Consider the following 57,671-nt stretch of genomic DNA (forward strand, 5'->3'; position numbering starts at 1 on the left):
CCGGCGGGGTGCGCGGCATGCCGGTTGTACCGCGCACCCCGCCGGCTCAGCGGGTTCAGCGGGTTCAGCGGGCGAGGTTGAGGAACACGCCCTTGGTCTCGGTGAACTCGTCGACGGCGAAGGAGCCCATCTCCCTGCCCCAGCCGCTCAGCCCGAAGCCGCCCCACGGCGCGCCCGGGTCGATGAGCGGCAGCAGGTTGACGAAGACCGTGCCGGCCCTGATCCGCCCGGCCAGGGAGTGCGCGGTGACCGTGTCCTGTGTCCACACGACCGCGGCCAGGCCGTAGTCCGTGTCGTTGGCGCGGGCGACCACCTCGTCCTCGTCCTCGTAGGTGAAGATCGACAGGACCGGCCCGAAGATCTCCTCGCGGGCGATGACCATGTCGTCGCGGACGCCCGCGAAGACGGTCGGTTCGAAGAAGTGCCCGCGCTCCACGTCCGGGCCGGTGGCCCTGCGCCCGCCGGTGACGAGCTGCGCGCCCTGCCGCACACCGCTGTCGACGTAGTGGGCGACCCGGTCGAGCTGTTCGGCGGAGACGAGCGGACCGAGCACGGTGTCCGGCCGGATGCCGGGACCGATCGGGAGTCGCGCGGCGGCGGCCGCGATCTTCTCGGTGAACTCGTCGGCGCGCTTGTGGTCGACGAAGAAGCGGGTGTACGCCCCGCACGCCTGACCGGTGTTGAACAGGGCCCCTTGCAGGTTCCCCGCCACGGCGGCGTCGATGTCGGCGTCTCGGGCGATGATGCTCGGAGCCTTGCCGCCGAGTTCCAGGCTCACCCGCTTGAGGTTGCCGGCGGCGCCGGCGACGATCTGCTTGCCCACCTCGGTCGAGCCGGTGAACGAGACCTTGTCCACGCCCGGATGTGCGACGAGCGCCTGACCGGCGGGCGGCCCGCCGGTCAGGCAGTTGACGACGCCGGCCGGGACCCCGGCCTCGACGCAGAGACGGGCCAGCCACAGGGTGCTGAGGGGCGTCTGCTCGGCGGGTTTGAGGATGACGGTGTTCCCGCAGGCGAGCGCCGGCGCCAGCTTCCACGCGGCGATGGCCAGCGGGAAGTTCCACGGCGTGATGATCGCGCACACGCCGACGGGTTCCCTGCGCGTGTAGTGCAGGGTGTCGGGCACCGATACGGACGACACCCTGCCTTCGATCTTGGTGCACCAGCCCGCGTAGTACCGGAACACCTGAGCCGACAGGACGACGTTGACGCCGGAGGACATGCTGATCGGCTGCCCCTGGTCGTGCGTCTCCAGCTCGGCCAGGGCGGCGGCGTCCCGCTCGATCAGGTCGGCGATCCGCCACAGGAGCCGGCCCCGGGCGTCCGGGCTCATCGCCCGCCACTCGGGGTCGTCGAACGCCCGGCGCGCGGCGGCCACGGCGGCGTCCACGTCGGCGGGGCCCGCCTCGGCGAACGACGCGAGCAGTTGGCCGTCGGCGGGATCGTAGGTCTGGGCCACGCCGCCGTCGGCGGCGGGCACCCACTCCCCCGCCACCAGCAGTTTCTTGGTCTCTTCGAGGTTCATTCGGGCATCACCTCACTGGCCGGCGGTGACGAGGGGCAGGCCGTCGAGCGTGAACTCGCGCTCGGCGGGGGCGACGTAGGAGCCGATGTTCTCGCCGTCGTACCAGGTCGACTTGACGACGGTCTTCTCCGCCGGCTTCTTGTCGAGGATGTCGCGCATGGTCTTGACGACGGCCCACCCGGTGGCCACGCCGTCCACGTCCCAGGTGCCGGTCAGCCGGCCCTGCTTGACGGCCTCGATGGCGTCCGGGTCGGCGTTGGCGCCGACGACGATGACGCCGTCCGAGCCCTTGGTCGAGACCTTGCGTCCGGCCTGGCCGACGGCGGCGGAGATGCCCAGCGCGGTGGCGTCGTTGTAGGCCCAGAAGGCGTCCACGTCGCCGTGCTTGGTCAGCAGGTCGGCGGCGAGGGCGGAGGCGCCCGCCGCGTTGTCCTTGGTGTTGTCCGCCTGGGGCAGCACGGTCAGCCCCGCGGCCTTGGCCGCGTCCGTGAAGCACTTGGCGTTGGCGACGATCGACGGCACCGGCGGCCCGCCCATCACGACCACCTTGCCTCCGGGACGCTGCTCGGCGATGAGCTGCGCGGTCTGCTTGAACGGCGCGTCGGGCGTGTCGCAGGTGTTGATCTGCCACCAGACGCTGGCGGTGATCCCGGTGCCCTCGGAGTTCACCCCGACGACGGGCACGCCGGCCGCCTGCGCCTGCGCGTTGGCGCCCCCCGCGGCGCCGGCGTCCAGCGTCCACGTGCCGATGGCGGCCTTGCCCTGCTGGAGCATGGTCTGCACGTCGGAGATCTGCTTGTCGGCCGAGAGGTTGGCGTCGAGGATGTCGAGGTCCCACTTCAGCCCGGCGGCGGCGTTCTTCAGGCCGAGTGCCAGGTTCTGGGCGCTGACCTGGGCCGCGACGGGGGTGGAGTAGCCGACCGAGACGGTGTTCCCGTCGCCGCCCGCGTCGGCCGCGGTCGTGGTGGAGGTGCCTGAGCACGCTGTGAGCAGGCCCGCCGCAGTGATCGCGGCGACGGCCGTGGGCAGGCGTCTGAGGTTGAGCAAGGGGTTCTCCAGGGGGTTTAGGAGGTGGCCGCTGAGCGACCTGCCGCGACACCGGAACGGGCCGTCTCGACAAGGGCCTCGGCGGTACGTTCGGCCAGGGCCATGATGGTGATCATCGGGTTGACGCCCGGCGCGGACGGCAGGGCTGAGGCGTCCCCGATCCAGACGCCTCGGACATCGTGCAACTGACCCCAGCCGTCGGCGACGGAGGTCTCGGGCGAGGCGCCCATCCGGCACGAGCCCATCTGATGGGCGGAGAAGGCGGTGTAGTCGTCGGTGGGCGCGGCGCGCAGCGCGTTCAGGTAGCCCTCGAAGTCCTCGCCCCGCCTCCAGCGCAGGTCGCTCCAGTGGAAGGTGAAGATCTCGTTGGCGCCCGCGGCGTGGTGCATCCGGGCCAGTTCCAGGTGGGCTCGCAGAGCCACGCGCCGGTCGATCTCGTCGTCCAGCGCCCAGCGCACCCCGGCCTTGCCGTCGGGGTCCAGGTACACCTCGCCGCTGCCGTGGTCGTGCGAGACGCCGTGCCAGGTCGCGAAGTACGGCAGACCGCGCAGGCGGTCGCGGTGGCGGCGCGCGTCGACGAAGGGGCTCTGCCCGGCCCAGGTCAGCGGGTTGAGGGTCAGGCTCTCCACCAGGAAGCCGTTGTCGGACTCGCAGTGCGTCAGGTCGAAGCTGACAGCCGACTGGATCTGACCGCTCCAGGCTTCGATCGGCTGGTCGTAGGCGCCCGTGACGATCCAGGCCGGGTGCAGCCGCAGGTTCTTCCCCACGGCCGGGCCGCCGATACCCGAGCGCAGCAGCAGCGCGGGCGACTCGATCCCGCCGGCGGCGACCACCACGACGGGGGCCCGGACGACCAGTTCCTCGCCCCCGGCCAGGGTCGCCGCGACACCGGCGGCCCTGCCCTCCTCCACGAGGACGCGGTCGGCGCGGCACTCCACGATGACCTGGGCGCCCGCGTCGACGGCGTCCTGGAGGTAGGTGTGCAGGGTCGAGCGCTTGCAGCCGAGCCGGCAGCCGGCGTTGCAGAAACCGCAGCGTGTGGGGTCGTCGGTGGCGGTGGAGTTGCGGGGCAGCCGCTCGTGGGAGTGGCCGCAGGCCGCCAGCCCGGTGATCATCGCGCGGGTGTTGGCGTTGTACACGGTGGACTCGGTGTTCACGTCGAGGCGCTGCCACACGGTGTCGAGGTGCCGGTCGAACGCGGAGCCCGCCAGGCCCTCCAGCCCCTCCGCCGCCCACTGCTCGCGGATCTCCATGGGGGTGCGCAGGCAGACCATGCTGTTGATCAGCGTGCCGCCGCCGAGCACCGACCCGGCCAGCACGCCCATCTGCCCGTTGTCGGACCAGAGGGAGCCGCCGCGCAGGAACATCTCCGAGGCGTGCGCGTCGATCTGGTCGAAGTCGGCCTCGTCCCGGCTCGGGCCGGCCTCCAGCACGACGACCGACAGGCCCGCCTGGGCGGCACGGGCCGCGACGATCGCCCCGCCGGCGCCTGAGCCGACCACGCACACGTCCGCCTGGAACGTTCCCACTTCGGGCGAGACGACCGGCAGCGCCGTGGCGGCGGCGGCCGGTCCGGGCGGCGGGCCGGGGTAGCCGACCACCGGCCAGGTCGGGTTCGTCCCGCTCTCGTCCACCGCGCCGATGAATCCGGCGAAGACCATGTTCTTGAGCTGGCGTACGGCCAGGCGCAGCCGCATGTCCTGCGCCGCCGCCAGGTGCAGCAGCACCGACCGCCGCTCCAGGGTGGCCGCCGGGAAATGCCGCTCGGCCAGGAAGGCGGCCAGTTCGCCGATCGCCTCCCGCACGTGGTGCGCCAGGCCCGGGATCGCGGCGAGCGTGCTGTCGTCCAGGCCCCGCTCACGCGCGCCCCTGCCGTAGTAGTCCACGACCGCCGGGTCCGCGCTCGGCGCGTCGAGCGCGGGCAGCAACGTCTCGCACACCGCGCCCAGCACCTGCCGGTAGGTCGCCTCGTCCACACTCATGACACTTTCCCCTTACGACGACGGAACAGCCCGCTGTGGCGCGCGACACCGAGCGCGACAGCGACGATCAGAACGAGCCCGTTGACGGTGCCGCGCCAGAACGTGGAGACCTCGCTGAGGGTCAGACCGTTCTGGATGACGCCGAGAAACAGCACGCCGAGCACCGTACCGCCGACGCCGCCCTCGCCTCCGGTGTAGGCGGTGCCGCCGATGAGGACGGCCGCGATCACCGTGAGCAGGAGCGTCGAGTCGACGGCCGGCGAGGCGGCGGTGAGCCGCCCCACCTGCACGATCCCGGCCAGCGCGGCGGCCAGGCCGGCGATCACGTACACGCCGAGCATGGTCAGGGCGACGTTGATGCCGTTGAGCCGGGCGGCCTCGGGGTTGGAGCCGATCGCGAAGACGCTGCGGCCGAAGGGCGTGTACCGCAGGATGAGCACCGCCGCGGCCACCACGACGACATCGAAGATCATCAGGATGGGGACGCCGCCGATCCGGTCCAGGGTGAAGTGGTAGACGCCCTGGAACGCCTCCAGCTCGAACACGCTGATCGTGGTGCCCTGGTTGGACACCAGCGCGATGCTCTCCAGGATCGACAGTGTCCCGAGTGTCACCACCAGGAAGGAGATGCGTAGATAACTGATCAGCGCACCGTTGACGACCCCGATGAGCAGGCCCGCCAGCAGCGTCAGCAGCAGCGCGGTGACCGCGCCGAGGCCGCTGCTCAGGCCGAGCCCGAGGACCATGGCGCACGCGGTGCCGGCCGAAGCGGCCGACAGGTCGATCCCGCCCGCGATGATGACGAACGTCGCACCGATCGCCAGCAGCAGGATCACACTGTTGGACAGGACGATGTTGGTGATGTTTCCCCAGGTCAGAAAGATCGGCTGGGTGATCGCCAGATAACCGCACAAGATGACCAGGCCGGCCACGATCCCGGCGCTCCCGCCCAGGGAGAGCCTGCGCCGCCGCGGTGCGGCCCCTCCACCCGCAGAAGCGGGGGTGGCGCCGGGAGGCGCGGGGACCTCCCTCGTCACACTGTTGGACATCGGCTCGGCCTTTCTCTCATGGAGCTCATCACGGGGAGGTGTTTCATGCCGTTCCCGGGGCCGCGGGCAGGGACGGACCGCCGGAGACGGCGACCTCGGCGATCCGGGTCTCCTCCATCTCCTCGCCGGCGAACTCGCCGCGGATCTCACCCTCGAAGAAGACGACGATCCGGTCACACATGCCGAGCAGCTCCGGCAGTTCGGAGGAGATGAGGATGACGGCCGCGCCCTTCTCGACGATGCCGTGCAGGAGGCGGTAGATGTCGCTCTTGGCCCCGACGTCCACGCCCCGGGTCGGCTCGCTCAGCACGTAGACGTCGCAGCCCAGGTCGAACACCCGGCCCAGCACGACCTTCTGCTGGTTGCCGCCGGACAGGTGGGAGATGCGGTTGGCCGCCGAGGAGGTCACGACGCCGTAGGTCCGGATGGCCCGATCCACCTGACGCCGCTCGTCGCGGACCCGGAGCAGCCCGAACCGGCTCAGCCCGCCCAGCCAGGAGACCGCGAAGTTCTCCGCCACGCTGCGCACCGGCAGCAGGGCCGAGCGCTTGCGGTCATCGGGCACGAAGGCGATGCCGCTGGCCAGGGCCTTACGCGGGCTGGACAGTCCGACCCGCTCGCCGTTGACCTGCACCGAGCCCTGGGCGGCGACGGCTCCGGCCAGCGCCAGACCCAGCTCGGCCTTGCCCGACCCCACCAGCCCGGCCACGCCGACGATCTCGCCCCGCCGCACCGTGAGCGAGGTGGGGCGCAGCGCGCCATCGTCGGTGGCGAGCTCGCGCGCCTCCAGGACGACCTCCCCGAGCTCGACCTCGCGCTCGCCGTAGTAGTCGCCGAGTTCCCTGCCGACCATGAGCCGGACCAGTTCGGGCTCCGGCGTCTCGGGCAGCGGCACGGTCGCGACCAGGGAGCCGTCCCGCAGCACGGTGGCCGTCGTGGCGCACGCGTACAGCTCGGGCATCCGGTGCGAGATCATGAGGACGGCGATGCCCCGGGCGCTCTGCTCGGCGATCAGTTCGAGCAGCCGGGCGGCGGCCGCCTCCGACAGCGAGCTGGTGGCCTCGTCGAGGATGAGCAGCCGGGCGTCCGAGGAGACGGCGCGGGCGATCTCGATCTCCTGCTGGAGCTCGACGCTGAGATCGCCGACCCGGTCGGTCTCGTCCACGTGCACGCTCAGGTCGTCCAGCACGGTACGCGCGGCGCGGCGCATCGCGGCCCAGTCGACGGCGCCCCACCGCGTACGCGGCGCGCGGCCCAGGTAGATGTTCTCCGCCACGCTGAGCGTCGGGGCGAGCGTCAGCTCCTGGCTGATCATGACGATGCCGTGCCGCAGCGCGTCGGCCGGCCCCGTGAGGCTCCGCCGGACGCCGTCGATCTCCAGATGACCCGCGTCCGGCTTGTGCACGCCGCCGATCACCTTGGACAGGGTCGATTTGCCCGACCCGTTCTCGCCGGTCAGCGCGTGCACCTCGCCGGCGCGGACGGTCAGGGTCACGTCATGCAACGCCCGGACGCCGGGGAAGCTCTTGCTGACGCCGCGCACGCTCAGCAGAGGCGGTGCGCTCTCGTTGTCCGGGTCCGTTCCCACCATCGACCTCCTTGGGAGAAGACCGCAAGCACACTCCGCCGGGCCGGTGCGGACGGCCGCCGGCCCGAAGTCATGCGCTTGGCCGGTGCCGACATCCACCGGCCGCGAGTCGGTCGTTGACGCCCGCGCAGTGCCGCGACGCTATGCGGCCCCCATGGGCCCCGCCCATAGCCCTGGTCCGCTGGGCGAACCCGTGACGGAGGCGTAACAGCCTCAGCCCGCGCCCCGGGCCCGCCCGCCCATCTCACTCAGCGGACCGGCCGATGGTGTACGGGGCCGGGCTGCCCCTTGAATCGGCTCATGCCCCGCCCCTGTTTCCCGGCCGACCCAGCACAACGAGGCGCATCGTGAACATCATCGGATACCTGGACCGGCTCAGCTTCCTGCCCGGCGACGTGTTGCGGGCCAGGTTCAGCACCACCGCCGCGGCGTTCTCCGCCGAACTCGTCCGCCTCTACAACGGCGACGACCACCCGCTGGGGCCCGGCGTCGACATCCGGCCGGTCACCTCGGAACTCGACGGCCGGAGCTTTCCCGGCAGGGAGCAGCCGCTGCGCGCCGGCTCGTCCATCGTGATCGCCGAGACGCCGCTGCCCGCGGGGACGGACGCGCTGGAGCTGTCCCTGGCCTTCCTGCCGACCCTGCCGGAGGCCGGGCACCGCCAGAGCGTCGTCTCCCTGCGGCAGGGCGAGGCCGTCGTCTCCGAAGCGGCGATCGGCGCGGACGGCCGGCTGGAGCTGGCCGCCGCCGGCCGCGCCGTCACCGCCGGTCCGGTCGTGCGCGGGCGCTGGTACGAGCTGACGCTGCACGTCACCGGCGGCGTCGCCGGGCTGCGGGTGTCCGCCGCGCAGGGGGAACGCCTCGACCTCTCCCTGCCTGCGGCCCTCGACCCCGGGCGGCCGCTCGGGCTCACGTTCGCCGCCACGGGTTCCCCCGCCCGCGACCACTTCAACGGCCGGATCGACTCACCCCGCCTGCTGGCCGCCCCTTCGCAGGTGCTCGCCGAGTGGGACTTCGGCCCGTCCACGACCCTGCGCCGCATCGCCAACCGCGTGGGCGGCGGCTTCGACGGCCGGAGCGTGAACTTCCCGCTGCGGGCCTGCCTCGGCCGCGCCGGGGCCGCCGACGACGTGGACCCGCGCCTGGCGCCGGCGGCGTACAACGCGGTGCACTTCCACGACGACGACCTCGACGACGCCGGCTGGGAGGACGACGTCGTGCTGACGCTCCCGTCGCACCTGCCCAGCGGCGTGTACGGGCTGCGCGTCCGCGCCGGCGACGGCACCGAGGACACCCTCCCCTTCGTACTGACCCCCGGCGAGCGGCGCGAGAAGGTGCTGCTCGTCCTGCCGACGTTCGCCTACCTCGCCTACAGTTGCGAGCACGTGATGGCCGACGCCGGCTCCCGCGACTACCTGAAGGGCGTGGGCATCGAGCAGCCGCCGGACTTCGGCGGCAACAAGCACGACGCCTTCCTGCTCGCGAGCGGGCTGCGCAGCCTCTACGACGTGCACACCGACCAGAGCGGCGTGTGCTTCACCTCCCTGCGCAAGCCGCTGCCGAACGTCCGGCACGACCACCGCTGGGCCGCGGTCGCCGGCGGCCCGACCTCGGCGCACCAGTTCAGCGCGGACCTGCACCTGGTGGCCTGGCTGACCGCGCAGGGCGTCGGGTTCGACGTCGTCACCGACGAGGAGGTCCACCGGCAGGGCGTGGCGGCGCTGCGGCCGTACCGCGTCGTGCTGACCGGCAGCCACCCCGAGTACCCGACGACGCCCATGATGGCCGCCTACGAGCAGTACCTGGCGGGTGGCGGCCGGCTGATGTACATGGGAGGCAACGGCTTCTACTGGGTCACCTCGGTCGATCCCGAAGAGGGCCACACCATCGAGATCCGCCGCACGGCCGGCATCCGCGCCTGGCAGCCGGAGCCGGGCGAGTGGCACCACGCCACGACCGGCGAACTGGGCGGCCTGTGGCGGCTGCGCGGCAGGGCGCCGCAGCGCATGCTCGGCGTCGGGATGGCCTCGCAGGGCTTCGACGTCAACCGTCCGTACGACGTCGTCGCCGACCCCGCGGATCCGCGCGTGGCGTTCGTCTTCGACGGCGTCGACCTGTCGTCCGGCCGGATCGGCGACTTCCCGTCGATGGTCAACGGGCACGGCGCGGCCGGCGTGGAGATCGACCGCGCCGACCCCGCCCTCGGGACGCCCGACGACACGATCGTGCTGGCCACGGCCACCGGCTTCTCCCGCGCCTACGGCCTGGACCCGGTCGAGGTCGCGCTGCCGGACGGCTGCTACGACGGGACGACCAGCGACAAGGTCCGGTGCGACCTGGTCGTGCTGCCCAAGCCCGAGGGCGGCGCGGTCTTCTCCACCGGCAGCATCGCGTGGTGCGGGTCGCTGCTGGTCAACGGCGGCGACAACGACGTCTCCGCCGTGACGCGGAACGTGCTGCGCGCCTTCCTGCACCTCGATGAGCTGCCCTTCGCCGGTGACCGGCGCGGTTGAGCGGACGTGGTTGAGCCGGCGTGTCTTCAGCCCGTCGTCCAGCGGCGGAGTTTGTCGGGGTTGCGGACCACCCAGATGTGCTTGATCCGGTCGCCCGCGACCTCGAACGCGAACACCGTCACGATGACGCCGCCCTGCTGAGCCACCAGACCGGGCTGGCCGTTGACCGTCCGTTCCAGGAAGGTCATGTCGCCGGGCCGGCGGCGGGCGATCTCGACCCAGGCGCGCGCGATCCGCTCGCCGCCCTCGATGGGGCTCAGGAAGGCGACGGCGAGGCCGCCGCCGTCGGCGATCGCCGTGGCGTCGGGGTCGAGCAGGCCGATCAGGGCGTCGATGTCCTTGGCCTCCCAAGCCTGCTTGAACTCCCTGACGACGCCGGCGGGCCGGGCCGCCGGAACCGTCGCGGACGGCTGCGCGGCCCGGATGCGGCGGCGGGCCGAGGAGGCGAGCTGGCGGCAGGCCGCCGGGGTGCGGCCGACGATCTCGGCCACCTCGGCGAAGGTGTGACAGAAGACGTCGTGCAGGATGAACGCGACGCGTTCGGCCGGGGTCATCGATTCCAGCACGACCAGGAAGGCCAGGTGGACCGACTCGTCCAGGGTGACCCGGTCGGCGGGGTCGGCGACGGTGCCGTCGGGGAGCGGCTCGGGGATCCACTCGCCCACGTAGGTCTCCCGCCGGGCCCGTGCCGAGCCGAGCAGGTTGAGGCAGATGCGGCTGGCGACCGTCGTCAGCCAGGCGCCGGGAACCTCGACGGCGTCCTGCTGCCGCCGGGACATCGCGTACCAGCGGGTGTAGGTCTCCTGCACGGCGTCCTCGGCCTCGGCCAGCGAGCCCAGCATCCGGTACGCGAGATTGATCAGGTGACGCCGCTCGCTCATGATCGCGTCCAGGCCCGGGTCGGGCCGGCCCTGTTCCGGCTCGGATCTCATGGCGCTGTCGGCTCCCTCTGTCGTGTCGGTCCTCACCGGTTCGACAAGACGGCGCACCGGAATGTGAGGCGACACGACGGCCTCACATTCCGGACGGCTGCTTTGTCGAACCGGTGAGACCAGCACATCATCCTGCGAACAGGGAGCTCAGAGACATCATGACCACCTCGATCCCGGAGACACCGTTCACCGACGCGGCCCCTGGGCAGCGTCTGGAGCGGGCGGCCGCCGCGCTGACCGCGAACGGTTTCACCGTCGAGATCCTCGACGACGCCGCCGCCGCGCGTGCCCGTGTCAGGGCGCTGATCCCCGACGGGGCCAGCGTGTTCACCGGCGCCAGCGAGACCCTCCGCCTGTCCGGCATCGACGAGGACATCAACGCCGGCGGGCGATACGAGGCCGTCAAGCCGCGCACCCTGGCCATGGACCGCGCCACCCAGGCGGACGAGATCCGGCGGCTGCGCGCCAGCCCCGACGTCGCGGTGGGCAGCGTCCACGCGGTCACCGAGACCGGCTGCCTCGTGATCGCCTCGGGCAGCGGCAGCCAGTTGCCCGGCTACGCCGGCGGGGCCGCCCGCGCGATCTGGGTCGTCGGGGCGCAGAAGGTAGTGCCCGACCTGGGCGTCGCGCTGCGCCGCGTCGAGGAGCACTGCCTGCCGCTGGAGAACGCCCGTACCCAGGCGGTCCACGGCTGGCCCAGCGCCGTCAACCGCCTGCTCATCCTCAACGCCGAATTCCAGCCCGGCCGCGGCACCGTCCTGCTGCTCCGCGAAACCATCGGCTTCTGACCAACCGCCCCGGCCGGGGGCCCACATCCCCCAGCCGGGCCACGGCTCGCTTCGGCGTCAGATTCGGGTCATGGCGGACTCGTAGCCGCCTCCGCCGGGATAGACCCAGGCGCCGGTGACGGTGGCGCCGTCGGCGCTGAAGGTGCCTTCGTAGTAGGCGGGGCTGCCCTTCGCGCCGGCCCAGATGGTCAGCTTGTCACCGGTCAGCTCGTACACGTAGTCGAGGGTGTTGCCGGTCGAGTCGTAGAAGCGCGACGCCACGTCCGCGCCGGCGGGCTCGCCGAACGAGCGCAGGTTGCCGATCACCTCCAGGCCGGTGATGGGCTGGTCGAACTGGGTGAGTTCGACGTGCTGGAGCAGGAAGAAGCCGCCGGGCATCCACTCGTACCGGACGGTTCCCTCGGCGCCGCCGGTGACGGCCCAGGTGCCGACCAGGCGGTCCAGGGCCCGCACGTCGGCGCTGGGCTGGAAGGTCTCGCTCATCTCGTTCTCCTTGTGGCTCAGGTGACTGCTTGCCGGTACCTCGGAGCCCGCGTACGGGCTTCGACACGAGCCGGGTGTGATTCAGATCACACTGCGGCCGTGTCGAGAACCCGGGCCCGGCACCGAGGTAGCGGCAGGAATCCGTCCCTCAAGGAGGAAGTCATGTCCGCCACCACGACCGACACCCCGGCCACCGCCGTCCGCCGCCCGGCCGCCCACCTGCTGCTCGCCGGCGCGCTGGCCGGGCCGGTCTTCTTCGCCTCGGCGATCACCCAGATGCTCACCCGCGAGGGGTACGACATCACCCGCCATCCGATCAGCCAGCTCGCCACCGGTGACCTCGGCTGGATCCAGATCGCCACGTTCGTGCTGGCCGGGCTGGGCGGGCTGGCCCTGGCCGGCGGTGTCAGGCGGACCGTCACCGAGGGGATCGGGCGGCGGGCGGTGCCCGTCCTCGTCGCGGTGTTCGGGGCCGGGATGGTCGCGGCCGGCGCGTTCACCATGGACCCGGAGCACGGCTTTCCGGCCGGGACCCCCGACGGGCCGGTGGCGCGGATGTCCTGGCACAGCGTCACGCACTCGGCCGCGGCCGCCGTCTCGTTCACCGCGCTGGCCGTCGCCGCCCTCTTGCTGGCCGTCCGGTACGCCCGCCGCCGGGCCGTGCCGGCCGCCGTCGGCAACGGCGTCGCCGCGCTCGTCCTGCTGCTGCCCATGTCGCCCGATCACATGAGCATCCAGATCGCCGTCAACGGCCTGGTCGCCTTCACCTGGACGACCGTCCTGGCCCTGGCCCTGCGCCGCTCCGCCTGACCTCGCGTACGCTTCTTCGCACGTTCGAAAAGAGGATGACCATGAAGTACCTGCTGCTCGGCTACACCCCTGCCGCCGCCTGGGACGCCGCGACCGCCGACACGGCGTCGGAGGAGGCGCGGGCGGCGTTCGCCGCCTACCAGGAGTTCGAGCGGGAACTGATCGCCACCGGCGAGTTCGTCAGCAGCGAAGGGCTCGGCCATCCCGCGGTCAGCACCACGGTCCGCAGGACCGCCGACGGCGTGGTGGCGACCGACGGACCGTTCGCCGAGTTGAAGGAGGTCCTGGCCAGCTTCGCCATCATCGACGTGGCCGGCCAGGAACGGGCCGTGGAGATCGTCTCGCGGATCGTCGAGGTGCTGGGTGAGCCGATCGAGATCCGGCCGATCATGGGCGAGGACTTCACGACGTGACCGACCAGGCCGAGCCGGCGGCCGGTGAGACGTACTCGGGCGTGACCGCCGGTGTCGAGCACCTGCTGCGCGTCGAGGCGCCCCAGGTGCTCGGCGCGCTGGTACGGCGTTTCGGCCGCTTCGACATCGCCGAGGACGCGGTGCAGGAGGCGCTGCTCGCCGCGAGCCGCACGTGGCCGTCCGACGGCGTGCCGGACAACCCGCGGAGCTGGCTGATCCGCATCGGCTACCGGCGGATGGTCGACCTGCTGCGCGCCGACCAGTCCCGGCGCCGGCGTGAGCAGGAGGCCGGCCTCGCCGAGCTGGCCATGCGGGAACCGGACCGCCGGCCGGGCTCCGTGCGGGAGACCGACGACAGCCTCGCCCTGCTGCTGCTCTGCTGCCACCCCGCGCTGAGCGCCACGTCCCAGGTGGCGCTCACGCTGCGGGCCGTGGGCGGCCTGACGACCGCCGAGATCGCGCACGCGTACGGAATGCCGGACAACACCATGGGCACCCGCATCAGCCGCGCCAAGCAGCAGTTGGCCCGCGCCGGCGCCCGGTTCACCCCGCCGGCCGACACCGACCGCGACAGCCGGATGGCCGCCGCGATGCAGGTGCTGTACCTGATCTTCAACGAGGGCTACACGGCCTCCGCCGGCGACCGGCTCGCCCGCGTCGACCTGACCGGCGAGGCCATCCGGCTGACCCGCATGCTGTACGCGTCCGTGCCCGCCGACGCCGAGGTCACCGGCCTGCTGGCGTTGATGCTGCTCACCGAGGCCCGCCGGCCCGCCCGCACCGGCGGCCACGACGAACTGGTGCCCCTGGACGAGCAGGACCGGACGCGCTGGGACGGCGACCTCATCCGCGAGGGCACCGAGCTGATCGACGGCGTCTGGCCCCGCCGCGAGGTCGGCCCGTACCAGTTGCAGGCGGCGATCGCGGCCGTGCACGCCGCCGCCACCTCGCCGCGGCAGACCGACTGGCCGCAGATCGCGGCACTCTACCTGTGGCTCGAACGGCTCAACCCCACCCCGCCGGTACGGCTGAGCCGGGTGGTGGCCGTGGCCAAGGCGTACGGGCCGCTCCGGGGGCTGGCCCTGCTCGACGACCTCAACCGCCGCTTCCACCTCGACCGGGACCCGCTGGTCCGCCGGCGGGAACACGCGGTGCGCGCCCACCTGCTCCGGATGACCGGCGACGCGGCCGGCGCGGCCCGGCTGTACCGCGAGGCGGCCACCCTGACCGGCAACCAGATCGAGCGACGCTACCTGCTCGACCAGGCCGACCGCCTCGGCTGAGGACGCGGGCGGGCACAGGGGACCTATCCGCATTTTCCGCCCGCGGCGGGCAGCAGGCCGAGGACGGACCTCACTGGCCGGAAGGCGGCGTCACTCACGGGCGCCAAGAGCCTCGGTCGGGTGGGGGCGGAGGGTGAGACGGGCCGGGATGGCCGTCGCGGCCAGCGCCAGAACGATCGTGACCGCGACGATCGCCACGTAGGTGAGCGGCGGGACGAAGGGAAGCGGGGTCCGGGTCATGCCGTTGCTGAAGGCGGTCAGGACGGCCAGCGAGATCAGCGTGCCGAGAGCCACGGCCACCGCGGCGGAGGTGAGCGTCTCGACGCGGAGCATCCGCAGGAGCTGGCGGCGCGTGGTGCCGACCAGGCGGAGCAGGGCCAGCTCCCGGGAGCGGGCCGCGATCGACATGGCCAGGGTGTTGACCACGGCGATGGCGCAGAAGGCGATGATCAGCCCCATCGCGACGTAGTTGACCTCCGCACCACCGGTGCCCGCGGCGGCGACCTGGGCGCGGTCGAGCACGGCCACACCGGGCAGGGCCCGCTCCAGCGCGGCGCGCTCGCCGCCGGCCACGAGCACGGTGGGCCGCGGGTCGTCGACGTGGCCGGCGACCAGAGCGTGGGAAAGCGTCAGGTCGCCGAAGCCGAGGCCGCGCTCATAGAGGGCCGCCACAGTCACGGTGGCGGGGGTGCCGTCGCCGAGTACCAGGTCGATCCGGTCGCCGACGGCGACGCCGAGCCGGTCGGCCGCGGTGCTGCTGACCGCGGCCGAGTCGTCGCCGAAGCCCTTCAGCGTCCCGGACACCACGCCCAGGTCGGCGAGGCCGTCCAGCGCGGTGACGGCCTGCGCGCCGTACTTGGTCAGGTCGATGCGCACCGAGGTGCGCAGGATCTCGGCGGTGGCCGTCACGCCGGGCACCCGGCGCGCGGCGGCGGCGGACGCGCCGGGCGCGAGCACGTGGTCGGCGGTGATCCCGGCGTCCAGCTCACGCTGGGCGGCGTGGCCGGTCGTGGTCTGGGAGAACAGGATCGTGCACGTGAGTGCCGTCAGCAGGGTGAGCGGTGTGATCACCGACGCCATCCGGCCGACGTCGGCGCGCAGGTTCCGGCGTGCCAGGTAACCGGCGGCTCCGGGCAGCCGCACCGGCAGCGCCGTCACCGCCCGTGCGAGGAGCGGGCCGAGCAGGGCCACGGACGTCGTCCAGAGCAGGGCCGTGAACATGGTGACGGGGCTCGCGGCGGCCTCGGTGGTCAGGCCGGACAGCACGATCGTCAGCGCCACGCCGCCCGCCGCGGCGAGCGCACCGGCGGCCAGGCGCGCCCACGGCAGCCGTGTGCCGGGCAGCGCGGCCTCACCCAGCGCCTCGACGGGCCGGATCCGCGCGGTACGCCGAGCCGACAGCCGCGCCGCGGCCCAGGCCGCCGCCAGCGTGGCGAGCACCGCCGCCAGCGCGGGGAACGGGCTGACGACCAGCCCGAGGTTCGGGGGCATGGCGCCCAGGGCGACGAACCTGGACCGCAGCCAGAAACCCAGCAGGATGCCCGCTCCGGAACCGATCACCCCTGCCAGTGCGCTGACCAGGAGCGCCTCGCCGCCGATGAGCTTCCTGATCTGCCTGGGGGTGGCGGCGACAGCGCGCAGCATGGCCAGCTCGCGCTGGCGCTGCTGGATGGAGAGCGCGAACGTGCCCACCACGACGAGGATCGCCACCAGCAGGGACGTGCCCGCCAGCGCGCCGCCGAGGCTGATCAGCTTGATCCTGGCGCTCTCCGCGTCGTGGAACTCGACCGCGCCGCGCTCGTCACCGGTGTACGTCACGGCTCCCTCGACCCGGACGTCCACCGCGGGGAAGACGCCGATCGCCGACACCATCCCGGGATGGCCCGCCAGCCGCCGGGCCTCGCCGGGGCTGAAGAAGATCGTGCGCTGGCTGGGCAGGGCCTGGGCGGTGACGCCGACGACGCGGTGGCCGGGGATCTTCGCATCGGCGTTCGCGGCGTCGACGACCACCTCGCCGTCGGCGCGCGGCGCGCGGCCCCGGGCCAGCGTGAACGGGGTCAGCGCGGCCGACTCCCAGCCGTGCGCGGTGAAGCCGGCGAAGGGGAAGGTGACCTCGGTGACGACGCCGGTGACGCCGGGCCGCCGTTCGAGCTCGGCGGCGAGGGCGGCGGGGATCCAGCGGTGTTCCGCCAGTTCCTTGGCCTTGACCTTGCCCTTCTCCTTGGTCTGCCGGACGAACTGGTCACCGGCGACGATCACCGGGGTCCCGGCGTAGCGCTCGGGGGCGACGGTGCCGCGCAGGCCCGTCTCCAGGAGCATCCCGCAGGCCGTGACCAGCGCGGCGGCGCACAGCAGGGCCACGAACGAGCCCGCGAAGGCGGCGCGGCGGTGCCGGAGGGTCTTCCACGCGAAGGAGAACATCACTTCCACGCTCCCAGCCGGGTCATCCGCTCGGCGATCCGGTCGGCGGTCGGCGCGGCCATGGAGTCCACGATGCGGCCGTCGGCCAGGTAGAGGACGGTGTCGGCGTAGGAGGCGGCGACCGGGTCGTGGGTGACCATGACCACGGTCTGGCCGAGCCCGGAGACGATCTCGCGCAGCAGCGTGAGCACGTCGCGGGCGGTCATCGTGTCGAGCGCGCCGGTGGGCTCGTCGCCGAACACCACCTGCGGCCGGGTCACCAGCGCGCGGGCGAGCGCCACCCGCTGCTGCTGGCCGCCGGACAACTGGGCCGGACGGTGGCCGGTACGCCCCTCCAGACCCACCCGGCGCACGATCTCGGCCAGCCACGCCTGGTCCGCCCGCGCGCCGGCCAGGCGGAGCGGCAGCGTGATGTTCTCCAGCACGGTCAGCGAGGAGACCAGGTTGAACGCCTGGAACACGAAGCCGACCTGCCGCCTGCGCAGCACGGTCAGCGCGGTCTCGTCCATGCCCGACAGCTCGGTGCCGCCCAGCCGCACCGAACCGGACGTCGGCACGTCGAGCCCGGCCGCGCAGTGCAGGAACGTACTCTTGCCCGAGCCCGAGGGCCCCATCACCGCGGCGAACGTCCCCTGGGGGATGCCCACCGACACCTCGCGCAGGGCTGCCACCGCGCCGCTGCCCTTGCCGTACACCTTGCTCACGGCGTCCATCCGCACTACTTCCGTCATGGCGTCAAGCCTGGTCAGTGGCGGGTTCCGGGGCCAGAGAGCCGATCATGAGCTGCGCATGACGTCATCATGATTCGGACAAACTGGTAGACATATCCGGTGATCCGCATCCTCCTGGCCGAAGACCAGCACGTCATCCGGGGCGCGCTGGTGGCGCTGCTGAACCTCGAACCCGATCTGGAGGTCGTCGTGGCGGTCCAGTCCGGGGACGAGGCCGTGGCCGCCGCCCCGGCGCACCGGCCGGACGTCGCCGTGCTCGACATCGACATGCCGGGCACGCTCGACGGCCTCGACGCCGCCGCCGAGATCCGCGCCAGGGTGCCGGGTTGCCGCACGCTCATGCTCACCGGGTACGGCAAGCCGGGCCACCTGCGCCGGGCGCTGACCGCCCAGGTGGACGGGTTCGTGCTGAAGACGGCGCCGCCGGAGGAGGTCACCGCCGCGATCAGGAAGGTCGTCCAGGGTGAACGCGTCCTCGACCCCTCGCTCGCGGTCACCGCGTGGAACCTGGCCGAGAACCCGCTCACCCCGCGCGAGGCCGACATCCTGCGCCTGGCCGCCGGCGGCGCGGAGGCGACCGAGATCGCCGGCCGGCTCTTCCTGAGCGCGGGCACCGTCCGCAACTATCTCACCACGATCGTCGCCAAGCTCAACGCGCGCAACCGCACCGACGCCGCCCGCATCGCCACCGAGGCGGGCTGGATCTAGGCGCGCCGGATCAGGCGGGCCGGATCAGGCGGGCCGGATCAGGCGGGCCGGATCAGGCGGGCCGGATCAGGCGGGCCGGATCAGGCGGGCCGGATCAGGCGGGCGGACCGGTTTGTCCTGCGCGCCGTCGTTGCGCACGGTCAGCCGTACCTCGCCGTCCCGCTCGGACGTGCTGATCGTGCAGTGGCGTGCGGAGCTGTGCCGCAGCACGTTGGTGACCGCCTCACGCAGCACGACGCCGAGCGCGGTCTCCACCTCGGCGCCGAGCGTGCCGTGGCCGAGTTCCACCGAGGCGTCGATGCCCGCCGCCGTCAGCACCGAGCGCGCCGAGTCCGCCTCGCCCGCCAGCGACAGCGTCCCGCGCTCGCCGGAGACGGTCCGCAGGTCGGTCATGGCCTGTTCGGTCATGGCCAGCACGTCGTCCAGTTCCGCCCGCGCGAGGTCCGGTTCGAGCCGCCGGGCCAGCTCACTCTTGAGCAGGATGGCCGCCAGCGTGTGCCCGAGCAGGTCGTGCAGGTCACGCGCGGCGCGCAGCCGCTCCACGACCACCACCGAGCGGGCCAGCCCGTCCCTGGCCGCGCTCAGTTCCCGGTCCAGCCGCGCGAGCGTGACCAGGCCGTAGACGACCAGCCCGGTCACGAGCGTGCTCACCGTGTAGTTCACCGCCAGCGGGTACGGCAGGCCGATCAGCACGCCGGCGACCGCCACCACCGCCATGAGCGCGGCCACCAGCGGCACCGCCACCCTGAGCCGCAGGGCGAGCAGGATCGGCCCGGCGAGGAATCCGGTCGTCCCGAGCCAGGCTTCCCCGAACACGGGGATGGGGGCGAGCGCCAGCACGGCCAGGACCGCCAGCGCGGGCATCCGGCGGCCCTCGATCGAGCGCAGGTGGATGACGACGATGACGAGCAGCAGGGGCGCCGGCCACCACGACCCGGCCAGCAGCAGCCCCTTGACCGAGAACCCGATCAGGACCGCCGCCAGCAGCGCCGTGGACAGCCTGGTGGAGGGGGCGGGCGCGGCCGGCAGCCTGGTGGCGGGCAGCGTGACCTCGACGACGACATGCGCGGAGGCGTCGATGCCGGTGGTGAGCGTGCCGCCGGCCGCCGCCACCTGCTCAGGGAGGTCGGCCAGGGACTCGTCGGCGGCGCTGCGGCTGCCGTCGTGGGAGATGCTCAGCCGTACGGTGTCGTCGTCCGTGACGGTCTCGATCACGCAGCGGGTGGCGGCGCGCCGCCGGACGATCTCCGTCACGGCCTCGCGCAGTACGGCGGCCAGCAGCGCGCCGGCCGGGCCGAGCGGCTCCGCGTGCCGCATCCGCACCTCGGTGGCGACCCCGGCGGCGACCAGCATGGCCTTGGCGGTGGTGAGTTCGGGGCCAAGTGACATCGCGCGGTAGCCGGTCGCCGCGGCCCTGGCCGCGCTCAGCGACCGCCGGGCCGTCTCCACGTCAGGCGTGCCGGCGCGGGCGCTGGTCGCGATCGTGTCGAGCGCGCTGCCCAGGCTCTTGCTGAGTTCGGCGGCGATGCGCAGCCGCTCCTCGGCCGCCGCGGTCATCGCCAGCGACAGCCGGGCCGCGGTCACCTCCTCGATCCGGTCCACCATCGTGGCCAGGCCGTAGATGACCAGGGTGACCAGGACCATGCTGATCACCGGGTCGGCCGGCCCCAGCAGCACCGCGCTGCCCGCGACCGCCGGCGCCAGCGGCCACAGCCGGGTCAGCAGCAGCGACCCGGCGACGAAGCCGAGGATGCCGACCGAGGAGCCGAACGCGAACACCGAGCCGTAGGCCGCGGCGGCCTGCAGCGCGATCAGCCACCAGGAGCGGCGTCGCGCGAACAGCACCTGCAAGCCGAGTACCACGAGGGCCAGGGGCGACCCGGCAATCGCATAGACGCCGGCGAACGCGACCAGCACCAGAAGGAAAATCCCCTTTGCCCATATTTGCACCCATGAAGCCTACGATCGCCGCAGGGCCACCACGGCAACCGCCACCGCCGCCACCAGCCCACCGGCGACGAGCAGGGTCGTGCCGTCGGGATGGACCAGCGCCTGGCCGCGCTGCGCCTGCCAGAGCAGCAGCCCGGTGAGACCGGCGTACCCGAGCGCCGCCACGATCACCTGCGGAACGCGGCGGACCCAGAGCGCGACCAGCGGCAGCACCTGCAGCGCGTGCAGCCCGACGAAGTGCGCCACCCGCAGGTCGCCCGCGCCGGTCGACCAGCCCGTCAGCGGCATCCCGGCCCCTCCGTCGGCCGCGCCGACCGTGTGCGCGCCGATCGTGGCCAGTTCGAGGCCACCGGCCAGCGCGTGCGCCTGCTCGACGGTCGGCGCGGTCATCAGGTAGCCGACCGACATCCCCGCCAGCGAGATGGCCACCCCCAGCGGGATCGCCCAGGCCATCGCCCGGTCCACGCGCCGCTGCACGGTCAGGAAGATCCCCAGCGCGAGCGTCAGCGCCCAGCCCACGTAGGCGGCCCCGCCCATCAGCATGAACACGGACTCGTCCAGCGCGGTGCCGACGTTGAAATGGCTGCGTACGCCCCGCACCGCCTGGAAGGTGATGGCCGAGATCTCCGGCAGGACGAACCCGATCACCGCGACCGTGCCCAGCCACCACAACGTCCGCCGCCACCGCCGCACCTGGCCGATCATCCAGGAGAGCGTGATCGCGTACAGGCCGAAGGAGGCCGCGAACTTGAGCGGCTTGAGCCACACTCCTTCGCCCAGCACGGTCCGTTCGTCGGCCACCAGGCCGATCCCGCTCACCACCACGAGCACCGCCATGGCCAGCGCACATCCGGTGAGCGGGCCGTGCCATGTCCTCTGTCGCGGGGCAACCATGATGTCTCCTTCAGATCGACTGGAGACAACCTTGCTGGCCTGGCCTTTCGCGAACCAGTGAGGTGATCATCGGCTCGGCGTGATCTCATCACGAATCGGACGGATCCTGATCCGTACCCGGCTTACCCCGTGAGATCGCTCTTGTAGAAGACGGTCGCCCGGAACTGGACCGGGCTGCCGCTGACCTTGCTGGAGAAGCCGAACGCGAGCCGCGGGCCGTCCGGCGAGCGCCAGATCGCCATCCCCTGAGGTTCGCGACCGGGCAGCGACTCGCCCGCCCTCGTCCGGTACACCTGCTCGACCGCGCCGCCGGCCTTGTTCATGTCGAGCCGGACCAGGTAGGACGGCTTGGCCGGGTCCGTGGGCTGCGCGGGCGGGCCGCCGTAGGAGAGGTAGGCGTACTGGCCGTAGGAGGTCACGCCCTGGAAGTGGTCGGATTCGGCGAGGCCGAGCTGGGCGTTGGTCGGCAGGGCGCGCTTGGCGAGGATGGGAGTGGTGTCGCTGATGCCGTTGTCGATGACGGCGGACAGGTCGAACAGCGCGAGGCGCCACGGGCTCGTCGTCCCCATGTACCGGACGAGCAGCCGGTTGGTGTAGGGGTCGATCGACGGCCTCGGACAGTCACGGAAGTCGGACAGGCCGATCGGGAACCTCCAGACCCCCGCGTCCTTGGCGTAGTCGAGCACGCCCCCGTCGCTGTACCTGATGCGGCAGATCGTGTGGCTGTTCGGGGCCGTGCCGGGGGACAGACTCCGCCAGTCGCCCGCGAGCCACACGTACGGCGATCCGGACGTGTTCGGCTGGATCGCCATCGACGACCCGTGGTCGAACCCGTGCAGCGCCATCGCCCCCAGCACCTTGCCCGTCAGGTCGGTCCTGGTCACCCAGAGGTCGCCGGTCGTGCTGCCGACCTTGGTCTGCACGAAGTAGATGTGCCCGTGGACGTGGTCGAAGGCGAAGGACTGCATGGCCCAGTAGGGCTGGTGCAGGGTGGCCCGCACCACGGGATCGCCGCCGGCCCCCTCGAACACGAAACGCTGCGACGGCGGGACGGACGCGGCCGCCGGCCCGGCCGCGAACAGGCCGGCGGCGCCGGCCGCCATCCCCGTACCGGTTCGAAGGAGCATACGACGACTCATGGCGGACGCTCCGCCGATGGGGGTACTCTCACGCACGCGCATCACCCTGCCGATCGTTCGACTCATGAAGTCGATCACGATAGCCGATGGGTTCCGGCGTGCCTCACGCCCACTCGGTGACGCGGAACACCGAGAGCATGTCATTGCGCCGGGGGTCGGCCACGTCCGTGTACGGGTAGAAGGACGCCTCGACGCCGACCCAGCCGCGCCACCTGCCCTGGTCGTCGATGATCTGCAGCAGCGGGTAGACGTGGGAGTTGCCCTTGTAGCACTGGCTGCCCTTCGCCAGGCAGGTGCACCAGTGCCAGTGGGTGTCCCGGCGGTCCTTGTTGGTGATCTGCTGGACGAAGGTCTGCAGGCTGCGATCCTTGTCGTACGGCGCCGCACACGCGCAGTTGTCCGTCGCCTGGGTCTTGAACGCCATGCACCAGGTGGTCGTCGTGCACTGGATGTAGCGGCTCATGTCCCAGGCCCTGTCGACGTAGTCGACGGAGCCTTTGACGGCCCGGTGGTACGTCATGGTCAGCGGCGCCTGGTGCGCGCGTACCGTCTGCATCGGCCGCCGGACCGCGAGCCCGGCGTTGCTCCCGTACCCGTAGCCGTGCGTGAACTTGGGCGAGTACTTGAACGTCAGCCGCGTGTACGTGGTGTCGGGCGCGGTGTCGACCCACCATTCCTCGCTGCGCCACGTGCTCTGGTCCCACGCGATGTTGACGTACTGGCGCCCGCCGGTGGAGTACAGGGAGAAGGACCCGGTTCTGACCTCCGGCGCGGGCGACAGGAACCCGCCTGCCGTCTTGATCTCGCACGCCCGCACGGTGGTGCTCGTGCCGGAGCATCGGCCGCCCGGAACGGTTCCGGTCCCGACGCGGGCGACGGGTTTGCTCTGGCTCCACGCCCAGGTGTCGCTGCGCACCTTGCCGGTGCCCGAGAACGTGTACGTGCCCAGGCGTACCCAGTTCCCGCCGGACTGCTCCTGCAACGACCCGAAGGAGACGACGTGGTTCGCCTTGCCACCTGGCAGGGCGGCGGCGGTCACCGGGCTCGCCGACCCGACCAGCCCTGCCACCATGAGCAGCACACATGCGGCGGAACGCAGGCGCATCCGCACTCCTTTCACGACGGGCAGCCCACCCCTTGCAGACGCGCGGGAGTGGCCTGAGGAGGAGCCGAACGTATAGCAGCGCGGTATGGAGGCGGTATACGCCCACCGGGCGGCCCGGCTAGACCCAGGGGCGGGGGAAGGTGTCGCCGTCGAGCCGGTCGCCCGTGGCGAGTTCGAGGGGGTCGGTCACGACGTGTCCGGTTCCGCTGTAGCGGGTGGCCTCGTCCATGTAGATGACGACGTGCGCGAACCGGGCCTGGCCGGTGCGGTTGGGCAGGGCCATGTGGCCGGTGTAGCCGCTGTGGAAGGTGCAGTCGCCGGCGCGGAGCGGCACGGTGACGCGGGGCATCCAGCGCAGCGACGGGTCCGTCTCGAACAGGTCCTCCTCGTGGTGGAGGTCCTGCGGGCGCAGGCCGGTGCGGTCCTGGGTGCCGGGCAGGAAGGTCATGCAACCCCGCTCCGGCGGGACGTCCACCAGCGCGATCCACGCCGACAGCGGCAGCCGGTCACCCGCGTGCGGCCAGTACGGACGGTCCTGGTGGAACTCCGTGGCGGCGTTGTTGTGCGGCTCCTTGACCAGCATCTGGTCGTGCCAGAGCCGCAGCGGGAACCCGGCGAGCTGTTCGGCGATGCGGCCGAGCCGCCGGTCGAACGTGAGCTCCCGCAGCGTCCGGTCACGCTGCCAGACGTTGACGAGCTGGCTGAAGACGCCCTGCCGCTCCAGGCTCTCCGCGCGATGCGCCGCCAGGTACGCCGCCGCGCCGGCCAGGAAGCGCTCGACCCGGTCGGGTTCGAGGACGCCGCGGACTCGGACGAAACCGTGCTCGCGATAGGCCGCCACCAGTTCCTCCGGCACCCGGCCGGCCGCGCCGACGTCGCTGACGGGCTGTTCGTTCGTCATCACTGACCTCCGAGGTTGTCGCTCCTGCCAGGGTCGTCGTGGCGGACGGTTCAGGGCTAGGCCGATCCCGGCGGGTGGTCGTACGATCCCGACATGCCTGCCACGCTGCACGAGCACGCGCTGTTCGCCGGGAGCCCGGTCCTGGCAGGCGTCCACCGCCTGGACTCCGGCGTCGAGCCGCACGCGCACGACTTCCTCGAGATCGCCGTGATCGGCACGGGTGCCGGCCGGCACGTGACCAGCCAGGGCGAACGCCCGTTGCGGCGCGGGCAGGTCGTCGTGCTGCGTCCCGGCGCCTGGCACGGGTTCCGCGACTGCGCCGGCCTGACCGTCGCCAACTGCTGCCTGTCCGCCCAGGCGCTGCGGGCCGAGTTGGCGCCGCTGTACGACCTGCCGATGTTGCGCCGGATGTTGTGGACCGACCCGGTGGCCTCCGGCACGCACGGCGTGGCGGTCACGGCCGTCGATCCGGCCGCCGCCGAGGAGGCCGTCGCGGAGATCGGCCGGCTCGAACGGGACCTCGGGGCCGGTCGGAGCCGGCCGGGCCGGGTGCTGGGCCGGCTGGTCACCGTGCTCGGCGTCCTGGCCGACGGCCGTGACCCCGTGCGGGAGACGGTCGAGCCCGCCGTCCATCCCGCGGTCGCCGCCACCGTCGCCCGGTTCGAGGAGGCGCCCGCCCATCCGTGGCGGCTGGATGATCTCGCGCGGGCGGTCAGCCTGGATCCCGCCTACCTCGGCCGGCTGTTCGTCCGGTATGTCGGGCTGACGCCGCTCGGTTTCCTGGCCCGGCTGCGGGCCGAGCGCGCCGCGACGCTGCTGGCGCACTCGTCCCTGCCGGCCGCCCGGGTCGGCGCCGCCGTCGGCTGGGACGACCCGACGTACTTCGCCCGCCGGTTCCGGACGCTGGTCGGGCTGACCCCCACCGAGTACCGGCGGCGCAGCCGGTCAGCCGTCGGTGATCGTCCCCGCCGCCCGCCGGCCCCGGATCGTACGGGCGACGGGCCTCAGGACGACGCTTCGTAACGGGCCGCGATCGCAATGGCGCCCTCGCGCAGGGAGGTGCGCAACCACGGCGGGGCCAGGGCCTCCGCGCTCAGGCCGAGCTGCCACAGCGCCCATCGGGCGTGTCTCGGGTCCTGGAAGGTCACCTCCAGCCGCAGCCAGCCGTCCGGGCCGGCTTCCTCGGCGAGGACGGCCAGCGCGGTGCCCACCAGCTCCTCCCGCCGCGCCGGGTGCACGCGTACGAGCACGGTGACCTGGTCGCCGCCGGCCCGGAACCGGGCGCTGCGCTCCCGCCAGGCCCGGTCCAGGTCGACCCGGTCCGGCCGCTGCGCGGGTTCGGCGAGTTCCTCGGCGGCCAGGATCCGGGACAGCCGGTACGTACGGTCCGCGCCGGACCGCGTGGCCAGCAGGTAGCCCTGGTCGCGCACGGTCACCAGGCCGATCGGGTCCACCGTGCGCCACGTCGGGCTCTGGTCCACCGCCGCGTAGTGGATGCGCAGTCTGTGCCCGGTGAGCACCGCGCGCCGGACCTCGGCCACCACGGTGTCGGGTAGTTCCTCGCCGACCTGCCGGCGGGAGAGAAGGTCGGTCTCCGGGTCGATGAGCAGTCGCTCGGCCGCGCCGGCCGCGGTGTCCCGATAGCTCTCCGGCAGCGCGTCGACCACCTTGAGCATCGCCGAGGCGAGCGCCGAGCCGAGACCGAAGGACTGCGCGCCGCGCCGCGATCCGGCGATCAGCAGGGCGAGGGCCTCGTCGTGGTTCAGCCCGGTGAGCTCGGTACGGAACCCGGGCAGCAACGCGAAACCGCCGTAGCGGCCGCGTTCGGCGTAGACGGGGACGCCGGCCGCGGACAGCGCCTCGATGTCGCGCAGCACGGTGCGGGTGGACACCTCCAGCTCGCGGGCCAGCGCGACCGCGGACAGCCGGCCGTGCTGCCGCAGCAGCAACACCAGGGAGACCAGCCGGTCGGCACGCACCCGGAAAGGTTACCGGCCATACACGACACAGGATGTCGCGATTTGCCGGGAGGCTTGTCGACACGGCCAGCGAGATGACGGCTTCCGAGCCGATGGACGTACCTGATGTCGACGAATCGAATGGAGCTGATGTGGCGATGGAGCGAACGGCGGTCAACCCGTGGGCGTGGTCGGCGGCGCTGGGATACCACCAGGGTGAGGTCGTCTCCGGGCACACCCGGACCCTGTACTGCTCGGGGCAGACCGCGATGGACGGCGACGGCAAGCCTCGGCACGCCGGCGACATGGCGGCGCAACTGGCGCTGAGCCTCGACAACCTGGAGGCCGTGCTCGGCGAGGCCGGCATGTCCCTGGCGGACCTCGTCCGGCTCAACGTCTACACCACCGACGTCGACCGGCTCTTCGAGCACTACGGCGTGCTGGCGTCGAGGCTGGGCGCGGCCGGGGTGGCGCCGTCCACCACGATGCTCGGGGTGACGCGGCTGGCGATCCCCGACCTGATGGTCGAGCTTGAGGGGACCGCCGTGGCGTGACGTGACCTCGCCGCCCCCGGCAGGGCCGCCGGGGGCGGCGGCGCGCGGACAGAACGGATTCATCCCGGCTGATCACCTGGGCATAGAGTGAGCGCCATGGCGCTCCGACTGGTTCAGGTGAACTTCAAGGCCCGCGACGACTCGGCGCTCGGCCGGTTCTGGGCGGAGGCGCTCGGCTGGGGGCTTTCCAGCGAGGGTCCCGGCGTGACCAACATCGAACCCGTGGGCTTCTCCTGGCCGGACCCCACCGCCGTCTGCATCGACTTCGTCGCCGTCCCCGACCCCGCGACGGTGAGGTACCGCGTGCACCTCGACCTCGCCACCACCTCCGCGGCCCACCAGGCGGAGCTGGTCGCGCGCCTGACGGAGCTCGGCGCGACGCCCGCCGACGTGGGTCAGGGCGACGTCCCCTGGACGGTGCTGGCCGACCCGGAGGGCAACGTGTTCTGCGTGCTCGAACCCCGGGAGATCTACCGGGACACCGGGCCGATCGCCGCGCTCGTGGTCGACTGCGCGGACCCGCGGGCCATGGCCGCGTTCTGGGGCGAGGCGGTGGGCTGGACCGTGCACGAGGTGAGCGACGACCACGCCAGGCTGCGCGCCGCCGAGGGCGTCGGGCCGTATCTCGAGTTCCTCCGCACGACGCCCGGCGGGAAGACCATGTGGAAGCGCGTCCACATCGACGTGCTGCCGAACCCCGTCGACGATCAGGCGGCGGAGGCGGCCCGGCTGGAGAGCATCGGCGCCAAGCCCGCCGACGTCGGCCAGGGCGACGTGTCGTGGATCGTGCTGGCCGACCCGGAGGGCAACGAGTTCTGCGTCCTCGGCCGGGGCTGACTCCGGGGCCCACCGCGCCGTCCCGGGGTCAGGCTCCGGCCAGGACGTCGGTGACCTCCGCGAAGTGGCAGGCGACCGGGTGACCGACCCCGTCGCGCGGCACGAGGAACGGCGTCCGCGCCGCGCAGACGTCCCGGGCCTTCCAGCAGCGGCTGCGGAACCGGCAGCCCGAAGGAGGGTCGATCGGGCTCGGCACGTCCCCGCTCAGCGTGATCCGCGCGCGCCGGCCGGGCGCGCCGGGCTCCGGACGGGGGACGGCCGACAGCAGCGCCTGGGTGTACGGATGCGCGGGCCGGCGGAAGATCTCCGCCCGGGTGCCGCTCTCCACGATCGTCCCGAGGTACATCACGGCGATCTCGTGGGAGACGTGCCGGACCACCGACAGGTCGTGCGAGATGAACAGGTACGCCACGCCGAGATCGCGCTGCAGTTCGCCCAGCGTGTTGACGACCTGCGCCTGGATCGACACGTCCAGGGCGCTGACCGGCTCGTCCAGGACGAGCGCCTTCGGGCCGAGGGCCAGCGCCCTGGCGATGCCGATGCGCTGCCGCTGCCCGCCGGAGAACTCGTGCGCGTACCGGCCCGCGTGGGAGGGGGCCAGCCGGACCAGGTCGAGCAGCTCGGCCACCCGCGCCGGCCCGCCGTCGCCGTAGCGGCCCTGCACGCGCAGCGGCTCGGCGATGATGTCGTGCACGGTCATCCGCGGTGACAGCGACGCGTACGGGTCCTGGAACACCAGTTGCACGTCGCGGCGCAGGGCCCGCAACTCCGCGCCGCGGGCGTGGGTCACGTCCCGGCCGGCCACGACGATCGTCCCGGCGGTGGGTTCGAGCAGCCGGACCGCCATCCGGCCGGTCGTGGACTTGCCGCAGCCCGACTCGCCGACCAGGCCGAGCGTCCGGCCCGCGCGCAGCGTGAAGTCCACGCCGTCCACCGCGTGGACGCTGCCAGTGCGGCGGCGCAGCGGCCCGGACCGTACCGGATAGTGCTTGGCCAGCCCGGTGACGCGCAGGACCTCCGCGGGCTCAGTCATCGGTCCCCTCCTGGACGAGCTCGGGGTGGAAGTGGCAGGCGCTGGCCCGGCGCGGCCCGGACGCGGCGAGTCCGGGCCGCTCGGTCCGGCACCGTTCCCGCGCCAGCGCGCAGCGCGGGGCGAACGGGCAGCCCGCCACCGCCTCCCCCGGCGCGGGCGGCGTGCCGGGGATCGGTGTCAGCGCGCCGGCGTCGTCGTCCAGCCGGGGCAGGCTCGCCAGCAGCCCCCGGGTGTACGGGTGGCGTGGCGCGCCGAAGATCTCGGCGACGGGCCCGTGCTCGACCACCCGGCCCGCGTACATCACCACCACCCGGTCGGCCAGTTCGGCCACCACGCCCAGGTCATGGGTGATCAGCACGGTCGCCGCGCCGGTCTCCCGCCGAGTGAGCCGGATCAGGTCGAGCACCTGGGCCTGGACGGTGACGTCCAGCGCCGTGGTCGGCTCGTCGGCGATGAGCAGGTCGGGGTCGTTGGCGATGGCCATCGCGATCAGCGCGCGCTGCCGCATCCCGCCGGAGAACTCGTGCGGGTACTGCCGCAGCCGCCGCCTGGCGTCCGGCACCCCGACCAGGGTCAGGAGTTCGGCGGCGCGCTCGCGGGCGCCGGCCCGCGACAGGCCGGGCCGGTGCAGCCGCAGCGCCTCAGCCACCTGCGCGCCGATCGACAGGACCGGGTTGAACGACGTCATCGGGTCCTGGAAGATCATGGCGATCCGGCCGCCGCGCAGCCGCCGCAGCTCGCGCGGGGAGGCCGTGCGCAGGTCGGCGCCGTCGAACACGATCCGGCCCGAGGTGATCCGGCCGGGCGGCCTGATCAGGCCGAGCGCCGCCATCGCGGTGACGCTCTTGCCCGATCCCGACTCGCCGACGACGCCGAGCGTCTCGCCCGGCGCGACGGTGTACCCGGCTCCGTCCACGGCCCGGACGAGGCCGCCGTCGGTGGCGAACTCGACGACGAGGTCCGCGATCTCCAGCAGCGGGTCCCGGCTGTCGGGCGCTGTCATCGGCCGCCCGCCTGCCGTGCCGGGTTGACGGCGTCACGCAGCCCGTCCCCGGCGAAGTTGACGGCGAGCACCGTCACCACGATCGCGACGCCGGGCGGGAGCCACAACCACGGCATCGTCTGGACCAGCGTCAGGTTCTGGGCGTCGTTCAGCATGTTCCCCCAGCTCGCCTGCGGCGGGCGCACCCCCAGTCCGAGGAAGGACGCGGTGGTCTCCAGCATGATCGCCTGGGCGACGGCCAGCGTCCCGGTCACGGTGACCGGCGGCAGCGCGGCGGGGACGACGTGCCGGCGGATCAGCCACCAGGAGCCGGCCCCGGCCGCCCGCGCGGCCTGGACGTACTCGCGCTCACGCAGCGACAGTGTCACGCCGCGCACCACCCGGGCGGCGACCGGCCACTGCGTCAGGCCGATCGCGGCGATCAGCACGGTGGTGCTGGGGCCGACGATCCCGGCGAGCACCAGGATCACCACCACGGTCGGGAACGACATCACGACGTCGGCGGCCCGCATGATCACGTGGTCGGGCCAGCCGCCGAACAGCCCCGAGACGGCCCCGAGCAGGGTGCCGGCCGTGACGGTGGCGAGCGCGGCGCTCAGCCCGACCAGCAGCGAGACCCGCCCCGCGTGCAGGGTGCGGGCGAAGACGTCCCGGCCGGAGGCGTCGGTGCCGAACCAGTGCGCCGCGGACGGTTCCCGGCGGGCCGCGCCGAGATCGACGGCGTTCGGCGGGTGGGCCGCGATCAGCGGCGCCAGCAGCGTCACCAGCAGCACCGCGGCGAGCAGCACCGCCCCGGCGACGGCGAGCCGGTTGCGGCCGAACCGGCGCAGCGCGCGCACGCCCGGCGAGAGAGACCGGGCCCGCTCCCCGTCCGCCGGCCCCGCGGTGACGGTCACCGCAGGCTCACCCTCGGGTCGGCGACGGCGTACAGGACGTCCGCGACCAGGTTGCACCCGAGCACCAGCACCGCCACGTACAGCGCGAACCCGACGATCACCGGGTGGTCGTGCTGGCCGATCGAGCTGACCGCGAGCTGTCCCATGCCGGGCCAGGCGAAGACCTGCTCGATCACCACCGCGCCGGCCAGCAGTTGCGGGATCTGGCACAGCACCACCGTGATCAGCGGGATCAGCGAGTTGCGCAGCGCGTGGCGCAGCACCACCCGGGCGGGGGACGCGCCCTTGGCCTCGGCGGTCCGCACGTAGTCGGCGCCGAGTTCGTCCACCAGGCCGCCGCGCACGTACCGGGTGAACGGGCCGGCCGTGACGAACGCCAGGATCAGCCCCGGCAGCACCAGGTGGCGGAGCCGGTCGAGGGCCCCGCCGTCGCCCGGCGTCAGCATGCCCGCGGACGGCAGCAGGCCGAGTCTCAGGGAGAACACGTAGATGGCGATGACGCCCAGGAAGAACGGCGGCACCGACACCGCGGCCAGCCCGAGCACGGTCGCGCCGTAGTCGAGCGCGGTGTTGCGCCGCACCGCGGCGGCCACGCCGAGGACCACGGCCACCACCAGGGCGACCGCCAGCGCGGCCCCCATGAGCTGCAGCGTCGGCCCGACCCGCTCGCCGAGCACCTCCGCGACGGGTTGGTGCCCGACGTAGGAGTATCCGAGGTCGCCGCGCAATGCGCCCGCCAGCCAGTGGCCGTACTGCACGGCGACCGGCCGGTCCAGGCCCAGCTCACCGCGTTTGGCCTCGATGAACTCCGCTCCCCCGCCGCGCATCTGCTCGGGGTCGACCATCATGCGCACCGGGTCGCCGGGGGCGAGCCGCACCAGCACGAAGATCCCGATGCTGATCATCAGGAACACCGGCGCGTTCACCAGCACGCGCCGGATGACGTAGGCCGCCATGCCGCACTCCTCCCGCCCCCGCTCCCGGTGGTCCGGCTCAGCTCTCGCCGAGTTTCCACGTCGCGAGATCCCAGAACCCGATCTCGTTCGTCGGCATGCCGGACGGCTCGAAGCCCGTCAGCCCGCTCCGGTGGGCCCAGATCGTGTCCGGGTTGTACAGCCACAGGTGCGGCACCTCGGCGTGCTCCACCCGGGCCGCCTGCCGGAACAGCTCCCGGCGCGCGTCCGGGTCGCCGACCGTCTCGGCCCTGGCCAGCAGCTCGTCCAGGTCCTCGCTGCAGAAGTGGCCGACGTTGCCGCCCGCCGGGTAGCCCTGGTCGCAGGCGTCGATGGCGGCCACCGTGGACGGTTCGGTCGCGTAGTTGCCGCCGCCGAACAGCGCCAGGTCGAAGGTCCGCTCCGCGTAGGAGGCCAGCAGCTCGGCCACCTGCACCTGCTTGAGCTCGACGGCCACGCCGACGGCCTGGAGCTGGCTCTGGATCACGGTCGCGGCGGTGTCGCGGTCGCGCTGGCCGGGCACCCACGCCAGCGTGACCCGCGCGGCGGGGTCCCAGCCCGCTGCGGCGAGCAGGCCCTTGGCCTCGACCGGGTCGTAGGCGTAGCCCGCGTCCGCCGGGGCCAGGTCGCCGGAGAAGCTGGAGTCCACGACGGTTCCGGCCCCGCCGAGCACCTGGTCCACCAGGCCCCGGCGGTCGATCGCCATCAGCAGCGCCCGCCGGACCCGCACGTCCTTGAACCGTTCCTGGCTCTGGTTGACCGCGATCCGGGTGAACCCGGGGCTCCTGGCCGTGACGACCTTGACGTCCGTCAACCGGCGGACGGCCGGCAGGTCGGTCGCCGAGATCTGGGCCAGGTCCATCTCACCGGTGCCGAGCTGCGCGGTGGCCACGTCGGAGGTGACCGGTTTGAGGAACACCTTCCTGATCGAGACGGGCCGCCGGTGGTGGGGGTTGGCGGCCAGCTCGACGTACTGGTCGGTCTCGTACCGGACGAAGGTGAACGCGCCCGAGCCGACGGTCGGCGCGGTGAAGAACGCGTGGTCGCCGAGCCCCTTCGCCGGCTGCCCGCCGAGCACGTGCCGGGGCAGGATCGGGAGGGCGCCGATGAGCCCCGGCAGCCCCGCGGCGGGGCGGGACGTGGTGATCCGCACGGTTCTGCCGTCCGGCGCGGTGACGCCGTCCAGTGTGGCGGCCCTGCCGTCCGTCAGCTCCTTCGCGCCGGTGACGGCGGTGAACCTGCCGGTCTGCGCGCTGCCGGTCGCCGGGTCGGCCAGCGCGTTGTAGGTGAACACCACGTCCTGGGCGGTGAGGGGCTGCCCGTCGCTCCACTTCAGGCCGGGACGCAGGGTGAAGATGATGGTCCTGGCGTCCGCGGACACCCGTGGCGGCGCGGCGGCCAGGCGCGGGCGCAGCGTGTGCGCGGCGTCGGCGCCGTACAGGGAGTCGAAGATGAACGACATGACCAGTTGGTCGGGCCCGTTGCCCGGCGCGAGCGGGCTGAAGGTCTTCGGCTTCTGGTACAGGTACATGTCGAGCACGCCCGCGTCCGCGCCGCCCGCCACCCGCGTGGCGCCGGAGCCGCAGGCGGCGAGCGCGGCGGCGGCGAGGATGCCGCTCACGGCGACCACGAGACGCCGCCGGCGGCACGGAATTGATTCCATGTCGAGAATTCTCGCGCGCCGGGTCATTCAAATGTCAAGAAAACCCCGGCGTTCTTTGTTCTCGCCCGATCAGGAGCGGCACGATGTCAGGATCAGCATTGTTATGGAATGAATTTCCATGAACTTTTCCGGCGAAATTGGGAATGCACGGGAACGCGAAATGGCCGAACCCGCCTGTCCCCTGAATCTGGCACGCCGAAATTCCCGGCGCGTGACGATTTAACGCCATTTTTCACCACGTGCCAGCCGAGACTGGTCTAGGCTGCCGGACCATGACCGGCACCACGAGTGATCGTCCCCGTCCTGCCGCCCGACGCCTCGCCATGGGACTGGCCGGCACGCTCCTGATCGCGACGGTCGCGGGCTGCGCCGCCGAGGACGATCCGATCAGGGCGCGGGCCGGCGACTGCCTCGAAGCGCGCGGAAAGGGCGGCAAGACCAGCGAGTTCCACATCGTCGGGTGCGCCGCCCCGCAGGCCGCGTACAAGATGATCAAGAAGGCGGACCGCTGCGACGACATCACCAACGGATACGCGCTGGTCGGAACCCGCCGGCACCTCACCCGCCTGTGCCTGACGCTGAACGCGAAGGAGGGCGACTGCTTCTACCAGGAGGTCGGCTTCCCCACCGGCAAGGCGTCCAAGGTGACCTGCGACCCGTCGGCCACCTACCGGATCACCAAGGTGTCGGACGGCACCACCGACGCCTCGGTCTGCGGCGCGGACGTGCCCAACTGGACCAAGACCCCTGACGTGCTCCCCCGCGCCATCGTCTACCGCCACCCCGCGCGCACCCTCTGCGCCGACCGGCCCTGACGCCGGACCCGGGGCCCGCGCGCGCCCCTTCCGCGCGGGCCCCGGACCGAACGGCATTCTGCCGGATTGCCGCGCGACCGACCCTGGTGCGCCGCGGTATGGCCGGACTGTGCGGGCGGCATGCCGCCCACACAGTCCGTCGCCCGACGCGGACGTCTGACGGTCAGCCTCCGAAGAGCTTGCGCGCCGCCCAGCCGCCCGCGGCGCTGCCGAGCCAGCCGCCGACGGCTCCACCGGCCACCGAGCCCACGCTGCCGCACACGGGTGCGCCCGGACCGCACGCCGCTCCGGCCATGCCGCCCAGCTTGGATCCCACGTAGGCGCCGAATCCCGCCACCAACCCTCGGGTCAGGACCCGGGCCGTCTTGTCCCGCCCGGACAGATCTCCGCGGTCTCTGTCCTGCATGTACTGCGTGAGGCCGCCGTCGGCCGCCGAGGCCGCGATGCTGGCGCCGCTCACCCACTTTCCGGCGGCCCCGGCCATCTTCGCGAACTTGCCGACGCCACGCCCGCCCTTGGCCGCCTTCCACGCCAGATTCTTCTTCGGCTCCACCCGGGAACCCGTCGAGAACGACTTTCTCAGGGCCTCCACCTGCTGCTTGGACAGCCCGAGCCCGTCCAGGATCTTGTTCTCCACCGCGAGACCGCCCAGCCCGACCAGCTTGAGCAGTTCGCCGACCTCGGCGCTGCCGAGCGAGGCGAGGGCCAAGGGGTTGTTCACGTTCGACAGGCCCAGCAGGTCTCCCAGGAAGGTGGGGTTCGGCGTGTCATAGGGCTGCACCGGCGGGAACGGCCACGGTGCGGGCCGCATGCTCGATCGGGGGGCCGGCCCGGCCCGGTAGCGGTAGTTCGGCGACCAGCCACAGGCTCGGGGAACGAGGTAGCACGGCGGCCCGGACGGCCCGACGACCTTGTAGCCGTTCTTGGTGGGGACGCGGATGACTCCGTCGCCGTTGGAGCATTCCATGTCCCCGTTGATCCTCCGGCACAGCTTGCCGTCGGGGTCGGAGTTGGTGACCGGGCTGCCGTTGGCGTAGGTGTAGCCGTTCATCTGCTGCGGGTCGGCCAGGTCCAGGACCGGGTCGACGGAGACGAACCTGCCGGTGTCCGGGTCGTATTCGCGCACTCCGAGCTGGACGAGCCCGGCAGGGTCCTTCGTGCCGCCGACGAAGCCCTTCTCCCCCGGCCAGACGACCGGAGCGCCCCGCTCGGCGCCGAAGGGAGTCAGCCTGCGGGCCCGGCTCTGCTGCGTCTCGGCGTCGATGGCGATCTGGGCGGTGCCCTGGTGGTCCTCCGTCAGATAGGTGAGGCCGGTCGCGGAGCGCAGCGCGACGGTCCGGCCGGCGTGGGCGTAGTAGCGGGTGGCGGTCGTCGTCCCGGCGCTCAGGCGCACCTCGGTGCCCGGCAGGTAGAGGGTGGCCCCGGTCGCGTCCTTTCTGATCAGGCGGTTCCCGTCGGCGTCATGGACGAACTCGGCCGCCGCGCCGCTCTCGGCGATCTTCGAGAGCTGGCCCTGGGCGTCCCAGTCGAAGGTCCGGCTCGTGCCGCCGGCATCGTGCGTGACGGTGTTGCCGGTGGCGTCGTAGGCGTAGGTGTCGGTACGGCTGCCGGCTCCGCCGCTCTGGACGACCTTGGTCAGCCGGTTGCCCTGGCCCGCGGGGCTGTAGGTGTAGGTCCGGACGGTGTCGGCCTGCCCGGCGACGCCGTGGCGCGTCTCGGAGACGCGGTTGCCCGCGGTGTCGTAGGCGAAGCTCTGCCGGTAGGGGGCGGGGCCGCCGGCCACCGTGGCCGGCGGAGTCTCGTCGCAGGTGGCGGTGCTCTGGGTCCACGCCTCGGTGAGCCGGCGCAGCGCGTCGTCGGAGAAGCACTGGGTGTCCACCCCGTCGCGCGAGGCGTCGGCGATGGAGCGGATGTTCCCGGCGTCGTCGTAGCGGTAGGTGACGTCCCGATCGCTGCCGTCGACGTTCTCCCGCAGCGTACGGGTGGTCGCGAGCCGCTGGGTGGCCCACTCGTGGGTGAAGGTCTGCCAGGCGCGCTTGCCCGTGACCGCGCCGAACTCGAGCATCATGAGCTTGCCGGTGGGCGTGTAGTCGGTGGCGCCCACATAGGTGCCGAGGTTGCCGGTCAGGCGGACCGGCCGCAGGAAGTCGTCGTAGGTGTGGACGAGGTTCTCCGCCGCCAGGCCGCCGGCCGCGGGCAGTCCCTCCCCCTGGACGGTGCCGTCCAGGTTGTAGGAGGTGGAGAAGACGTAGGTGCCCGCCAGAGCGCCCTGGGCCGAGGGGATCGTGACGGCGGTCACGTCGGCGCGGCCGATTTGGTCGTAGTGGCGGATCTGGCTGGTGTAGTCCGCGCCCGCGTGGTGGCGGGTGGCGGTGGCGAGCTTGCCCTTGCCGAAGGGCGCGGTGTCGTAGGTGAACGAGGTGAGCGCGGCGCCGGTGGCCGAACCCTCGCGCGTGCCGGTCTTGCGGCCGAGCCCGTCGTAGCCGGTGACGGTCTTCCTGCCGCGGGCGTCCGTGACCGAGATCTCCCTGTCGAGGTCGTCGTAGGTGTACGAGGTCGGGCCCTTGTCCGGATCGATCGTCTTGGTCTTGCGCCCGCGCAGGTCGTACGTGTTGGTCCAGGTGTTGCCCGAGGGGTCGGTCACGGAGGCCGGGTCGCCGGTCGGGGTGTAGGTGTAGCGGGTGGCGTCGTACTGCCCGGCGGCCTTGTACTGGCGGCGCTCGATCACCTGGTCGCGCGCATCGGTGAACTCCGCGGTGGGGATGCCGCCCTGCGGCGGCGTGACGGAGGTGCGGTTGCCGCCGCCGTAGCTGTAGGTGGTACGCCACTTCTCCTGTTCCGGCTGGGAACCGTTGCCGGCCATCAGCCGTTCGAGGGTCTTCCGGCCCAGTCCGTCGTACTCGGTCCGGGTCTGGGACTCGATGTCGCCGGGGGTGAGGACGCCGAACAGCGCCGGCTCGGGGGCTCCCGACGCGGGGTAGGCGTCGTTGGTCCTGACGACGAGGCCGCGGTCGTCGTAGACGGTGTCGGTGATCAGCCGCCCGGTGGGGCCCGGCTTCTGGGTCTGCCGGGTGCGCAGCCAGCCGTCGAGCAGTTCGACCCCGGCGATCCGCCGGCCGCCGGTGGCGGTGAGCGTCGTGGTGGTGATCGCGACGATCTGCTGGTCGGCGACCCGGTAGTCGAACTCGTAGTTGGGGTGAAGGTCGCCGCCCTTGGCGCGGTTCGGCAACCACACCTGGCGTAACCGGCCCAGCCCGTCGTAGACCAGGTCGGTACGCAGCCCGTTGGCGTCGATCTCCGCGATCGACTGCCCCCAGGCGGGTTCGAGCTCCTCGACGGTGACCAGCGCCGTGGTGGCGTCGCCCGGCCGGGCGGGCGGGCCGGTGGTCGTCACCTTCGTGGCCAGGCCGCGTGTGTCGGCGTAGGCGGTGGTGCTGACCTGCCCGAGCGCGTTCGTCGCCGTGACGGCGCGGCCGTAGACGTCGTAGCTCACCTGCTTCTCGGTGACGTACGTGGCCGTCGTCCCGTCGTGGGAGGCGATCTCCTCGACCTTGGTGGGGTCGCCCCGGCTCGGCGCGGCGGCGAGAGCGCCGTTGTCGTAGTACGTCCGGATGTCGGCGATGACCTGCGTGGCGCGGTCGGCGCTCGCCGTGCAGGCGACCGCGACGGTCTCCACCCGCGCGGTCAGCGACACCAGGTGCGCGGCGGCGTTGTCGGCGTAGGTGGTGCGGGTGCACCGGTCGTCGGCGGGGGTGGTGACGTCGCCGAGGTCGTTGACGCGGGTCACCCGGCCGATGCCGGGTCCGGATCCCTCATGCTCGGTCTCCGTCCTGGTCTCGGTCCAGCCGCCGCCGTCGGCGGCCGTCCACGTGCGTTCGGTGGCGGGGGCGACGATCTCGGCCGTGGTGGTGCCCCACGATCGGGTGCGGGTCGCGGTCCTGACCCGCCACGGGGTGTGCACGGTCTTGGCGTGCACCGTGCCGCCCTGACCGGTGTACTCGACGGTCTTCAGCTCGAAGCCCGACAGCGCGTCGTGGTCGGTGTACGTGCCGCCCTCGCCGTCGGGCACCGTCACCGACTTGGTGCCGCCGTCCCTGTTCTTGCGGTCGCCGTCCATGCCGCGCAGGTAGAAGGTGTCGGACTGGGCCGCCGTGCCGGTCAGGGTGCGGACCTGACCGTAGCCGCGCCACTGGGACCAGGTCTTGTGCTTCTCCTTGGTCAGGCCGTCGTCGTCGTCGAAGTGCCAGGCCGCGCCGCCGAGGTACTCGTACCCGGTTCTCATGTCGGGCGCGAGGCCGGTGCGGTCGATCCTGGTCACCGAGGTCACCACGTACTTGTGGAACCAGTCGGTGATCTCGTCCTCGTGACCCGGTGGTTTCCAGATGACGGGGAAGCAGCGCCGGGTGTTGGTCTCGGGGGTCGGCAGGTTCGACAGCGAGCAGTCACCGTCCGCGTAGGCGATGTCGAGTTGCCCGCCGGACTCGTCGTAGATCGCGCCGAGGCGGTAGCGGATGTAGGCCAGGATGTCGTCGCCGGTCCGGTCGAGCCGGTTGGGCAGTTGCACGTGGGTGAAGGAGACCTTCGGCAGCGTCACCGCCGTGCCGCCGACGTGCCCCGTGTGCTGGATCTGGGTCAGCAGCAGGTCCCGCTCCACGTCGGCCAGCCCCCAGGTGTGCCCGAGCGACCAGGAGTCCACGTCCCGGTAGCCGCTGCCGTCGGCCTTGATGACCTGGGTGGTCACCTTCGTCAGGCGCTTGCGCGACCAGAAGGTGGGACTGACCGCGCCGTGGGTGTCCTTGCACTCCTGCCCGGCGTCACAGTGCAGGTCCCAGGGCACGTCCCACCAGTACTGCGGCTTGTCGCCGATCTTGTCGGGGTCGCAGGCGAACGACGCGTCCGGCAGGCACCGCTCGGACGTGCCGAACAGCACCCGCGCGGGGGCGGCGGCGAACAGGCTGTCCTTGCGCAGCCCGTAGGAGATCGACTTGAGGTAGCCGCCGCGCGTGTAGGGGGTCTCGTCGCCGATCTCGAGGTTGCGGCCGTAGTGGTTGGTCTCCTTGCCGTAGGTGTAGGTCATGGCGTTGCCGTCGGGGCCGACGACGTAGTCCAGGTTCCACCGATGGGCCTGCTGGCACCAGGAGGCGGAGAACCCGCTGGACTTGTGGCATGGTTCGCCGGAGTCGTCGCCGAAGACCGGCGCCGTCCACGCCGAGTCGCTCTCCGGCTTGCCGGACGTCCAGCCGGGCAGGCGGTTGAGCCCGAAGAAGTACTGGACGCCGTCCACCGTGGTGGCCTTCCAGTGCTCGCCGTCGTCGTCGCCGTTGGTCGCGCCGGTGAGCTTCTCGAAGACCGTGCCGTCGTCGAACTTGGTCCGCCAGGTGCCGTCTGCGGCCTTGATCAGCTCGCCGCCCTTGCCGTTCCACGTGACCGTCGCGTTGTCGTAGCCCCAGCACTGGTCACCCGGATAGTTGCCGAACTCGTCCTTGGCGACGCCGTCGTCCTCGCACGACTTGTAGCGGCGCTCGATGTACCCGGGCCACAGGTCGAACCCCTCGCCGACCCAGGACGGCTGCGCGTTGGTGTTGCCCGTGCGCCCGTCCACGCTGCCGGAGGAGTACGTGACGGCCACCTCGGGCTGCAACTCGCCGGGCACGGGCGGCACCCGCATCGGGTACGACCAGGTGAACTCGCCGGAGTTGCCCCCCATCTCCCACGTGGCGGAGGCGGACAACGACGTCGCGCGGTAGTCCCCCTGGGAGCCCGACTCCCCGGCGGCGGCCACCAGCAGCGTGCCGGCGGGCTCGGCGGTCACCTCCGCGGTCAGCGTGCCCGCCGCCGCGTCGTTGCGCGCGGGCAGGGGCGCCGCCTTCGCGCACTGCGGCAGTCCGGGGCTGGTCAGCGCGCACGCGGGCAGCCGCCACAGGCGCAGCCGGGAGCCGTACGAGCCGCCGTAGGACTGCGCGAACCTCCCGTAGTCCAGGCGGACGCCGACCCTGCCGGTGGTGTCGCCGTCGCCGGAGGCCACGGTGAAGGCGATGCCGTCGGTTCCGGCGCGGCGTCCGGCCGCCTGGTCGAGCAGCCGGACGCGGATCCGTCCGGCGCGGGCCCCGGCGTCGGCGGGCGGCAGCAGCGAGATCGGCAGCGCCCCGGCCCGGATGGCGCCCCGCCCGGGTACGTCGGCCTCCGCGACGCCGGCCGCCGGCCGGTCGACCAGCGTGGGCGGCGCCGTCCCGCCCGCGGGCTGGGTTCGACGCGGTCGGACCGGGAGGGCGCGGCCCTCGATCGTCCGTTCGGGATTGTCCAGCTTCGGGCGGCCGGGTCCCGCGGCCACGGCGGGCGCGGCCGGTGACAGCGCGACCATGAGCGCCGCCGTCAGGGCGGCGGCCGTCCCCGCGGCGAGCGTCCGTAACAGGCGGCGTGCGCGTCTCGGACGGCCGCTCCGCACCGCACCCTTCATCCCGCCGCGCAGGTCAGCGCGCCAGGGGTCCATGCTCGTCCTCATCCGGGGCACCCCCGCGTGACAGCGCGCGGGGGCGCGAGCTGAGAGTTCACCTTCATCACGACCTCCACAAGCCGGGCAGCCGACAGGCGTGACCGCCGCGCCCCCTGGCGGGGCGCGGGCGGCCGATGGGCGATCAGGGGCCGGCGGCGGTGTCCAGTTCTCCGCCGGCGGCCAGCATCTGGACCTGCTCCTGGGTGAGCGCGCCCTGGTAGGCCCACACGTCGTCGATGGCGTCGGGCCAGAACTCGCCGCCGAACCTGCTGCGGCCGACCTGCAGCCCGCCGTTGACGGCGTTGAACCCGAACACCTGGTCCTCCTGGGAGACGCCGAGCGAGGTCTCCTCGAGCTGGCCGTTGACGTACAGGCTCATCCGGTCGCGCAGCGCGTCGTAGACGACCGCGACGTGGTCCCAGTCCCACTCGGTGAACGCCGAGTGCCCGGCCTGCCGCAGTTCGGCCGCCGCGGTGGAGTCGGCGTTGCGCATCCGCACCTGCCAGCCCCCCGCGTCGGGGTCGGCCGGGTCGGGCACGTAGCGCAGGGCGAGCGCGTCGGCGTTCGCCCCCGCCTGCGAGAACACGGTCCTGGCGCTCTGCGGGCGGCCCATGTTGCGTACCCAGCCGGCCACGGTGAAGCTGTCGTCGGCCCGCACCGGCGGGGCGGCCGTCTCGGCGTAGGCCGTGGTGCCGTTGAGCAGCAGCCCCGCGCTGGAGACGTACCGGAAGCCCGCGGCCGGGTCGATGACGGCGCCACCCACGAGGGTGAGGTTCTGGGCGCCGCCGGGCTCGCCCGCGCCGTCGGTGTTGAGCTTCCAGCGTCCCTTGACCACCGGATGCTGGGTGACGAGTTCCTCCGCCTCGACCGCGCCCACCGACCGGTCGTAGACGCGCACGTCGTCGATCAGGCCGGGCCACTGGTCCACGTAGGCGCCCAGCCACTTGCTGCGGCCGATCTGCAGGCCGCCGCCGGCGTGCCACACCGCGTCCACCGGGCCGCTGTCGGTGCCCTGCTCGCCGTTGACGTAGATCCGCAGCTTGCGGGTGACCGCGTCGTAGACGCCGACCAGGTGCGTCCAGGAGTTCGCGACCGGGGTCGCCTTGGAGACCGCCTGGTACCAGCCGCTCTCGTCGGTGTCGGTCCTGGACTTGGCGAACACCCACTTCTTGATGGCGCCCTCGTACTTGAGGTAGAAGCCGCTCTTGCGCAGGCCGTCCTGGGCGATGACCGAGTAGTGCCGGTCGAGTTGGCCCGTCTCCAGCCGGACCCACGCCGAGACCGCGAAGCTCCTGGCGGTGTCCACGACGGGACCGGCCGTGGCGGCGTGGCCGGTGGCCCCGTCCAGCCGCAGGGCCGTGCCGTCCTGCCCGGCCTGCCCGAGCGTCGCGCCGCCCGACAGCGCGGCCTGGACGGCGGTGGCGGAGCCGTGCACGCGGCCCGCTCCGGCCTCCTCGTCCATCGGCCAGTACGCGACCGCCCCCGACGCCTCGCCGCCCGTCGCGAGCTGCCGGGCCTCCTGCTCCGACAGCGCCCGCTGGAACAACCGGACCTCGTCGATGCCGCCCGGCCACTGGTTGACCTGGGCGTCGTTGTACTTGCTGCGGCCGATCTGCAGGGCGCCGGCGGCCTGCCACGCGCTCACCCCGCTCACCGTCCCGGCGAGCCGGCCGTTCACGTAGAGGCTTAGCTGACCGGCGGGCTGGTCGTAGACGCCGGTGAGGTGGGTCCACGCGTCCAGCGGCAGGGGGTCGCCGCCTCTGGCGGAATGCCAGAGGCCGCCGCCGTCCCCGGCCGTGTCGGTGCTCGGCATCTTGAACTCCGGCTGCCCGGACGGGTTGGCGCCGAGCTGGAATCCGCTCTGGTGCGCGCCGTCCTGTGCCAGCGCGTTGACCATCCCCAGAGCCGACGGTCTGACCCAGGCGGAGACGGTGAAGCTCTCCCCGGTGCGCAGCACCGGCAGATTCGTCTCGGCGTACCCGCTGGTCCCGTCGAGAGTGAGCGCCGTGCCCACCTGGCCCGCGCCGCCCAGCGCCGCACCGCCGCGCACGTGGGCGGCCGTGCCGGGGCTCTGGGCGGTCACGAGCGTCGCGCCCGCGGCCTCGTTCAGCGTGAAGCGGGCCGCCGCGTCCGCGCCCGCCCTGGCCCAGAACTCGTAGGTGGTCGGTGCGCTGTTCTGGCCGGCCTGGGTGAACGCCTGGACGGTCAGCAGGTTGGGGCCGGAACGGCCGGGCGCCACCGCGACCTGGCGGGCGGCGCCGCCGGTGGTGGCGACGGTGGTGAGCTCGGCGCCGTTCAGCCGCAGCTCGTAGCGGGCCGCCGCGTTGGCCGGGTCGCTGACGGTGAAGGTGCCCGCGTCGCCGACGCCGCCGTGCCAGCTCTGGTCGTTCGGGTACTCGGAGGAGGACACCGCGGGCGCGGCCGGCACCGACGGGTCGTAGAAGAAGTAGCAGCCGGTCTGCGCGCCGTCGTAGCTCCACGGACCCCACTGCACGCCGTCCCAGGCCCTTACGCCCCATCCGATGAGCTTCTGCTTCGGGATGGAGGACGGCAGCTTTATCTGGTGCCTGCTGCCCGAGGTCAGCGCGGGCGTCAGCGCCGAGGTCCACTTGGCGCCCCAGTCCGATCCGTCGGCCTTGTCGGCCCAGTGCAGGGTGAACTGGCCCTGCACCTTCTTGGCGTCCTCGGTGTCCGGGTCCCACAGGTAGGCGTACAGGGTGGACAGGTCGTTGACCCACTGAGCCTCCGCCCCGGTCACGCACTTGGTGCCGGGGCTGGCGAACATCGACCCGGTGTTGGGCTGGTACGGCGGCCGGTTGTACTGGATGCGCAGGTAGGCGTCGTCGGCGAACCGCTTCCACCAGGCCATCGAACTCTCGCTGTACGCCTTCAGTCCGAAGGTGATGGTCGAGTACCCCTTGTCCACCGCGCTCTGCACGTGGGCGCGCAGCTTGGCCCCGCCGAACTCGACCGGCGCCCGGGAGCAGTAGGCCACGTCGCGTGAGGTGAGATGCTCCAGCCAGGCGTCCTTGGTGTTGTTCCAGGTCGCCCCCGAGCTCAGCGAGCCGGCCCGCCAGAGCTGCACCGAGGTGGCGTTGTCACAGTCGTAGGCCGCGGTCTCGTAGGCCACGAACTCGGCCGACTCGATGTACCTGCCCTTGATGGAAGGCAGCTTCATCCGGTAGAAGAGCCGCTTGGTCTGGTTCTTCACGCACCGGCCGTCCTTGGCCACCTCGCAGCGGCCCATGCCCTCGGTGGAGTTGCCGTTGAACTTCGGGTAGTTCTCGTCCGGGTAGCCCGAGGACACCATGCCCCAGTAGTAGGCCGCGCTGGTCTGCCACACCGGATCGATGTAGACGGGGAACGTGGTGTCCGGCGACGTCAGCAGCCCGTGGTCGGGGGTCAGCGCCAACTGCCGCCCGCCCAGGCCGACCCGCACCTTCGCGGTACGGGATCCCTCGGCCGGGCCCTTGCTCAGGTCCTGCGCGCGAACGGTCGTGGCGTGCGCCCGCCCGTCCGCGGCGGGCGGCGAGGAGTCCCACATGACGGGGGACGGCGCCTCGAACACGGGCTCGCCGGTGGCGCCGTCCGTGGCCTGTAACACGCCGGCGGCGTCCTGGCCCACCGTCAACTGTGTGGTGTCCAGGGTGAAGGCCAGCCTGGACAGTCGCGGGTCCCTGGCCGCCGCCGCCGTCTTGACCACGAGGGTGTGCGCGAAGCCGTCCGGCAGCGCCCGTACCCGCAGGTCCACGTCCGTCCCGAGCACGCCCTGGTAGACGGCGGTGTCGCCCTCGACGACCGGCTCGGGCAGCGGGCCCGGCCACGACATCGACAGCTCGCGGCCGGCCCGGGACAGCCGGACCAGCGGCTCCTGCCCGCCGCCCGACAACCGCAGCTCGACGGCGATCGCGGCCGGGACGAGGCCGGAGCCGTCTCGCCGCAACGTGGTGTCGATGCCCACCCATCGCCCGTCCCGGCGGGTACGCACCGGTCGCAGGTGCTCGGTCACCTCGAACCGGCCGTTGGGCAGGGCACTGACCGTGCGGTGCTCGCCCCGCTGCGACAGCACCTCCACCGGCCGTCCCGACGACCGCGCCAGCGTCGAGGCGTCGGCCTCGGTGACCGCGTCGCCGGCGGGCGGATCAGCCGGTGGATCGGCGTACGCGGACGCCGCCGCACGAGCGTCGTCGACGCTCAGGCAGGCCGGCACGGCGAGGAACACCATGACTCCCGCCAACGCACGCCCTAATCGGCCCTTGCCCCTGCCACCGAGCACCATCAGCATCGCGACCCCGCTCCTCACACCCAGGCGATGATCAGAAATTAGCCGGGGAGCGAACGGGGGGACATTCGGCGCTGGGTAGATTCTCGGCTACAACAACCGCTGTAGCGGATGCCCGGCCGTAAACTTCCACGGTAGGCCCCGGGCCCCGGAACGCCCGGAGTCAGCGCATCCACCTGCGCGATCGCGGGTCACCGGCTGCTCCACCGGGCGTCGCGCCCCGGACCGTGCGGCGGGTCCCCTGGTTCGCCCCCAGCCGCCGGCCGGCATGCGCGCCGCGAGTGAGAACATGGCGCGATGAAAGGCATGAGGCAGACAATCGGTTCCGGGTCGCCGCTCGAACCGCAGATCGGGTTCTCGCGGGCCGTCCGCAAAGGAGCGCACGTCGTGGTCGCCGGCACCGCGCCCATCGGCGACGACGGCACGACCGTCGGCCAAGGCGACGTCTACGCCCAGACCGTCAGGTGCCTGGACATCGCGGAAACCGCGCTGAAGGCGGCGGGGGCCTCGCTGGAGGACGTCGTACGGACCCGCATGATGCTCACGGACGTGACACGGTGGAAGGAGGCCGCGCAGGCCCACGGAGAGCGGTTCGCGGCGATCCGCCCCGCGTGCACCTTCGTCGAGGTCTCCCGATTCATCGACCCGGCCTGGCTCGTCGAGGTGGAACTCGACGCCGTCCTCGACGAGGAGCGTCCGGCGGGGTGACGGGTAGGGCTGGTTCGGATCAGACGGTCTCACCCAGTTGTTCGGCCAGCCGCTCCAGCCCTCCCCGGATGAGCCGCCCGTACCCGTCGTCGCCCAGCACGCCGATGTCGGCCCGCCCCTGCCGGAGGTGCTCGCGGGCGCGGTCGAGATCGCCCAGCTTGCGGTAGCACTCGCTCAGGTTCAGGTGCAGCGACGGATACAGGCCGGCCGCCGGGAACGTCATCCCGGCCTGCGCCACCCGGTCATCGGTGACCCGACCGGCGGCGGCGAGCGCGCGCAGGTCCCACATCAGCTCCTCGTGCACGTCGTCCTGCACATCGGCCATCGAGTGGGCCAGGACGCACACGTGCAGCGGCTCGCCCTGCTCGCCCCCGATGTCGTCCCAGATCTGCGCGAACAGGTCGCGCGCGGCCGCACGCTGACCCTGCTGGTGATGTAACTCCACGCCCTGGCCGATCCGGGCCATCGTCGGGTCGTCGGTCATCAGCGGCTCCTTCACCGTCGCGGGCAACGATGATCACCCTACTTCCCCGGACGAGGTCGTCCGGCTCGGACAGGTGCCGACGACCACGTGGGCCGGGAAGGCCACGGGCGGGACCGCAGTCCGGCTATCGTTGCTGCGCATGACGCACACCGAGATCGAGGTCACCGCGGAACTGGTCCGGGAACTGCTGCGCGAGCAGCATCCCGACCTGGCCGATCGTCCGGTGCGGCTCGGCGCGCGGGGCTGGGACAACCAGCTCTGGCGGCTGGGCGACGACCTCGCCGTCCGGTTGCCCTGGGCGACGGAGTCCGCGGACGCGCTGCTGCTCAAGGAGCACGCCTGGGTGCCCGTCCTGGCCCCGCGGCTGCCGCTGCCGGTGCCCGTCCCGCAGCGTCTCGGCGAGCCGTCCGAGCGGTTTCCGCGACCCTGGATCGTCACCACCTGGGTGCCGGGCGAAGCCGCCGACCGCGCCCCCGTCACCCGCGGCGCGGAGGCGGCCGACACCCTGGCCGCCTTCCTGACCGCGCTGCACCAGCCCGCCCCCGAAGGGGTCGACACCCTCGGCCAGGGCCGCGGCGGGCCGCTGGCCGGCACCTCCGACTGGTTCGGCAAGCAGCTCGCCGAGGCCACCGGGATGGGGCTGATCCCCGACCCGGACGCCGTCCGCGCGATCTGGGCGGACGCCGCCGCCGCGCCCCGCTGGACCGGCCCGGCGCTGTGGCTGCACGGCGACCTGCACCCGGCCAACGTCCTCACGGCGGACGGCACCATCTGCGGCGTGATCGACTTCGGCGTCCTGTTCGCCGGAGACCCGGCCGTCGACCTGTCCGCCGCCTGGAACCTGCTGCCGGACGGCGCCGCCGACCGCTTCTTCGGCTCCTACCGGCCGGCCCCGGACGCCGCCACCCTGCGCCGCGCCCGCGGCTGGGCCGTGAACCGAGCCCTCGTCGGCATCCTCGTCGGCGAAGCCGGCGTCCACGGCCGTCCTGGCGGCAAGGCCACGTGGGGCCCACCCGGCCACGCCGCACTACGACGCCTCATCGCAACAGCCGATCACTGACCCGTCCCCTCACGGTGACGCGCCGAGGTGACCGGCCCATTCTGAACAACATGACGCGTGGCAAACAGCGGCCCTCGCCCGTGGTCGTGGTGATCGCCCTGCTCGCACTCTGCGTTGGCGGCGTGACGGCCTGGACTGTGGTCACCGTCGTCGGCTATGCGCTCGGCCTGCCAGGGCTCGCCGCTCTTGCGCTCGTCCTCCTGACTTCGGGGATCGGGGCTTTCGCTCTCATTCGCGCCCGCCGGCGCGGATGAGAGCGTGGCCGGATGGCCGTCCGCCCCGATCACGGAAGCCCGGTCAGCGGACGGTCACCGAGAGCGGTTCGCTCCTGGTCGTGCCGAGGGCGTTGGTGAACTCCACCACGTACGCGTACGTCCCCGCCGCCTTGCCCGTCACGTCGAGGACGGCCCGCTGGGCCTTGGGTGTCGCGGCGGTGAGGTCGCCCTGGCCCACCTGCACGCCGTTCTCGAAGAAGCGGTAGCGCGTGGCGTTGGTGCCCCACCACAGGTCGGCGCGGACGGTGAAGGTGCCGTCGTGGTCGTGGTTGTCGTCGCTGAGTGACGGCCTCCCGGGGGCGGCGTCCCGCACTGTGACCACGAGCGGCTCAAGGGTGCGGACGCCCTTGGAGTTGATCAGCTCGCCGGTGTACGCGTACGAGCCGTTCGGCCGTCCGGAGATCCGCACCCCGGCGCTTTGCGCGCCGGGCGTGTTCATCGTCAGCGCCGTGTCGCCGATCGGCCTGCCGTTCTCCAGCAGGCGGAAGCGCACGGCGTTCTGCCCGGACCAGAGGTTCATCGAGATCGTGTACGAGCCGTCGAGCAGGCCGGTGTCCCACCCGTTGTCCGACGTGAGCGCGGCGGCGGCCGGGATGGCGGCGGCTCCGTCGGTCTCGTCGGTCACCGTCCACTTGTCGAAGTCGTAGACGACGGAGGTGCCGTCCACCGAGGCGGTGAAGGTGGCGCCCAGCTTGTCCTGCCGCAGCCAGGGGGTGTCGAACAGCTTGAACGAGTCGTAGTCGATCGCCGTGCCGTTGACGCGGTGGGCGCCGCCGGGCGGCTGGGAGGCGGCGTCGAAGGTGATGTCGAGCTCGTCGCCGCTCAGGCTGTGGTAGACGAGCCGGGGGTTGGCGTCCTCCAGATGGCTGACGTCCATGCGCGTGGTGCTGACCAGGGCGTCGGCGAACGCGTCGAGGTCGGCGTAGGCGGACGCGTCCGCCGTCTCCAGCGCCCAGCCGTTCGTGTCGGCCTGGCTGCGCAGGATGTCGTAGCTGTGGCTGAGCCCGGCGGTCGGGTGGGTCCCCGCCGTCGTCTTCACCTTGTTCGCCGGGTCGTTCGGCGTCTGGCGATACCACTTTCCTGGCTTGACCAGCTTGTACGCGAAGTACATGGACCCGGCGTCGGCGACCGTCCATCCGTCGGCCGCACGCCGTTCGCGGATCGAGCCGGAGGTGGGGAAGAGCGCGTTGAGGTAGTTGGAGCTCTGGTCTCCCGACGACTTGTAGACGCCCACCGCCGTCGGGCCGTGCTGCATCACCCGCTGGTTGGCGGGCTGGTTGTAGGTGCCGATGGGGGCGGTGCCCTGGTCGGCCGACAGCCGGAAGAGCGGGTTGGCGGCGTCGGAGTGCCAGCGGAGCACGACGGGCAGGTCCTCGATCCAGTTGTCGACCCGGCGGTACTGGACCTCCGTGCCGAGTCCCCAGGTCGGCCGCACGTAGGTGGTGCGGTAGATGTCCATCGCGCGCCCGCTGGAGTTCTGCAGGTTCGTCTTGTACGACGTGTACGACTTGTCGGTCATCTTGCCGATCCGTACGGCGAGCGCGGGCGGCTCGTACGTCATCCCCTTCCAGGCGGCGAGGCCGGCGTATTCGAGGTTCGGACGGTACGCGGCCGGCGCCGGATTGTCCGACTCGCCGACGCCCTGTTGCGCACGGTGGCCGCCGAAGTACGTCCAGGCGATCGCCGAGTGGTCGGCGGCCCGCCACGTCAGGTCGTTGGCCGCGTGCGCGTCGCCCTTGGCCCGGCTCTCCGACGAGATCAGGTACCCGTCGATCCAGTCGTTCGCCCATTCGAACCACATGACGTCCATCGCCATCCGCACCCGCCGGCGCAGGTCGGCGTCGTCGGCCCACTGGTGGATGGCGTTGAGGCAGAAGTACGTCATGAAGGTGTACTCGGGGCTCTGGTACTCGGCCCACCCCCGCCGCACGCCCGCGTCCACCATCTCGAGGATGTTGGCCTTGTTGATGCTCTTCAGCCGTTCCCCGGAGTTGCCGTTCAGGTCGGCGAGGTCAGGGAAGTATTGCCCGACGAGGTAGCCGGTGGCGTAGTTGCTCATCCGCAGGTTCTCGGTCTGCGCGAGCTTCTGGTAGGCGTACGAGGCGAAGTAGTCGCGCACGTGCGCCAGCGTGCCGGCGCTGAACCGGTCGCCGGCCATGAGGTAGGCGTACATCTTCGCCATGGTCTTGTACTGCTCGTAGTCGTAGCTCTGATAGAGCGTGTCGAGTTTGGCGAGGTTCGCCGTGACGTTCTCCCGGTCGGCGAGTTGCGCCGCGTACTGCGCCACGTTGACGGGGCCGCTCTCCTCCTTCATGGCCTTGGTCTTGCCCCACAACCAGCCCGCCCGGCTCTCGTGGGTGCCGGGGAACGGGGCGGGCGACTCGGGCACGTACGGGCCGGTCGTGACGGTGAGCGGCGGGCTCGGCGGGCTGACGTTGCCGCTGGCGTCCTTCGCCCGCACGGTGAACTCGTAACCCGTCGCGGGCATCAGCCCGGTCACCACGGCGGTGGTGGCGCTCCCGCCGACGGACACGGCCAGGTAGCCGTCCCGGTAGACGTCGTACGCGGTCACGCCGACGTCGTCGGTGGCGGCCCGCCAGCCGAGCGAGACGGCGGCGGCGGACACGGACCCGCGGGTGAGTTCGCCCGGCGCGGTCGGGGGGCCCGCGTCGGAGACGCTGCCCAGCTCGTAGATCCCGAGGTCGTCGATGACGATCGCCTCGTCGGTGCCGCCGGTGTCGACGCGCACGGAGAAGCCGAGCTCGACGGTCGAGATGATCCGCTGCCCGCCGTTGGGCACGATGGTGAAGCGGTACTGCGCGATGACGGTCTCGTCGATCTGCGACAGGCTCCCGGAGGTTCCGGTGTAGGCGGGGGTGGTCGTGACGCTCACGGCCGGGACCGGGAATCGGGGCACCAGCTTGTCGTCGAAGTTGCCGAACTGGATCTGCGAGTAGATGTCCTTCGCGACCGGCTTGTCACTGGCCGCGCTCCGCCTGAGCTGGTAGCGCAGCGCGAACTGCTGGGCGGGGCTGCCGACCGGCCGGCTGTAGACGGCGTTGACGCGCTCCTTCAGCGCTCCGGCGGACCAGCGCCGGTAGAAGTAGCTCGACAGGTTCGTGCCCTGGGCCGCGTCGCGGAGTTCGACGGCGTTGTTCCCGTCCACGCTCACGATCCGCTGCGTGCCGCCGGACGCGGCGTTGGCCACGGTCAGCGAGCTAGCGCCGGCGTCGAATCCGGTGTCCATGTCGGCGGCGAGAAGGTTGGTCTGCGGGGGGTCTGCGGCTGCGGCGACGGCTCCGTGCGGTACGACGAGCAGCGCCGCGGTGCATAAGGAGGCCAGTGCCCGGGCCAGGATGGTCATGGGTCACCCTTTCGCTGGTGCGCGGGTCGGCTACTTGACAGCCCCCGTCGCGAGGCCCTTGCTCCAGAACGACTGCAACGACAGGAACATGGCGACCACGGGCACGACCGAGACGAGCGCGCCTGTGACGACGGTGCTGTATCCGATGGGATAGCCCTGCAGTTCGCGCCAGCCGACGAGGCCGACCGTCACCGGCTGGAGTGAGGTGTCGGCGAGCATGAGCGAGGGCAGGAGGAAGTTCGTCCAGATGGCGACGAACTGGAACAGGAAGATCGTCACCATCGCGGGCGCCATGAGCCGCGCGCCCATCGCGAAGATGCGCAGCTCCCCGGCCCCGTCGATCCGGCCGGCCTCCAGCAGGGCGTCCGGGATCGAGGACGCGGCGTAGATCCTGCTGAGGTACACGCCGAAGGGGCTGACGATGCTCGGGATGAAGACGGCCCAGAACGTGTTGACGGTGCCGGTGAAGCTGAACACGAGGTAGAGCGGGATGGCCAGCACGGGCGCGGGCAGGAGCACCGCGGCCAGCACGGTGCCGAAGACCGCCTCGCGCCCCGGGAAGGGGAACTTGGCCAGCGCGTACCCGCACATGGACGCCAGGATCGTGGAGACGACCCCGCCGCCCACCGCGTACAGCAGCGAGTTGAGCAGCCAGCGCGCGTAGATGCCGTCCTGCGCCCGGAACAGGGTCTGGACGTTCTCCACGAGGGCGAAGCCCTCCCCGAACCAGAAGCCGTCGCCCGAGAAGATCTCCCCGCCGCCCTTGGTGGCGGAGACGACCAGCCACCACACCGGGAGCAGGAAGTAGACGGCGAAGAGGGTCATGACGGCCAGCACGAACGCGCGTGAGACGGGGCTCACGCTCGTGAGCGGATGCGCCCGGGGCCGCCGGCGACGGCGCGGGGCCCTGGCGGCGGGTTCGGTTCGCGGGGGCGACTGCAGTGCGGCGGTCATCAGGTGACGCTCCTGGCCGAGGCGCGGAAGACGAGGACGGACAGCACGCAGATCACGGCGCCGATCACCACGGACTGCGCGGCCGCGTAGTTGAAGTCGTTGGCCGACAGCGAACGCACCGCGGCCATGATCGGGGTGTAGGTGGACGGCAGGTTCGGCGCCACGGACTTCATGGTCACCGGCTCGTTGTAGAGCTGGGAGGTGCCGATGATGGAGAAGACGAGGGTGAGCAGCAGGGCCGGCCGGATCAGCGGGACCTTGATGAGCAGCGCGGCCTTCCAGCCGGAGCAGCCGTCCAGGGCGGCGGCCTCCATCGTCTCCTCGGGGATGGCCTGCAGCGCCGCGTAGATCAGGATCGTGTTGTAGCCGGTCCAGGCCCACGTCAGGATGTTCGCGATCGAGAACGGCAGGGCTCCGTCGGTGACGAAGCTGACGTCCACGCCGATCGAGGCGAAGAGTCCGGCGATGGGGCTCAGGGTGGGCGCGTACAGGAACGACCACACCAGGGCGGCGATCACGCCGGGCAGCCCGTAGGGCACGAAGTACGCGATCCTGAAGAACCTGCGTCCCCTCGACACGGACGAGTCCAGGAGCAGGGCCAGCAGGAGCGCGATGCCCAGCATCACGGGCACCTGGATGACGCCGATGAAACCCACCCTGCCCAGGGACGCGAGGAAGTCCCCGTCCTGGAGGACGCGCGCGTAGTTGCCGAGCCCCGCGAAGACGGTCTCGGCGCCGCCGAGGCCCAGGCCCGAGCGTTTGACCGCGAAGAAGCTCTGGACCACGGAGTACCCGGTCGGCACCAGGTAGACGACGACGAAGAGCAGGAGGAACGGCAGCACGAACGGCGCGGCCCGCCGAAGCTCGCGGACGCGGCCCGGCCGCTGTCTCGTCACGGGGGACACGATGACCTCATCTGTCGGAGTACACGGGGATGCGCGGGGCTACTTGCTGACGGAGAAGCCCTGGGCCTGCAGCGCGGTGACCGTGCCCGTCTGGGTGCTGGTCAGGGCGTCCTGGAAGGTGGCGCTCCCGGTGGGCACCTTGCCGAGGCCGTCGCCGAGGGCCGAGGCCGTGGTGGACATCACCGGGCCCCACCGCCAGTTCGGGTTCACCTTGGCCGACTCGGCGCGGAAGAGCTGGTAGATGGGCTGGCCGCCGTAGTAGCTCTCCGGGGTGTCGAGCGCCGTGCTGGCGAGCCCGGACTTGGAGGCCGGCAGGATCGCCGCGGACTTGATCAGGTTCGACACGGACGTGTCGTCGGTCGACATCCACAGGGCGAACTCGGTGGCCTCCTCGGGGTGCGCGCAGCCCTTCATGACGGCCGTGGCCGAACCGCCCGAGTTGCCGACGGAGTCCGCGCTGTCCCAGCGGGGCATGGGCGCGACGGCCCACTTGCCCGCGGATCCCGCGGCGTTGTCCCGGATCAGCGACGCCGACCAGACCGGCCCGACCTCGGCCCACACCTCGCCGCTGTTCCACGCGGTGTAGAGCGCCGCGTCGAAGGCCGGATGGGACGTGACGAGACCCTCGTCGAAGAGCCCCTGCCAGTAGCCGGCGACCTTGCTGTTGGCGGCGCTGTCCATCGTCACCGTCCAGGAGTCGCCGTTGACCCCGAACCAGGGGGCGTCGCCCTGCCAGGCGAATCCGGCGTACAGGTACGGGTCGGTGGGCAGGTTCATGATCCGGGACTTCGGGTCGGCGGCCTTCACGGCGGCGGCGGCCGTCCTGAACTCCTCCCACGTCTTCGGGACCTCGATCTTCGCGTCCTTGAACAGGTCGGCCCGGTAGAACAGGCCCATCGGCGCGGTGTCGACCGGCACGCCGAAGGTCTTGCCGTCGATGCCGACGTTGCCCCACACCCAGTCGGGGAACTCGGCGCGCCGCGCCTCGGCGTGCTCGGTGACGTCCTGGAGCAGCCCGGCGGCGAGGAAGCTGGAGAACGTCTCGTAGCCGATCTGCGCGAGGCACGGGGCCGTGCCCGCCTTCGCGGCGGTGAGCATCTTGTCGTAGCCGCCGGCGCCGCCGTTGGCGATGGCCTCGTACTTCACCTGGATGCCGGGGTGGGACTCGTTCCACAGCGCGACGGACCGCTCATAGCCCGCGGCCCAGCCCCAGAAGGTGATGTTCGCCGGGCCGCTGCCGCTCTCCCCGGTGGTGGCGGCGCACCCGGTCAGCGCGAGGCCGGTGGCGGCGATGGCGGCGGCCGCGGTGAGTCGCGCGTTTCGGTTGAGCATGACGTCCTCTCAACTGTTGTTCAGGGTCTGTTCGGATGATCACCGGCGGCATGCACGGCCGTTGAGAGAGCCCTCAGCGCCTGCTACGGGGTCCGGCGGCTGATCGTGTGCCGAGGGGAGCTTTGTTTCCCCTTTACGACGATCAGGTTAATGGCTGGATACTTGCATACAAGCTTCTGACATGCAACGATCAATTTCGTGAGTTCCCATCGAGCGCTCGTCCCCGAGCCCACGCCCGCCGGGCGCGATCCGAGGTTGTCACCGGTCGCCCGAGACCGTACGACGACACGCACCTCCGATCGCGTCTACGACGAGTTGGTCTCCGCGATCCGCGAACTGCGACTCGCCCCAGGAGCCTCCCTGTCCGAGACGGACCTCGCCGAGCGGCTGCACGTCAGCCGCACACCGGTGCGGGAAGCCCTCGCGCGCCTCGTCGACGCGGGCCTCGTCCGGGTCGTGCCGCAGGTCGGCACCCGGGTCGGGCTGATCAGCATGCGCGATGTGGAGGAGGCGCGCTTCGTCCGCGAAAGTCTGGAGGTCGCGGCCTTCGAGGTGGTGTGCGCCCGCCCGGCCCCCGACGTCACCGTCTTGCGCGACCTGCTCGAACGGCAGGAGCACAGCTACCGCACCGAGGACTACGACGCCTTCTTCGCCGCCGACGAGGCGCTGCACAGCGAGATCTTCTCGCTCAGCGGCTACCCGCGCGCCTGGCAGGCGGTGCAGCGGATGAAGCTGCAACTCGACCGGCTACGGCGGCTCGCCCAGCCCGACCTGGCCGCGGTGCGCGAGCTGATCGACGAACACACGAAGATCGTCGACGCGCTGGAGGCCGCCGACCTGCAAACCGGCCGCGACCTGATCAGCCGGCATGCCAGGCGCGCCCTCGAACTCGGCCCGTCGCTGCGCGCCAAGCACCCCGACTACTTCACGGAATGAGCGCGCCGGCGCTCCCTACCCTGAACGGACGACCATGAGCATCATCGACGTGTCCCGCGACGCGCTGGGCCGGCCGGCATGACCATCCGGATCTCCATGGGCCACATCGACAGGTACGACTCCCGCGTCGCGACGTTCGCCCGCCAACTCGGCCTCACCGGCGTGCAACTGCACACCCCCGACCTGCTGCCCGGCACCGACGGCCACTGGAGCCTGGCCGAACTGCGGGCCCTGCGGGAGCGCTGCGACGCCGACGGCCTGTCGATCGACGGGCTGGAGAACGTCCCGCTGGCCCACTTCTGGAAGATCCAGCGCGGCCTGCCCGGCAGGGACGAGCAGATCGACCACTACCGGCGAACCCTCCGCAACCTCGCCGCCGTCGGCATCGACCTGCTCGGCTACAACTTCCTGGCCACCTACGTCTGGCGCACCGACATGGCCGCGCGAGGCCGTGGCGGCGCCACGGTCACCGCCTTCGACCTCGACGACGCGCACCGCGGCAACGCGCTGGCCGGCTACCGGCTCACCCCGGACCAGCCCGTGGACGAGCCGATCACGGCCGACCAGATGTGGGCCAACCACCAGTACTTCCTCGACGCCGTCCTCCCCGTCGCGGAGGAGGTCGGCGTGCGGCTCGCCCTGCACCCGGACGATCCCCCCGTCGACGAGCCGCTGGGCGGCGTCGCCCGGATCTTCACCTCCCCGGCCGCCATCGGACGGGCCCGCGAGCAGGCCGGGAGCAGCCCGTCGTGGGGGCTGAACCTCTGCCTCGGCACGGTGTCGGAGATGGCCGGCGAGCAGAGCGTCAACGAGGTCATCGACCTGCTCGGACCGGCCGTCTTCTACGTGCACTTCCGGGACGTGCGCGGCACCGTGCCACGCTTCAGCGAATGTTTCCTCGGTGAGGGCAACTACAACCCGGCACGCGTGATCCGCCGGCTCGCCGGCGCCGGGTTCACCGGATTCCTCATCGACGACCACGTACCGGCCATGATCGGAGACGTGGACACCTGGGGCGACACCTCGTCGGAGGCGTACTGCAGCCGGGGCCGGGCGCATGCGATCGGCTACCTGCAGGGTGTGCTCAACGGCCTGGCCCTCGACGAGCCGGGCGGCGACCACGCGCCCGCGGCCGGCGGTCAGCTCCCGGCCCACCTCTGACCGGCCCGCCTCTGACCGGCCCGCCTTTAACCGGCCCGCCTTTAACCGGCGCTGCCGCGACCGGCCGGCGGGCGCTCGGAGCCCCGGAGGATGAGCCGCGTGGGGAGCACGCGGGTGGCGAACGCCGAGGTGTCGCCGTTCAGGCGGCCGAGCACGAGCCCGGCGGCGGTGCGCCCCATCAGCTCGACGTCCTGGCTCACCACCGACACGGGCGGGTCGCCGAGCAGCGCCGTCTCGAAGTCGTCGAAGCCGACCAGGGGCACCCGCCGGCCCGCGGTCCGGAAGGCGAGCAGCGCGCCGATCGTCGCGCGGTTGTTGGCGGTGAACAGGGCGTCGGCACGACCGTCGCGGAGCACGCCGCCGACCTCGCGTTCCGCCTGCTCCCGGGTGTGCGCCGTGGTGATCGTGAGCGGCGCGCCGGCGGCCGGCCCGGCCTCGGCGAGCGCCGCGGCATACCCGGCGTGCCGCTCGCGCATCGTGTAGATGTCGGGCGAGTCGCCGACGAAGGCGATGCGCCGGGCTCCGCCGGCGACGAGCGCGAGGGTCGCCGCCCGCGCCCCGCCCGCGTTGTCGGCGAGCACGGCGTCGGCGCCGCCGTACGGCACGGGCCGGTCGAGCACGACCAGCGGCGGGATCGGCGCGGCCACCTCGGACCAGTCGCGCGTGGCCCGCCGCGGCGGAACCACGATCAGGCCGTCCACCCGCTGTTCCAGGAGCCGATCGACCAGGCGGTCATGCCGCCGCCCGTCCTCTTCCGAGCTGGCGATCGTGACGAGGTAGCCGGCGGCGTCCGCCACGCTCTCGATGGCGCGGGCCAGCGTGGAGTAGTAGGGGTTGGCGAGGTCGCTGATGACCAGGCCGATGGTCTTGCCCGTCCGGCCGGGCCGGATGCTCGCCGCGGACAGGTTGCGGCGGTAGCCGAGCTTCGCGATCGCCGCGCTGATGCGCTCCGCGAGGCCCGGATCGATGTTCGTCTCCCCGTTGACGTGCCGCGAGACCGTCTTCAGGCTGACTCCCGCCTCGTGCGCGACGTCCTTCATCGTGGGGTTGCGCAGCATCAGGTCTCTCCCGTCCGGCGACCGAAACCGCCCGATCGTGGTCCGCCGGGCCCGGCCGTGTCCCCCGGCCGGGCCCGTCCTCCGTTCAGCGAGCCGATCCGACGACCCGCACGCCGCCCGCGGGCACCGTGATCTTCCCTTCGTGGACGGACCCGTCCAGCAGGTCGGTCCCCGACCCCTGGACGGTGACCTCGGTGTCGCCGTGGTTGATGAGGAAGAGGTACGCGTGGCCGGCCGAGCGGCGGGTCACGACCTCCAGCCCGTCCGCCGGACGGCCGGCCGAGGGGCGCTTCGCGACCGCGTCCAGCAGCCGCGCGCGGGCGTCGGCGGGCAGCTCGACGCCCACGTACCAGGCTTCGCCCGCGCCCCGGGCCGCGCGCGTGACCGCCGGCGCGCCCGCGAAGTCGCCGTCGAGGTAGCGGGCCTCGGCCACCGCGTCCGTCAGCTCGATCTCCTCGTGCCAGGTCGAGACCCGGGCGGGCCCCGTGACGCCGTCGATCTCCACCGAGTCCGCCTCCGCCAGGGGCGCGAACTCCTCCACCCGCACGCCCAGCAGGTCGCGGAACGCCCCGGGGTAGCCGCCGAGCCGTACCCGGTCGAGCGGGTCGACGATGCCGGAGAAGTAGCTGACGAGCACCGTCGCCCCGGCCTCCGCCGCGGCGGCGACGGCGGCGGCGTCCCGGTC

Annotated in this window: 44 protein-coding genes (1 of these 44 running past the window's edge); 15 read left to right on the forward strand and 29 right to left on the reverse strand. The window is 72.3% G+C overall.

Translation table 11 applies throughout. The features are described from left to right. Window positions 1-64: 64 nt before the first annotated feature. Genes FAF44_RS21200 through FAF44_RS21220 form a run of 5 tightly spaced genes read right to left on the reverse strand, consistent with a single transcriptional unit; the run spans window position 65 to window position 7,194 of the window. Window positions 65-1,525 (reverse strand): aldehyde dehydrogenase, encoded by a 1,461-nt coding sequence (locus FAF44_RS21200; RefSeq protein WP_237104957.1) that lies wholly within the window; start codon window positions 1,523-1,525, stop codon window positions 65-67. A gap of 12 nt (window positions 1,526-1,537) precedes the next feature. Then, entirely contained in the window at window positions 1,538-2,572 is a 1,035-nt protein-coding gene (locus tag FAF44_RS21205; protein ID WP_237104958.1) for a sugar ABC transporter substrate-binding protein, read from the reverse strand. A 17-nt stretch (window positions 2,573-2,589) separates the two neighbouring features. Then, complete coding sequence (locus tag FAF44_RS21210) at window positions 2,590-4,554, reverse strand: FAD-dependent oxidoreductase (protein ID WP_237104959.1); 1,965 nt, start codon at window positions 4,552-4,554, stop codon at window positions 2,590-2,592. Further along, window positions 4,551-5,603: an ABC transporter permease gene (locus FAF44_RS21215; protein WP_237104960.1), complete on the reverse strand. Its 1,053-nt coding sequence runs from the start codon at window positions 5,601-5,603 to the stop codon at window positions 4,551-4,553. Before FAF44_RS21215 ends, FAF44_RS21210 begins: the two co-directional genes overlap by 4 nt. Before the next feature lie 43 nt (window positions 5,604-5,646). Next, window positions 5,647-7,194, reverse strand: coding sequence for a sugar ABC transporter ATP-binding protein (locus FAF44_RS21220; protein WP_237104961.1), 1,548 nt, complete (start codon window positions 7,192-7,194; stop codon window positions 5,647-5,649). A gap of 344 nt (window positions 7,195-7,538) precedes the next feature. Between FAF44_RS21220 and FAF44_RS21225 the strand changes: the two genes are divergently transcribed. Then, window positions 7,539-9,704: a N,N-dimethylformamidase beta subunit family domain-containing protein gene (locus FAF44_RS21225; protein WP_237104962.1), complete on the forward strand. Its 2,166-nt coding sequence runs from the start codon at window positions 7,539-7,541 to the stop codon at window positions 9,702-9,704. A gap of 26 nt (window positions 9,705-9,730) precedes the next feature. Here FAF44_RS21225 and sigJ read toward each other — a convergent pair whose 3' ends face one another. Beyond that, window positions 9,731-10,636 (reverse strand): RNA polymerase sigma factor SigJ, encoded by a 906-nt coding sequence (gene sigJ / locus FAF44_RS21230; protein WP_237104963.1) that lies wholly within the window; start codon window positions 10,634-10,636, stop codon window positions 9,731-9,733. 158 nt (window positions 10,637-10,794) lie between these two features. Between sigJ and FAF44_RS21235 the strand changes: the two genes are divergently transcribed. Beyond that, window positions 10,795-11,424 carry an LUD domain-containing protein gene (locus FAF44_RS21235; protein ID WP_237104964.1) on the forward strand — a complete coding sequence of 210 codons (630 nt, stop codon included), beginning with the start codon at window positions 10,795-10,797 and terminating at the stop codon, window positions 11,422-11,424. A gap of 57 nt (window positions 11,425-11,481) precedes the next feature. Here FAF44_RS21235 and FAF44_RS21240 read toward each other — a convergent pair whose 3' ends face one another. Beyond that, on the reverse strand, window positions 11,482-11,907 hold the full coding sequence (locus tag FAF44_RS21240) for a hypothetical protein (RefSeq protein ID WP_237104965.1): 426 nt from the start codon (window positions 11,905-11,907) through the stop codon (window positions 11,482-11,484). Between the two features lie 162 nt (window positions 11,908-12,069). Between FAF44_RS21240 and FAF44_RS21245 the strand changes: the two genes are divergently transcribed. From FAF44_RS21245 to FAF44_RS21255, 3 genes are read left to right on the forward strand one after another with little or no spacing between them, the layout of a single operon-like run. Then, on the forward strand, window positions 12,070-12,717 hold the full coding sequence (locus tag FAF44_RS21245) for a DUF998 domain-containing protein (protein WP_237104966.1): 648 nt from the start codon (window positions 12,070-12,072) through the stop codon (window positions 12,715-12,717). Window positions 12,718-12,758: 41 nt separating this feature from the next. Further along, window positions 12,759-13,130: a YciI family protein gene (locus FAF44_RS21250; protein ID WP_237104967.1), complete on the forward strand. Its 372-nt coding sequence runs from the start codon at window positions 12,759-12,761 to the stop codon at window positions 13,128-13,130. Then, complete coding sequence (locus FAF44_RS21255) at window positions 13,127-14,413, forward strand: RNA polymerase sigma factor (RefSeq protein WP_237104968.1); 1,287 nt, start codon at window positions 13,127-13,129, stop codon at window positions 14,411-14,413. Before FAF44_RS21250 ends, FAF44_RS21255 begins: the two co-directional genes overlap by 4 nt. Window positions 14,414-14,503: 90 nt before the next feature. Here the strand turns inward: FAF44_RS21255 and FAF44_RS21260 are convergent, their stop codons facing one another. Next, the gene (locus FAF44_RS21260; RefSeq protein ID WP_237104969.1) at window positions 14,504-16,834 is read right to left on the reverse strand and encodes an ABC transporter permease; all 2,331 of its coding nucleotides are present in this window, start codon (window positions 16,832-16,834) and stop codon (window positions 14,504-14,506) included. Next, on the reverse strand, window positions 16,834-17,565 hold the full coding sequence (locus FAF44_RS21265) for an ABC transporter ATP-binding protein (protein WP_237104970.1): 732 nt from the start codon (window positions 17,563-17,565) through the stop codon (window positions 16,834-16,836). The genes FAF44_RS21260 and FAF44_RS21265 overlap by 1 nt, the downstream gene beginning before the upstream one ends. Before the next feature lie 99 nt (window positions 17,566-17,664). On the opposite strand from FAF44_RS21265, the gene FAF44_RS21270 reads away from it, so the two are divergent. After that, window positions 17,665-18,273 carry a DNA-binding response regulator gene (locus FAF44_RS21270; protein WP_237104971.1) on the forward strand — a complete coding sequence of 203 codons (609 nt, stop codon included), beginning with the start codon at window positions 17,665-17,667 and terminating at the stop codon, window positions 18,271-18,273. A gap of 66 nt (window positions 18,274-18,339) precedes the next feature. Here the strand turns inward: FAF44_RS21270 and FAF44_RS54825 are convergent, their stop codons facing one another. The 5 genes from FAF44_RS54825 to FAF44_RS21295 form a co-directional block, all read right to left on the reverse strand. Continuing rightward, on the reverse strand, window positions 18,340-20,190 hold the full coding sequence (locus tag FAF44_RS54825; protein WP_308193352.1) for a histidine kinase: 1,851 nt from the start codon (window positions 20,188-20,190) through the stop codon (window positions 18,340-18,342). A 42-nt stretch (window positions 20,191-20,232) separates the two neighbouring features. Then, window positions 20,233-21,117 (reverse strand): hypothetical protein, encoded by an 885-nt coding sequence (locus tag FAF44_RS21280; RefSeq protein WP_237104972.1) that lies wholly within the window; start codon window positions 21,115-21,117, stop codon window positions 20,233-20,235. 122 nt (window positions 21,118-21,239) lie between these two features. Further along, the gene (locus tag FAF44_RS21285) at window positions 21,240-22,244 is read right to left on the reverse strand and encodes a hypothetical protein (protein WP_237104973.1); all 1,005 of its coding nucleotides are present in this window, start codon (window positions 22,242-22,244) and stop codon (window positions 21,240-21,242) included. 115 nt (window positions 22,245-22,359) lie between these two features. Beyond that, window positions 22,360-23,361, reverse strand: coding sequence for a hypothetical protein (locus FAF44_RS21290; RefSeq protein WP_237104974.1), 1,002 nt, complete (start codon window positions 23,359-23,361; stop codon window positions 22,360-22,362). Window positions 23,362-23,479: 118 nt separating this feature from the next. Beyond that, window positions 23,480-24,262: a phytanoyl-CoA dioxygenase family protein gene (locus FAF44_RS21295; RefSeq protein WP_237104975.1), complete on the reverse strand. Its 783-nt coding sequence runs from the start codon at window positions 24,260-24,262 to the stop codon at window positions 23,480-23,482. Window positions 24,263-24,355: 93 nt separating this feature from the next. Between FAF44_RS21295 and FAF44_RS21300 the strand changes: the two genes are divergently transcribed. Next, the gene (locus FAF44_RS21300) at window positions 24,356-25,285 is read left to right on the forward strand and encodes an AraC family transcriptional regulator (protein ID WP_237104976.1); all 930 of its coding nucleotides are present in this window, start codon (window positions 24,356-24,358) and stop codon (window positions 25,283-25,285) included. Here the strand turns inward: FAF44_RS21300 and FAF44_RS21305 are convergent. Next, on the reverse strand, window positions 25,267-26,241 hold the full coding sequence (locus FAF44_RS21305; RefSeq protein WP_237104977.1) for a YafY family protein: 975 nt from the start codon (window positions 26,239-26,241) through the stop codon (window positions 25,267-25,269). The two genes, FAF44_RS21300 and FAF44_RS21305, sit on opposite strands and share 19 nt — an antisense overlap. A 137-nt stretch (window positions 26,242-26,378) precedes the next feature. Between FAF44_RS21305 and FAF44_RS21310 the strand changes: the two genes are divergently transcribed. Then, window positions 26,379-26,774, forward strand: a complete 396-nt coding sequence (locus tag FAF44_RS21310; RefSeq protein WP_237105005.1) for a RidA family protein — start codon at window positions 26,379-26,381, stop codon at window positions 26,772-26,774. 96 nt (window positions 26,775-26,870) lie between these two features. After that, complete coding sequence (locus FAF44_RS21315) at window positions 26,871-27,611, forward strand: VOC family protein (RefSeq protein ID WP_237104978.1); 741 nt, start codon at window positions 26,871-26,873, stop codon at window positions 27,609-27,611. A 28-nt stretch (window positions 27,612-27,639) separates the two neighbouring features. Here the strand turns inward: FAF44_RS21315 and FAF44_RS21320 are convergent, their stop codons facing one another. From FAF44_RS21320 to FAF44_RS21340, 5 genes are read right to left on the reverse strand one after another with little or no spacing between them, the layout of a single operon-like run. Continuing rightward, window positions 27,640-28,644, reverse strand: a complete 1,005-nt coding sequence (locus FAF44_RS21320) for an ABC transporter ATP-binding protein (protein ID WP_237104979.1) — start codon at window positions 28,642-28,644, stop codon at window positions 27,640-27,642. Next, window positions 28,637-29,647 (reverse strand): ABC transporter ATP-binding protein, encoded by a 1,011-nt coding sequence (locus tag FAF44_RS21325; protein WP_237104980.1) that lies wholly within the window; start codon window positions 29,645-29,647, stop codon window positions 28,637-28,639. Before FAF44_RS21325 ends, FAF44_RS21320 begins: the two co-directional genes overlap by 8 nt. Further along, complete coding sequence (locus tag FAF44_RS55860) at window positions 29,644-30,543, reverse strand: ABC transporter permease (protein WP_237104981.1); 900 nt, start codon at window positions 30,541-30,543, stop codon at window positions 29,644-29,646. The genes FAF44_RS21325 and FAF44_RS55860 overlap by 4 nt, the downstream gene beginning before the upstream one ends. After that, on the reverse strand, window positions 30,540-31,499 hold the full coding sequence (locus tag FAF44_RS21335; protein ID WP_237104982.1) for an ABC transporter permease: 960 nt from the start codon (window positions 31,497-31,499) through the stop codon (window positions 30,540-30,542). Before FAF44_RS21335 ends, FAF44_RS55860 begins: the two co-directional genes overlap by 4 nt. Window positions 31,500-31,536: 37 nt before the next feature. Beyond that, window positions 31,537-33,159 (reverse strand): ABC transporter substrate-binding protein, encoded by a 1,623-nt coding sequence (locus FAF44_RS21340; protein ID WP_237104983.1) that lies wholly within the window; start codon window positions 33,157-33,159, stop codon window positions 31,537-31,539. A 272-nt stretch (window positions 33,160-33,431) separates the two neighbouring features. Here FAF44_RS21340 and FAF44_RS21345 point away from each other — a divergent pair, with 272 nt between their 5' ends. Continuing rightward, entirely contained in the window at window positions 33,432-33,974 is a 543-nt protein-coding gene (locus FAF44_RS21345; RefSeq protein WP_237104984.1) for a hypothetical protein, read from the forward strand. Window positions 33,975-34,137: 163 nt separating this feature from the next. Here the strand turns inward: FAF44_RS21345 and FAF44_RS21350 are convergent, their stop codons facing one another. Continuing rightward, window positions 34,138-40,476: an RHS repeat domain-containing protein gene (locus FAF44_RS21350; RefSeq protein WP_237104985.1), complete on the reverse strand. Its 6,339-nt coding sequence runs from the start codon at window positions 40,474-40,476 to the stop codon at window positions 34,138-34,140. A 133-nt stretch (window positions 40,477-40,609) separates the two neighbouring features. Next, window positions 40,610-44,692, reverse strand: coding sequence for a LamG-like jellyroll fold domain-containing protein (locus FAF44_RS21355; RefSeq protein ID WP_237104986.1), 4,083 nt, complete (start codon window positions 44,690-44,692; stop codon window positions 40,610-40,612). 363 nt (window positions 44,693-45,055) lie between these two features. Between FAF44_RS21355 and FAF44_RS21360 the strand changes: the two genes are divergently transcribed. Beyond that, entirely contained in the window at window positions 45,056-45,457 is a 402-nt protein-coding gene (locus FAF44_RS21360) for a RidA family protein (protein WP_237104987.1), read from the forward strand. Between the two features lie 19 nt (window positions 45,458-45,476). On the opposite strand, the gene FAF44_RS21365 is transcribed toward FAF44_RS21360, so the two are convergent. Continuing rightward, on the reverse strand, window positions 45,477-45,941 hold the full coding sequence (locus tag FAF44_RS21365) for a hypothetical protein (protein ID WP_237104988.1): 465 nt from the start codon (window positions 45,939-45,941) through the stop codon (window positions 45,477-45,479). 139 nt (window positions 45,942-46,080) lie between these two features. On the opposite strand from FAF44_RS21365, the gene FAF44_RS21370 reads away from it, so the two are divergent. After that, entirely contained in the window at window positions 46,081-47,001 is a 921-nt protein-coding gene (locus tag FAF44_RS21370; RefSeq protein ID WP_237104989.1) for an aminoglycoside phosphotransferase family protein, read from the forward strand. Between the two features lie 50 nt (window positions 47,002-47,051). Further along, the gene (locus tag FAF44_RS21375) at window positions 47,052-47,255 is read left to right on the forward strand and encodes a hypothetical protein (protein ID WP_237104990.1); all 204 of its coding nucleotides are present in this window, start codon (window positions 47,052-47,054) and stop codon (window positions 47,253-47,255) included. A 43-nt stretch (window positions 47,256-47,298) separates the two neighbouring features. On the opposite strand, the gene FAF44_RS21380 is transcribed toward FAF44_RS21375, so the two are convergent. The 4 genes from FAF44_RS21380 to FAF44_RS21395 all read right to left on the reverse strand — a co-directional run bounded on the left by FAF44_RS21380 (window position 47,299) and on the right by FAF44_RS21395 (window position 53,831). Then, complete coding sequence (locus FAF44_RS21380) at window positions 47,299-50,640, reverse strand: chitinase N-terminal domain-containing protein (RefSeq protein ID WP_237104991.1); 3,342 nt, start codon at window positions 50,638-50,640, stop codon at window positions 47,299-47,301. A 30-nt stretch (window positions 50,641-50,670) separates the two neighbouring features. Continuing rightward, window positions 50,671-51,501: a carbohydrate ABC transporter permease gene (locus FAF44_RS21385; RefSeq protein ID WP_237104992.1), complete on the reverse strand. Its 831-nt coding sequence runs from the start codon at window positions 51,499-51,501 to the stop codon at window positions 50,671-50,673. A gap of 92 nt (window positions 51,502-51,593) precedes the next feature. Beyond that, window positions 51,594-52,490 carry a carbohydrate ABC transporter permease gene (locus FAF44_RS21390; protein ID WP_237104993.1) on the reverse strand — a complete coding sequence of 299 codons (897 nt, stop codon included), beginning with the start codon at window positions 52,488-52,490 and terminating at the stop codon, window positions 51,594-51,596. A 48-nt stretch (window positions 52,491-52,538) separates the two neighbouring features. Further along, a complete protein-coding gene (locus tag FAF44_RS21395; protein ID WP_237104994.1) occupies window positions 52,539-53,831 on the reverse strand; it encodes a sugar ABC transporter substrate-binding protein in 1,293 nt (430 codons plus the stop codon). A gap of 198 nt (window positions 53,832-54,029) precedes the next feature. Between FAF44_RS21395 and FAF44_RS21400 the strand changes: the two genes are divergently transcribed. Together FAF44_RS21400 and FAF44_RS21405 are read left to right on the forward strand one after the other, a co-directional pair. After that, entirely contained in the window at window positions 54,030-54,767 is a 738-nt protein-coding gene (locus tag FAF44_RS21400; protein ID WP_237104995.1) for a GntR family transcriptional regulator, read from the forward strand. A 78-nt stretch (window positions 54,768-54,845) separates the two neighbouring features. Continuing rightward, a complete protein-coding gene (locus FAF44_RS21405) occupies window positions 54,846-55,928 on the forward strand; it encodes a mannonate dehydratase (RefSeq protein WP_237104996.1) in 1,083 nt (360 codons plus the stop codon). 41 nt (window positions 55,929-55,969) lie between these two features. Here FAF44_RS21405 and FAF44_RS21410 read toward each other — a convergent pair whose 3' ends face one another. Continuing rightward, window positions 55,970-56,986, reverse strand: a complete 1,017-nt coding sequence (locus FAF44_RS21410; protein WP_237104997.1) for a LacI family DNA-binding transcriptional regulator — start codon at window positions 56,984-56,986, stop codon at window positions 55,970-55,972. 85 nt (window positions 56,987-57,071) lie between these two features. Then, window positions 57,072-57,671: the 3' portion of a beta-galactosidase gene (locus FAF44_RS55865; RefSeq protein ID WP_237104998.1), read on the reverse strand. The gene runs 1,428 nt beyond the window's last position; only the last 600 of its 2,028 coding nucleotides appear in the window; its start codon lies off the right edge, out of view; the stop codon is at window positions 57,072-57,074.

The organism is Nonomuraea sp. MG754425, from assembly GCF_021699195.1.
Taxonomy (GTDB): domain Bacteria; phylum Actinomycetota; class Actinomycetes; order Streptosporangiales; family Streptosporangiaceae; genus Nonomuraea.

Bases quoted from the DNA above. Each gene is read 5' to 3' on its own strand.
- FAF44_RS21200 (WP_237104957.1), bottom strand. From the start codon at position 1,525: ATGAACCTCGAAGAGACCAAGAAACTGCTGGTGGCGGGGGAGTGGGTG.
- FAF44_RS21210 (WP_237104959.1), bottom strand. From the start codon at position 4,554: ATGAGTGTGGACGAGGCGACCTACCGGCAGGTGCTGGGCGCGGTGTGC.
- FAF44_RS21215 (WP_237104960.1), bottom strand. From the start codon at position 5,603: ATGTCCAACAGTGTGACGAGGGAGGTCCCCGCGCCTCCCGGCGCCACC.
- FAF44_RS21220 (WP_237104961.1), bottom strand. From the start codon at position 7,194: ATGGTGGGAACGGACCCGGACAACGAGAGCGCACCGCCTCTGCTGAGC.
- sigJ (WP_237104963.1), bottom strand. From the start codon at position 10,636: ATGAGATCCGAGCCGGAACAGGGCCGGCCCGACCCGGGCCTGGACGCG.
- FAF44_RS21235 (WP_237104964.1), top strand. From the start codon at position 10,795: ATGACCACCTCGATCCCGGAGACACCGTTCACCGACGCGGCCCCTGGG.
- FAF44_RS21240 (WP_237104965.1), bottom strand. From the start codon at position 11,907: ATGAGCGAGACCTTCCAGCCCAGCGCCGACGTGCGGGCCCTGGACCGC.
- FAF44_RS21245 (WP_237104966.1), top strand. From the start codon at position 12,070: ATGTCCGCCACCACGACCGACACCCCGGCCACCGCCGTCCGCCGCCCG.
- FAF44_RS21250 (WP_237104967.1), top strand. From the start codon at position 12,759: ATGAAGTACCTGCTGCTCGGCTACACCCCTGCCGCCGCCTGGGACGCC.
- FAF44_RS21260 (WP_237104969.1), bottom strand. From the start codon at position 16,834: ATGTTCTCCTTCGCGTGGAAGACCCTCCGGCACCGCCGCGCCGCCTTC.
- FAF44_RS21265 (WP_237104970.1), bottom strand. From the start codon at position 17,565: ATGACGGAAGTAGTGCGGATGGACGCCGTGAGCAAGGTGTACGGCAAG.
- FAF44_RS21280 (WP_237104972.1), bottom strand. From the start codon at position 21,117: ATGGTTGCCCCGCGACAGAGGACATGGCACGGCCCGCTCACCGGATGT.
- FAF44_RS21285 (WP_237104973.1), bottom strand. From the start codon at position 22,244: ATGCTCCTTCGAACCGGTACGGGGATGGCGGCCGGCGCCGCCGGCCTG.
- FAF44_RS21290 (WP_237104974.1), bottom strand. From the start codon at position 23,361: ATGCGCCTGCGTTCCGCCGCATGTGTGCTGCTCATGGTGGCAGGGCTG.
- FAF44_RS21295 (WP_237104975.1), bottom strand. From the start codon at position 24,262: ATGACGAACGAACAGCCCGTCAGCGACGTCGGCGCGGCCGGCCGGGTG.
- FAF44_RS21300 (WP_237104976.1), top strand. From the start codon at position 24,356: ATGCCTGCCACGCTGCACGAGCACGCGCTGTTCGCCGGGAGCCCGGTC.
- FAF44_RS21310 (WP_237105005.1), top strand. From the start codon at position 26,379: ATGGAGCGAACGGCGGTCAACCCGTGGGCGTGGTCGGCGGCGCTGGGA.
- FAF44_RS21315 (WP_237104978.1), top strand. From the start codon at position 26,871: ATGGCGCTCCGACTGGTTCAGGTGAACTTCAAGGCCCGCGACGACTCG.
- FAF44_RS21320 (WP_237104979.1), bottom strand. From the start codon at position 28,644: ATGACTGAGCCCGCGGAGGTCCTGCGCGTCACCGGGCTGGCCAAGCAC.
- FAF44_RS21325 (WP_237104980.1), bottom strand. From the start codon at position 29,647: ATGACAGCGCCCGACAGCCGGGACCCGCTGCTGGAGATCGCGGACCTC.
- FAF44_RS21335 (WP_237104982.1), bottom strand. From the start codon at position 31,499: ATGGCGGCCTACGTCATCCGGCGCGTGCTGGTGAACGCGCCGGTGTTC.
- FAF44_RS21340 (WP_237104983.1), bottom strand. From the start codon at position 33,159: ATGGAATCAATTCCGTGCCGCCGGCGGCGTCTCGTGGTCGCCGTGAGC.
- FAF44_RS21345 (WP_237104984.1), top strand. From the start codon at position 33,432: ATGACCGGCACCACGAGTGATCGTCCCCGTCCTGCCGCCCGACGCCTC.
- FAF44_RS21350 (WP_237104985.1), bottom strand. From the start codon at position 40,476: ATGAGGACGAGCATGGACCCCTGGCGCGCTGACCTGCGCGGCGGGATG.
- FAF44_RS21355 (WP_237104986.1), bottom strand. From the start codon at position 44,692: ATGGTGTTCCTCGCCGTGCCGGCCTGCCTGAGCGTCGACGACGCTCGT.
- FAF44_RS21360 (WP_237104987.1), top strand. From the start codon at position 45,056: ATGAGGCAGACAATCGGTTCCGGGTCGCCGCTCGAACCGCAGATCGGG.
- FAF44_RS21365 (WP_237104988.1), bottom strand. From the start codon at position 45,941: ATGACCGACGACCCGACGATGGCCCGGATCGGCCAGGGCGTGGAGTTA.
- FAF44_RS21370 (WP_237104989.1), top strand. From the start codon at position 46,081: ATGACGCACACCGAGATCGAGGTCACCGCGGAACTGGTCCGGGAACTG.
- FAF44_RS21375 (WP_237104990.1), top strand. From the start codon at position 47,052: ATGACGCGTGGCAAACAGCGGCCCTCGCCCGTGGTCGTGGTGATCGCC.
- FAF44_RS21380 (WP_237104991.1), bottom strand. From the start codon at position 50,640: ATGACCATCCTGGCCCGGGCACTGGCCTCCTTATGCACCGCGGCGCTG.
- FAF44_RS21395 (WP_237104994.1), bottom strand. From the start codon at position 53,831: ATGCTCAACCGAAACGCGCGACTCACCGCGGCCGCCGCCATCGCCGCC.
- FAF44_RS21405 (WP_237104996.1), top strand. From the start codon at position 54,846: ATGACCATCCGGATCTCCATGGGCCACATCGACAGGTACGACTCCCGC.
- FAF44_RS21410 (WP_237104997.1), bottom strand. From the start codon at position 56,986: ATGCTGCGCAACCCCACGATGAAGGACGTCGCGCACGAGGCGGGAGTC.